Origin of the sequence: Pseudoxanthomonas sp. 3HH-4 (genome assembly GCF_006716465.1) — a bacterium.
Classification (GTDB): Bacteria; Pseudomonadota; Gammaproteobacteria; order Xanthomonadales; family Xanthomonadaceae; genus Pseudoxanthomonas_A.
The window spans coordinates 167,523-224,398 of sequence record NZ_VFPB01000002.1 but is presented as its reverse complement, the minus strand read 5'-3'; the positions used below and the strand labels follow the sequence as shown (position 1 = coordinate 224,398).

Annotated in this window: 52 protein-coding genes, 1 tRNA gene and 1 pseudogene (2 of these 54 cut by a window edge); 22 read left to right on the top strand and 32 right to left on the bottom strand. The window is 66.4% G+C overall.

The annotated features are described in order from the left end of the window. The 8 genes from FB548_RS08425 to FB548_RS08390 form a co-directional block, all read right to left on the bottom strand. A protein-coding gene (locus FB548_RS08425) for a heparinase II/III family protein (RefSeq protein WP_142124333.1) crosses the window boundary here: on the bottom strand, positions 1 to 1,295 show its 5' portion. Its footprint begins 718 nt before the window's first position; 1,295 of the gene's 2,013 nt are visible here — the first part of the coding sequence; the start codon lies at positions 1,293 to 1,295; the stop codon falls past the left edge of the window. A 269-nt stretch (positions 1,296 to 1,564) separates the two neighbouring features. Beyond that, positions 1,565 to 3,427: a hypothetical protein gene (locus tag FB548_RS08420; protein WP_142124332.1), complete on the bottom strand. Its 1,863-nt coding sequence runs from the start codon at positions 3,425 to 3,427 to the stop codon at positions 1,565 to 1,567. A 10-nt stretch (positions 3,428 to 3,437) separates the two neighbouring features. Further along, positions 3,438 to 4,739 (bottom strand): outer membrane beta-barrel protein, encoded by a 1,302-nt coding sequence (locus FB548_RS08415; protein ID WP_142124331.1) that lies wholly within the window; start codon positions 4,737 to 4,739, stop codon positions 3,438 to 3,440. 20 nt (positions 4,740 to 4,759) lie between these two features. After that, positions 4,760 to 5,527 carry a polysaccharide biosynthesis protein gene (locus tag FB548_RS08410; RefSeq protein WP_142124330.1) on the bottom strand — a complete coding sequence of 256 codons (768 nt, stop codon included), beginning with the start codon at positions 5,525 to 5,527 and terminating at the stop codon, positions 4,760 to 4,762. A gap of 10 nt (positions 5,528 to 5,537) precedes the next feature. Beyond that, a complete protein-coding gene (locus FB548_RS08405; protein ID WP_142124329.1) occupies positions 5,538 to 7,127 on the bottom strand; it encodes an XrtA system polysaccharide chain length determinant in 1,590 nt (529 codons plus the stop codon). Next, on the bottom strand, positions 7,127 to 7,747 hold the full coding sequence (locus FB548_RS08400; RefSeq protein ID WP_142124328.1) for an XrtA/PEP-CTERM system exopolysaccharide export protein: 621 nt from the start codon (positions 7,745 to 7,747) through the stop codon (positions 7,127 to 7,129). The genes FB548_RS08405 and FB548_RS08400 overlap by 1 nt, the downstream gene beginning before the upstream one ends. 95 nt (positions 7,748 to 7,842) lie before the next feature. Next, the gene (locus FB548_RS08395; protein WP_142124327.1) at positions 7,843 to 8,850 is read right to left on the bottom strand and encodes an NAD-dependent epimerase; all 1,008 of its coding nucleotides are present in this window, start codon (positions 8,848 to 8,850) and stop codon (positions 7,843 to 7,845) included. Between the two features lie 27 nt (positions 8,851 to 8,877). Beyond that, positions 8,878 to 10,167, bottom strand: a complete 1,290-nt coding sequence (locus tag FB548_RS08390) for a nucleotide sugar dehydrogenase (protein ID WP_142124326.1) — start codon at positions 10,165 to 10,167, stop codon at positions 8,878 to 8,880. Between the two features lie 216 nt (positions 10,168 to 10,383). Here FB548_RS08390 and galE point away from each other — a divergent pair, with 216 nt between their 5' ends. Further along, a complete protein-coding gene (gene galE, locus FB548_RS08385) occupies positions 10,384 to 11,400 on the top strand; it encodes a UDP-glucose 4-epimerase GalE (RefSeq protein WP_142124325.1) in 1,017 nt (338 codons plus the stop codon). Positions 11,401 to 11,516: 116 nt separating this feature from the next. Next, positions 11,517 to 12,572 (top strand): diguanylate cyclase, encoded by a 1,056-nt coding sequence (locus tag FB548_RS08380; protein WP_142124324.1) that lies wholly within the window; start codon positions 11,517 to 11,519, stop codon positions 12,570 to 12,572. Between the two features lie 7 nt (positions 12,573 to 12,579). On the opposite strand, the gene FB548_RS08375 is transcribed toward FB548_RS08380, so the two are convergent. The 7 genes from FB548_RS08375 to FB548_RS08345 all read right to left on the bottom strand — a co-directional run bounded on the left by FB548_RS08375 (position 12,580) and on the right by FB548_RS08345 (position 18,203). Next, positions 12,580 to 13,419, bottom strand: coding sequence for an alpha/beta fold hydrolase (locus FB548_RS08375; RefSeq protein ID WP_142124323.1), 840 nt, complete (start codon positions 13,417 to 13,419; stop codon positions 12,580 to 12,582). Positions 13,420 to 13,433: 14 nt separating this feature from the next. After that, positions 13,434 to 14,240: a bifunctional hydroxymethylpyrimidine kinase/phosphomethylpyrimidine kinase gene (gene thiD / locus FB548_RS08370; RefSeq protein WP_142124322.1), complete on the bottom strand. Its 807-nt coding sequence runs from the start codon at positions 14,238 to 14,240 to the stop codon at positions 13,434 to 13,436. 42 nt (positions 14,241 to 14,282) lie between these two features. Beyond that, entirely contained in the window at positions 14,283 to 14,960 is a 678-nt protein-coding gene (locus tag FB548_RS08365) for a YoaK family protein (protein ID WP_142124321.1), read from the bottom strand. A 49-nt stretch (positions 14,961 to 15,009) separates the two neighbouring features. Then, positions 15,010 to 15,645 (bottom strand): energy transducer TonB, encoded by a 636-nt coding sequence (locus tag FB548_RS08360; protein WP_142124320.1) that lies wholly within the window; start codon positions 15,643 to 15,645, stop codon positions 15,010 to 15,012. Further along, complete coding sequence (locus tag FB548_RS08355) at positions 15,642 to 17,039, bottom strand: PhoH family protein (RefSeq protein ID WP_142124319.1); 1,398 nt, start codon at positions 17,037 to 17,039, stop codon at positions 15,642 to 15,644. The genes FB548_RS08360 and FB548_RS08355 overlap by 4 nt, the downstream gene beginning before the upstream one ends. 115 nt (positions 17,040 to 17,154) lie before the next feature. Continuing rightward, a complete protein-coding gene (locus tag FB548_RS08350) occupies positions 17,155 to 17,640 on the bottom strand; it encodes a peroxiredoxin (protein WP_142124318.1) in 486 nt (161 codons plus the stop codon). Positions 17,641 to 17,642: 2 nt separating this feature from the next. Next, the gene (locus tag FB548_RS08345; protein ID WP_142124317.1) at positions 17,643 to 18,203 is read right to left on the bottom strand and encodes a glycine cleavage system protein R; all 561 of its coding nucleotides are present in this window, start codon (positions 18,201 to 18,203) and stop codon (positions 17,643 to 17,645) included. Positions 18,204 to 18,383: 180 nt separating this feature from the next. On the opposite strand from FB548_RS08345, the gene dapA reads away from it, so the two are divergent. Further along, positions 18,384 to 19,292, top strand: coding sequence for a 4-hydroxy-tetrahydrodipicolinate synthase (gene dapA, locus FB548_RS08340; RefSeq protein ID WP_142124316.1), 909 nt, complete (start codon positions 18,384 to 18,386; stop codon positions 19,290 to 19,292). Between the two features lie 15 nt (positions 19,293 to 19,307). Beyond that, a complete protein-coding gene (locus tag FB548_RS08335; RefSeq protein ID WP_142124315.1) occupies positions 19,308 to 19,802 on the top strand; it encodes a hypothetical protein in 495 nt (164 codons plus the stop codon). A 160-nt stretch (positions 19,803 to 19,962) separates the two neighbouring features. Here the strand turns inward: FB548_RS08335 and fdxA are convergent, their stop codons facing one another. Continuing rightward, positions 19,963 to 20,286 carry a ferredoxin FdxA gene (gene fdxA / locus FB548_RS08330; protein WP_056881145.1) on the bottom strand — a complete coding sequence of 108 codons (324 nt, stop codon included), beginning with the start codon at positions 20,284 to 20,286 and terminating at the stop codon, positions 19,963 to 19,965. A 302-nt stretch (positions 20,287 to 20,588) separates the two neighbouring features. Here fdxA and FB548_RS08325 point away from each other — a divergent pair, with 302 nt between their 5' ends. Next, positions 20,589 to 21,296 carry a pirin family protein gene (locus FB548_RS08325; RefSeq protein WP_142124314.1) on the top strand — a complete coding sequence of 236 codons (708 nt, stop codon included), beginning with the start codon at positions 20,589 to 20,591 and terminating at the stop codon, positions 21,294 to 21,296. Positions 21,297 to 21,376: 80 nt separating this feature from the next. On the opposite strand, the gene FB548_RS08320 is transcribed toward FB548_RS08325, so the two are convergent. The 7 genes from FB548_RS08320 to FB548_RS08290 form a co-directional block, all read right to left on the bottom strand. Then, the gene (locus tag FB548_RS08320; RefSeq protein ID WP_142124313.1) at positions 21,377 to 21,535 is read right to left on the bottom strand and encodes a DUF1427 family protein; all 159 of its coding nucleotides are present in this window, start codon (positions 21,533 to 21,535) and stop codon (positions 21,377 to 21,379) included. A 20-nt stretch (positions 21,536 to 21,555) separates the two neighbouring features. After that, positions 21,556 to 21,762, bottom strand: coding sequence for a DUF1427 family protein (locus tag FB548_RS08315; protein ID WP_142124312.1), 207 nt, complete (start codon positions 21,760 to 21,762; stop codon positions 21,556 to 21,558). After that, the gene (locus tag FB548_RS08310; protein WP_142124311.1) at positions 21,759 to 23,393 is read right to left on the bottom strand and encodes an MFS transporter; all 1,635 of its coding nucleotides are present in this window, start codon (positions 23,391 to 23,393) and stop codon (positions 21,759 to 21,761) included. The genes FB548_RS08315 and FB548_RS08310 overlap by 4 nt, the downstream gene beginning before the upstream one ends. A 3-nt stretch (positions 23,394 to 23,396) precedes the next feature. After that, the gene (locus FB548_RS08305; RefSeq protein ID WP_142124619.1) at positions 23,397 to 25,238 is read right to left on the bottom strand and encodes an amidohydrolase; all 1,842 of its coding nucleotides are present in this window, start codon (positions 25,236 to 25,238) and stop codon (positions 23,397 to 23,399) included. 127 nt (positions 25,239 to 25,365) lie between these two features. After that, positions 25,366 to 26,022: a hydrolase gene (locus FB548_RS08300; RefSeq protein WP_142124310.1), complete on the bottom strand. Its 657-nt coding sequence runs from the start codon at positions 26,020 to 26,022 to the stop codon at positions 25,366 to 25,368. Positions 26,023 to 26,113: 91 nt separating this feature from the next. Continuing rightward, the gene (gene wrbA / locus FB548_RS08295) at positions 26,114 to 26,713 is read right to left on the bottom strand and encodes an NAD(P)H:quinone oxidoreductase (protein WP_142124309.1); all 600 of its coding nucleotides are present in this window, start codon (positions 26,711 to 26,713) and stop codon (positions 26,114 to 26,116) included. Between the two features lie 59 nt (positions 26,714 to 26,772). Continuing rightward, positions 26,773 to 27,132, bottom strand: a complete 360-nt coding sequence (locus FB548_RS08290) for a helix-turn-helix transcriptional regulator (protein WP_185742033.1) — start codon at positions 27,130 to 27,132, stop codon at positions 26,773 to 26,775. Positions 27,133 to 27,433: 301 nt separating this feature from the next. Between FB548_RS08290 and FB548_RS08285 the strand changes: the two genes are divergently transcribed. The 4 genes and pseudogenes from FB548_RS08285 (at position 27,434) to FB548_RS08270 (ending at position 30,671) form a co-directional block, all read left to right on the top strand. Further along, complete coding sequence (locus FB548_RS08285; protein ID WP_142124307.1) at positions 27,434 to 28,051, top strand: response regulator transcription factor; 618 nt, start codon at positions 27,434 to 27,436, stop codon at positions 28,049 to 28,051. 77 nt (positions 28,052 to 28,128) lie between these two features. Then, the gene (locus tag FB548_RS08280) at positions 28,129 to 28,935 is read left to right on the top strand and encodes a MipA/OmpV family protein (RefSeq protein WP_185742032.1); all 807 of its coding nucleotides are present in this window, start codon (positions 28,129 to 28,131) and stop codon (positions 28,933 to 28,935) included. A gap of 35 nt (positions 28,936 to 28,970) precedes the next feature. Further along, on the top strand, positions 28,971 to 29,549 hold the full coding sequence (locus FB548_RS08275) for a GNAT family N-acetyltransferase (protein ID WP_142124306.1): 579 nt from the start codon (positions 28,971 to 28,973) through the stop codon (positions 29,547 to 29,549). A 109-nt stretch (positions 29,550 to 29,658) separates the two neighbouring features. After that, positions 29,659 to 30,671, top strand: a pseudogene (locus FB548_RS08270) (MBL fold metallo-hydrolase). Positions 30,672 to 30,686: 15 nt separating this feature from the next. Here the strand turns inward: FB548_RS08270 and FB548_RS08265 are convergent. The 3 genes from FB548_RS08265 to FB548_RS08255 form a co-directional block, all read right to left on the bottom strand. Further along, positions 30,687 to 32,063 (bottom strand): ATP-binding protein, encoded by a 1,377-nt coding sequence (locus tag FB548_RS08265; RefSeq protein WP_142124304.1) that lies wholly within the window; start codon positions 32,061 to 32,063, stop codon positions 30,687 to 30,689. Then, complete coding sequence (locus tag FB548_RS08260) at positions 32,060 to 32,725, bottom strand: response regulator transcription factor (protein ID WP_142124303.1); 666 nt, start codon at positions 32,723 to 32,725, stop codon at positions 32,060 to 32,062. The genes FB548_RS08265 and FB548_RS08260 overlap by 4 nt, the downstream gene beginning before the upstream one ends. Positions 32,726 to 32,886: 161 nt before the next feature. Continuing rightward, positions 32,887 to 32,961: transfer RNA gene (locus FB548_RS08255), tRNA-Glu, on the bottom strand. Between the two features lie 31 nt (positions 32,962 to 32,992). On the opposite strand from FB548_RS08255, the gene pcnB reads away from it, so the two are divergent. The 6 genes from pcnB (at position 32,993) to pgi (ending at position 38,586) form a co-directional block, all read left to right on the top strand. Then, positions 32,993 to 34,393, top strand: coding sequence for a polynucleotide adenylyltransferase PcnB (gene pcnB / locus FB548_RS08250; protein WP_185742061.1), 1,401 nt, complete (start codon positions 32,993 to 32,995; stop codon positions 34,391 to 34,393). 5 nt (positions 34,394 to 34,398) lie between these two features. Then, entirely contained in the window at positions 34,399 to 34,881 is a 483-nt protein-coding gene (folK, locus tag FB548_RS08245; protein WP_142124616.1) for a 2-amino-4-hydroxy-6-hydroxymethyldihydropteridine diphosphokinase, read from the top strand. A 17-nt stretch (positions 34,882 to 34,898) separates the two neighbouring features. Then, positions 34,899 to 35,711 carry a 3-methyl-2-oxobutanoate hydroxymethyltransferase gene (gene panB, locus FB548_RS08240; RefSeq protein WP_142124302.1) on the top strand — a complete coding sequence of 271 codons (813 nt, stop codon included), beginning with the start codon at positions 34,899 to 34,901 and terminating at the stop codon, positions 35,709 to 35,711. A gap of 36 nt (positions 35,712 to 35,747) precedes the next feature. Beyond that, positions 35,748 to 36,590, top strand: a complete 843-nt coding sequence (gene panC, locus FB548_RS08235; protein WP_142124301.1) for a pantoate--beta-alanine ligase — start codon at positions 35,748 to 35,750, stop codon at positions 36,588 to 36,590. Between the two features lie 102 nt (positions 36,591 to 36,692). After that, positions 36,693 to 37,073 carry an aspartate 1-decarboxylase gene (panD, locus tag FB548_RS08230; RefSeq protein ID WP_142124300.1) on the top strand — a complete coding sequence of 127 codons (381 nt, stop codon included), beginning with the start codon at positions 36,693 to 36,695 and terminating at the stop codon, positions 37,071 to 37,073. A 1-nt stretch (position 37,074) separates the two neighbouring features. Then, positions 37,075 to 38,586 (top strand): glucose-6-phosphate isomerase, encoded by a 1,512-nt coding sequence (gene pgi, locus FB548_RS08225; RefSeq protein WP_142124299.1) that lies wholly within the window; start codon positions 37,075 to 37,077, stop codon positions 38,584 to 38,586. A 189-nt stretch (positions 38,587 to 38,775) separates the two neighbouring features. Here the strand turns inward: pgi and queG are convergent, their stop codons facing one another. Further along, positions 38,776 to 39,855 (bottom strand): tRNA epoxyqueuosine(34) reductase QueG, encoded by a 1,080-nt coding sequence (gene queG, locus FB548_RS08220; protein ID WP_142124298.1) that lies wholly within the window; start codon positions 39,853 to 39,855, stop codon positions 38,776 to 38,778. Positions 39,856 to 39,922: 67 nt separating this feature from the next. Between queG and FB548_RS08215 the strand changes: the two genes are divergently transcribed. The 6 genes from FB548_RS08215 (at position 39,923) to FB548_RS08190 (ending at position 47,356) form a co-directional block, all read left to right on the top strand. After that, entirely contained in the window at positions 39,923 to 41,395 is a 1,473-nt protein-coding gene (locus tag FB548_RS08215; protein WP_142124297.1) for an NAD(P)H-hydrate dehydratase, read from the top strand. 50 nt (positions 41,396 to 41,445) lie between these two features. Next, a complete protein-coding gene (gene tsaE, locus FB548_RS08210) occupies positions 41,446 to 41,928 on the top strand; it encodes a tRNA (adenosine(37)-N6)-threonylcarbamoyltransferase complex ATPase subunit type 1 TsaE (protein WP_142124296.1) in 483 nt (160 codons plus the stop codon). Between the two features lie 87 nt (positions 41,929 to 42,015). Next, entirely contained in the window at positions 42,016 to 43,596 is a 1,581-nt protein-coding gene (locus FB548_RS08205; protein ID WP_142124295.1) for an N-acetylmuramoyl-L-alanine amidase, read from the top strand. 65 nt (positions 43,597 to 43,661) lie between these two features. After that, positions 43,662 to 45,467, top strand: a complete 1,806-nt coding sequence (gene mutL / locus FB548_RS08200) for a DNA mismatch repair endonuclease MutL (RefSeq protein WP_142124294.1) — start codon at positions 43,662 to 43,664, stop codon at positions 45,465 to 45,467. A gap of 34 nt (positions 45,468 to 45,501) precedes the next feature. Beyond that, on the top strand, positions 45,502 to 46,407 hold the full coding sequence (locus FB548_RS08195) for a DUF1684 domain-containing protein (RefSeq protein WP_225591056.1): 906 nt from the start codon (positions 45,502 to 45,504) through the stop codon (positions 46,405 to 46,407). Between the two features lie 13 nt (positions 46,408 to 46,420). After that, complete coding sequence (locus FB548_RS08190) at positions 46,421 to 47,356, top strand: TraB/GumN family protein (protein WP_142124293.1); 936 nt, start codon at positions 46,421 to 46,423, stop codon at positions 47,354 to 47,356. Between the two features lie 12 nt (positions 47,357 to 47,368). Here the strand turns inward: FB548_RS08190 and rnfB are convergent, their stop codons facing one another. The 5 genes from rnfB to FB548_RS08165 form a co-directional block, all read right to left on the bottom strand. Then, the gene (rnfB, locus tag FB548_RS08185) at positions 47,369 to 47,785 is read right to left on the bottom strand and encodes an Rnf electron transport complex subunit RnfB (protein ID WP_142124292.1); all 417 of its coding nucleotides are present in this window, start codon (positions 47,783 to 47,785) and stop codon (positions 47,369 to 47,371) included. Positions 47,786 to 47,807: 22 nt separating this feature from the next. Beyond that, on the bottom strand, positions 47,808 to 49,868 hold the full coding sequence (gene metG, locus FB548_RS08180; RefSeq protein ID WP_142124291.1) for a methionine--tRNA ligase: 2,061 nt from the start codon (positions 49,866 to 49,868) through the stop codon (positions 47,808 to 47,810). A 116-nt stretch (positions 49,869 to 49,984) separates the two neighbouring features. Continuing rightward, positions 49,985 to 50,422 carry a DUF2147 domain-containing protein gene (locus tag FB548_RS08175; protein ID WP_142124290.1) on the bottom strand — a complete coding sequence of 146 codons (438 nt, stop codon included), beginning with the start codon at positions 50,420 to 50,422 and terminating at the stop codon, positions 49,985 to 49,987. Positions 50,423 to 50,569: 147 nt separating this feature from the next. Further along, positions 50,570 to 52,612, bottom strand: coding sequence for a prolyl oligopeptidase family serine peptidase (locus FB548_RS08170; RefSeq protein WP_142124289.1), 2,043 nt, complete (start codon positions 52,610 to 52,612; stop codon positions 50,570 to 50,572). A gap of 198 nt (positions 52,613 to 52,810) precedes the next feature. Continuing rightward, positions 52,811 to 55,852 carry a TonB-dependent receptor gene (locus tag FB548_RS08165; protein ID WP_142124288.1) on the bottom strand — a complete coding sequence of 1,014 codons (3,042 nt, stop codon included), beginning with the start codon at positions 55,850 to 55,852 and terminating at the stop codon, positions 52,811 to 52,813. 267 nt (positions 55,853 to 56,119) lie between these two features. Between FB548_RS08165 and FB548_RS08160 the strand changes: the two genes are divergently transcribed. Next, positions 56,120 to 56,876, top strand: partial view of a sulfotransferase gene (locus FB548_RS08160; RefSeq protein WP_185742031.1) — the 5' portion only. Its footprint extends 800 nt past the window's final position; 757 of the gene's 1,557 nt are visible here — the first part of the coding sequence; it begins with the start codon at positions 56,120 to 56,122; its stop codon lies beyond the right edge, outside the window.

Sequence of the window (56,876 nt, the reverse complement as noted above, 5' to 3'; positions counted from 1 at the left end):
CCCATGCGCGCGATGGAGATGTTGTTGAGCCACCAGGTCGCCTGGTTCTGCACGACCGGATTGGTCGCCACAGATCGGGCCTCCAGCATCAGGCGGCGGTGGTAGTCGTAGATGTCGGGAACCGAACTGCGCGCCTGGTCGCCGATCGGCGCGAAGCGGTCCAGTGTGGGGACCGTGGCGTGCACCCAATACGGGATGCTGTCGGACGCGTGGCTGTTGGCATTGGCCAGGTCGGTGCCGGTGGCATCGCGCCAGATGCGGTACAGCGAGAACAGTCGCATGTGCGAGGTGCCGTAGCCGGTGCCTTCGCTGCTGCCGCCGCCGGGCAGCCGGGCGAAGTAGGTCTGCAGCGCAGGCAACTTGTTGTCGCGAAGGAAGTTGAACCAGGTGCCGTTGCCGCTGGCCAACGCCCAGTACATCGTCGCTTCGACGAAGCTGTAGTAGTAGTTGTTGCCGGGATTGCTCACCGACCAGCCGGACCACGGATGGCTGCGACCACCCCATTGGGCGTTGTTGTAGTTCCAGATGTTCCACACCGCCTGTTCCGCGTATGCGGACCAGCGGGTGCGCTGGCCGGCGGTGATGCTGCCACCGCACGCGGTCATGGTGGACGCCAGATCGGCGATCATCGGGCCGACCTCGAGATAGGAATCCCCTGCCACGGCAGGACGGCCGCCGGAAGCGATCGCGGATTCCGCAGCGCTGACCTGAGCTTCGACCATGCTGACGGCCAGCGTGCAGTACTTGGCTTCGGGCGAGAGCTGGTACATCAGTGCGGCTTCGGCGGCACTGAAGCCGTAGCCGCGGTTGCCGGCGACGGCCGCATCCACCCAGCCCTTGAAGCGGGTGTAGGCCGCCGATGTCTTGTCGACCGCCGGCACCGGCATGGGCAGGTTCACCAGCCGTGGCCGGGAGGAATTCGAACTGATCCGTCCGCCGCTGCTCAGGACCGGGGTTGAATCCACGGTGGGCGCAACCGGCGTGAGGACGACGGGATTGGTCGTGCTGGCGCCGGGCGTGCCGATGGCAGCGCGTTCGCGCGCACGGCGGGCGAGCCGGGTGTTGGCGGAAGCGCGCGTCCAGAAGCGCAGGACGTGGTCACGGGTATCCTGGCGCAACTCGGCGAGATCATCTTCGGCCTGGATCCAGGCGTGGGATGCGAAGGCCTGGGCACGAAGCCCGAACAGGCCGCCGGCGGCGCTGGCAGCGGTCAGGGCGGTAAGCGATGCGGCGCCCAGGAACAGGGCGATGGGCAACCGGCGGGTGCGGCAGGGGGAAGCGGTCGTGCGCGACAAAGGGGTTCTCCTGGCAAGAAAACCGCGCACGAATGAATTGGAAGACGACAGCCCTCGAGGCTGGTGACTACCCGCTGCAGCGCCCCCTCGCTACATGCGATCCGCGCAACGGCGGGCGGATCATAACGTGGGGCTTCGGCCAAAACGGACGGGCTGGGTCACAGAAACGCAGGTTGGTTCAGCCGGCGGCAGGGGAGGTCATGGGGCCGTGAGGGCGGCTTTGCGACGCGCCGCACTGTTTGCGGCGCGTGACTCGCCCAACGACCGGGTCACTTCTCGCTGAGTTCCACCTTGTAGCCGGTCTGTCCACCCGAGACATCCACCCGCCAGCCGCGCCTGAACTCCTGCGCGTCATCGTCGCTCCAGGTGTGGACACGCAGCGTCGCATCCGCGGGTTCCAGCACGCGGATGCGCAGGCGCCCGGCGATGGCTTCGTTCCCCTGGACGGTGGGGCGCTCCGGGACATTGACCTGGAAGATCGCACGGGTCCCCGTGCCCAGCCGGAAATCGTCCTGCACCAGCAGCTTGCGACCACCGAACTCGATGCGCCGCTGCCACGACTGCAGGGCCGGATTGTCGCGATATACCGGGGTCAGGTCGGCCGTCGCGGTAATGCCGCCATCCGGTCGCGGCGTCACGGTCACGCGGGAGCGCGAGCGCGGTGTTTCGCACTGGTGCACCACCACGTCACCGCGCGGCGCCGCGCATTGCTGTGCGTCCGCGTTGGCGCGCTCGAAGCGCACGACGTTGTGGACGGGCGTGCCCTGCTGTATGCCACTGTGGCTCCAGATGTTCTCGGTCACGGCCAGCCAGTCGCGCGCGAACAGGGTGAAGCCGCCCTGCTCCTGGTGCGCGTGGCTCTCGTTGTAGGGGCCGGCGACGAACGACATCCACATCGCGTCCTTGCCCCAGTCGCTGCGCGCGAACAGGTGCCCGGCACCTTCGGCGTGGTAGACCAGGGCCGGGGGCGGATCGCCGCCGTCGCCGGTCGGCAACAGGTCATAGCGACTGTTGAAGCCCTGGCTCATGCGCGGCACCGAGATGCTGCGCAGCCACCACGACGACATCGCGCGCGCATCGGCATCCGTCGTCAGCTGGCGCGCTTCCAGCACCAGGCGGCGGTGGTAGTCGAACAGTTCGGGTATCGAACTGCGCGCCTGGTCGCCGATCGGTGCGAAGCGGTCCAGCGTGGGCACCGTGGCGTGTATCCAGTACGGAATGCTGTCGCGCGCATGCGTGCTGGACGTGGCCAGGTCCTCGCCCGTGCTGTCCTTCCACAGGCGGTAAAGGCCGAACAGGCGCATCTGCGCGGCGCCATAGCCGGTGCCTTCGCGGCTGCCGCCGCCCGGCAGCTCGGCGTAGTACGCCTTCAGCGGCGGCAGGCGACGCATCTTGAGCTCGTCCATCCAGGTCTTGCTGCCGCTGACCAGCGCCCAGTACATGGTCGCTTCGATGAAGCTGTAGTAGTAGTTGTTGCCGGGATTGTCGATGGACCAGCCGGTCCATGCGTGGGTGCGGCCGCCCCACTGCGCCCGGCTCGGGTTCCAGAGGTTCCACACGGCCTGCTCCGCCAGGGCGGACCAGCGCTGCCGCTGCGCGGCATCGATCATGCTGGTGCAGGCGTGCAGCGTCATCGCCAGGTCCGCGATCCTGGGGCCGACTTCCAGATACGAATCGCCGGCGATCGCGGGGCGCGAACCGGCCGCAATCGCCGCCTCGGCTTCAGCGACTTCCTTTTCAACCATGCGGACGGCGAGCTTGCAGTACTTCTCTCCATCGCTGAGCAGGAACATCAGGGCGGCGTCGCTGGCGCTGAACGCATAGCCCGGACTGCCCGACACGGCCGTGTCCACCCAGTTGCGGAAGCGGCCGTACTCCGGCGACCTGCGATCGACGAACGTCAGGTCGATCTTCAGCTGGTCGGTCCCTGCCGGTGCCGGCGGGGGGGCAGGCGCGGCCGTCGCCTGCGGCGCCTCGGCGGAGGCCTGCGTCGCGCGGGGCTCCTGCGCCGCGCTCGCCTCCGGTGCGTCGGCTGCACCGCAATGGCCGATGGCGGCTGCCAGCAGTGCCAGCGTCAGCAACACCGCACTGGGGATGCCATGCGTCTTCAATCTGGAGGGCGTGGCGCGCATGCCGGACACCTCAACGGTTGGAGTAGGCGATGCTCAGGTAGATCAGGTTCTGCGAGACGCTCTGGCCAACGTCGGTGCTGTCGCGCTTGTAGCGTTCGGCGTGCAGGCGCGCAGACCAGCGGGGCGCCCATTGGTATTCCAGGCTCGCGCCCACGCGCGAGGTCTCGTCCTCGCGGTTGAGCTGCGTGTAGTCTAGCCGTTCCCAGGTGGCGTAGCTTCCCAGCGTCAGCGAACGACGGATCAGCCACTGCAGGTCGAAGCGCGCGCCGCGCGTCTTCTGGTCGAACGTATCCGAATCCACGTAATCGCGCTTCTGTGCGTACGGGGTGACGGAAAAGGTCAATCGCGTGCCCGTGTACCGGTAGCCGAGGTCGATGCTGCGTACCTCGTACGGTGAAGCATTCACCACCGCGTCGCCGGTCAGGACGTTCTCCGGCACCGTGGCCTCGGACTGGATGCCGGTCAGTGCATCTGTCGCCGTGTCCGAGAACTGGCTGGACACGGCCGCGATCAACTGGCTGTGCGGAGACAGATTCCACTCGGCATCCGCGCGCAGCAGCGGCTCGGAACGCGACTCGCCCTGCCGGTAGTCGATGCGCGAATAGCCCAGGTCCGCGCCGAGTTCGAAGTTGGCGAGCGTGCGGACATAGCGTCCGTAGATGTCGTAGCGGTTGTAGTCGCGGGCTACGATGTCGTCGTCGAAGTCCACGCGTTGCGCCTGCAGGTTCAACGATACACGGCTGGTGGGCGAGAGTTCCTTGATCGTGCGGACCGCGGCGGCGAGGCGCTGCGAATTGAACTCGTCGGTCACTTCGGCATCGCTGTGCACGTAGCGCAGTTCGGCCTGTCCATGCAGCGAAGACGTCCAGTTGAACAGCACCGTCGGGCCGGCGGAGAACACGTTCACCTGCTGGCGGTTGCCCGGGCCATCGGGCACCAGCGAATCCACCGGCTGCACCGTCAGGTTGTCCTCCACCACGAAGAACAGGCGCTGCGGAATGGCGACCCAGTTCATGCGCCCGGAGAGCGTGCCGTCGACGGTGTCGGCGAAGACGTCGTCCTCGTAGTCGCGGTACTCGGCGCGCCCGTCCAGGCTCAGCTGCAGCGCCGAGATGTTCTCGGTGATGCTGAAGCCGACGCCGGTACGCAGGTAGCGCTGCTCGATGGGGTCGGCCGGCACCATCGTGACGTTGCTGTTGTGCTCCATGCCGAGGTCCACGGTGTAGTCGACGCGTGCGGCGAACGCGTGGCCGGAGAACGTGGCCAGCACGGAGGCCGCGATGGCGGAAACGCGAAGGCGGGTGACGCGCATGCCGATGCTCCTTGGCTGCTTCACGGGATTTCGTTGAACACCACGCCGGCGACCTTGTCGGCCGGGAAGCTGCCGATGGCCTTCTCCAGCTTCTCCGGCGTGACCTTGCCGTAGCCCGCGACCAGGACCACAAGGTCGGCGAGCTCGGAGAGGATGCGCGCATCGGGCGAACCGAGCACCGACGGGCTGTCGAGGACGAGGTAACGGTCGGGATAACGGCTGCGCAGCGAATCCATCATCGCGCGCATGCGGAACGAGCTGAAGGCCTCGCCTGTCGTTTCGCGCTGGCGGCCGCTCGGTATCAGGCGCAGGCGCGGTACGCCGGTGCGGTAGAGGATGCGGGCGAGATCGGTGTCGCTGTCATCCAGGTAATCCATCAGCCCGCCGTGTCCGGCATCCACGCGCAGCGCGGTGTGCTGCGTCGGATGCAGCGCGTCGCAGTCCACCAGCAGCGCGCTCTTGGTGTCGTCGAACGCGAACGCCGTAGCCAGGTTGCGGGCGACGAAGCTGCCCCCGCAGCCGTGGCTTACCGGTGCCACCAGGGTGACGAAGTTCTTGTCGCCGCCCAGGGCGAGCAACCGCGTACGCAACTCGCGGAACGCATCCGCCTGCTCGCGCACGGAATCGTTGCGATGGATGACGCGACGCTCTTCCAGTTCGCGTGGCGTCAATGCCATGGGCTCGTCCATCAGGGCCAGCGAGCGGGAGGTGTCGGCGCGGTGGGGCACGCCGTGCAGTCGGTCGTTGTCCGGGGTCACTGGCTTTTCCATTGTGGCGTGTTGGGTCATGGGGGTGGCCTCAGGCGGCAAGCTGCTTGAGGCCGAACACGAGCCCATACGCGAGCACGACGATCAGGAGGATGCCGACGCTCATCGCGTTCCTTGTCAATTCCTGGCGACGGTCACGCGGCGAGTGGTAGGTCGGCACCACGGTCAGCAGCGGGCGATCCGTGAGGCGTTGTACCTGGTGGGCCGAGCGGATGCGCGGATCGAAGCGTGCGCGCAGGAACACCAGGCCGAGGGGAATGCCTATCGCCATCAGCAGCCCGCCGATGGCGAAGTGCATGAAGCGCAGGCCCGTCGGGCGCAACGGCATCGTGGCGGGATCCTGTACGCGCAGGGTCAGGCCACGTTCTTCGCGGTCCAGCTGCATGGAGACGCGGGCGTTCTCGCGCCGGCGCAGCAGGTCCTGGTAGATGTCGCGGTTGACCTCGTAATCGCGCGTGAGCTCGGCCAGCGCACTTTCGGAGTCGGCGATGCGCCGGCTGCGGTTGAGCTCGTCGTTGAGCATCGACTCCGCGATCGCCATGCGCGACGCGGTCGCCGCCACTTCGCGACGCGTCTGTGCCTGCTGGCTGCGCAGTTCCTGGTACAGCGGATTCATCTGGGCCTCGTCGAACGGGCTCCCGCTCTGCGGCGCTGAGGCGCGACGGTTCTGTTCGTTGACCATGGACTGCTGCAGATCGGCCATCTGGTGGCGCACGCGCACGACGTCCGGGTGCTGCTCGGTGTAGTTCAGCAACAGGCGATCCAACTGGCCCTGCAGCTCCAGCAATTGCCCGCGATACAGGCTCTCGCGCGTCTGCACGGCGGTGACAGCCGATTCGCCGGAGAGCTGCGAGGCGATCGCGCTTTCGCGCGAGCGCTGTTCCAGCAGCGACATGCGGGTCTGTTCGACCGTGGTACGCAACGAGCTGATGCGTGTGTTGGCATCGGTCGCGCTGCCGGGCTGGGCGTCGGTGTTGGCCGAGCGGTACATGCGCAGGCGCTCCTCGGCTTCAAGCAGCTTGGCGTGGTAGTCCTGCACCTGCTTGTTGATGAACTCGTAGGCCTCGCGGCTTTCGCGTTCCTTCGCCGCCAGGCTCTCCTTGATGAACATGTCGCTCAGGCGCTCCGTCACCTCGTAGGTGCGCTTGGCATCGCTGTCGCGGTAGGTGATCTGGATCAGGTTGGGTCGTGGGCTGGTGATCGCGATGCGGCCCTTGATCTGTTCCATCAGGCGGTCCTGCTGGACGGCATTGGGGACATCCTCCAGCCAGCCGCCGGTTTTCAGCGCATCCTGCAGGACCCGCTGGCTGTAGATCACCTGCCGGGCCATGCCGGCGCGGTCCACGACGCCAGTCGCCACCGCGCGGCCTTCCAGCAGGGGCTGGATGATGTCGCTCTCCTGCGCCAGGATCGTTGTCGATGCGGTGTAGTTCTTCGGCAGCACCAGCAATCCGACCACCAGCGTCAGCAGGGCGACGCCGGCGAAGATGCCGACCAGCGCGACGCGGTGGCGGCGCGCTTCGCGCAGCAGGATCGGGGCCAGTTCGTTGGGCGACAACGCGCCCGCAGGCGCGGCCGGCGCGGTGTATCCGCGCCGCGCGGGAAGATTGCTCTGGCTCATCAGAACGTGCGCTCGGGAACGGTGATGACGTCGCCGGGCGATACCGTGTAGTTGGTGCTCAGGTCGCCGCGGTTGAGGATGCGGTCAAGGCGGACCGCATAGGTCTGGGTCTGTTCGGCATTCTTGCGGTGCAGGTCGGACCTGTCGGCGGCCGCGAACTCGGTGATGCCACCGGCGGCCAGCACGGCATCCAGTACCGTCATGCCGGGGCGGTAGGGCAGCGACACGGGCTGGCGGACGGCGCCGGTGACGCGCACCCGGGACAGGTACTCGTGGCTGCGCAGGTCGGTCAGGATCACCGCCACCTGCGGATCACGCACGTAGGTGGCCAGGCGTTCCTGGATGTCCTTGGCGACGTCACCGGGCGTGCGGCCACCTGCGGGCACGTCGCCCACCAGCGGGACCGAAATCATGCCGTCGGGACGCACCGGCACGGTGATGCCGAGTTCCGGGTTGCGCCACACGGAGACCTGCACGATGTCGTCCACGCCGATGTGGTACGCGTCGGTACCCAGCGTGCTCGTCGCAGGCGGTGGCGTCTCGCTGCCGGAGGACGTGGCGCACGACGCCAGCAGCATGGAAAGGGCGGTGGCGGCAAGGCCGGCAAAGAGGCGGTTCATCGGAAGATCCCCTGGAGTTGCTGATGCCGGTAATAACGGCGGCGACAGGGGAATCCGGCCACTACGGAGCGCCTTGCAAGCGCTCCTCGCGGGATTTACGCAGCGTAGAACGTCCGGTACCAGTCCACGAACCGGCGCACGCCGGTTTCGATGGGTGTCGTCGGCGAATAGCCGGTATCGCGGCGCAGGGCCTCCACGTCGGCTTCGGTGTCGGGCACGTCGCCGGGCTGCATCGGGAGCAGGCGCTTCTCCGCCTTGCGGCCCAGGCAGTCCTCCAGCACTTCGATGTAGCGCAGCAACTGCACCGGCTGGTGATTGCCGATGTTGTAGACGCGGTACGGAGCGCTGGACGAGCCCGGGTTCGGCAGCAGCGGGTCGTACGCCGGATCCGGGCCGGGCACGGTGTCCAGCGTGCGGATCACGCCTTCCACGATGTCGTCGACGAAGGTGAAGTCGCGGCTGTGGTGGCCGTGGTTGAACACGTCGATGGGCTTGCCCTCGAGGATGTTCTTCGTGAACAGGAACAAGGCCATGTCCGGGCGGCCCCACGGACCGTACACGGTGAAGAAGCGCAGTCCGGTGGTGGGCATGCCGAACAGATGGCTGTAGGTATGCGCCATCAGCTCGTTGGCCTTCTTGGTGGCCGCGTACAGGCTGACCGGATGGTCGACACTGTCCTCCACCGCGAACGGCAGTTTCCGGTTGGCGCCGTACACCGAACTGGACGACGCATAGACGAGGTGTTCGACGCCGCGGTGCCGGCAGGCTTCCAGGATGTTGGTGAAGCCGACGATGTTGCTGTCGATGTAGGCGTGCGGGTTCTCCAGCGAATAGCGCACGCCGGCCTGCGCGGCCAGGTTGACCACACGCTGCGGCTTGAACGTATCGAAAGCCGCTTCCAGTGCCGTGCGGTCTTCCAGCGAGCCGCGCACGAAATGGAAGCCCGCCTTCGGCAGGAGCCGGGCCAGGCGGGCCTCCTTCAACGTGGGGTCGTAGTAGGCATTGAGGTTGTCATACCCCAGCACCTCGTCGCCGCGATCGAGCAGGCGATGGCTGAGGTGGGAGCCGATGAAGCCGGCAGCGCCGGTGACCAGTACGCGCATCAACAGGGTCTCGTGGAGTCGGGTCGCTTACAGGCAGTCGTCGACGGCGTGGCGGGGCAGGGCCCGCTTCACGTCGAAGAGGACGGCGCCGGGCTTGCCGAGTGCGCGGACACCCTCGGCGCCCCGTTCGGTGAACTCCCGGTGCGCGACCGCCAGGATGATGGCATCGTACTGGCCGGCCTGTGGCTCCGCCACCAGTTCCAGGCCGTATTCGTGCCGCGCTTCGTCCGCATTGACCCAAGGATCGTGCACGTCGACCTGGGTGTTGTAGCTGCGCAGTTCGGACACGATGTCCACCACCCGCGTATTGCGCACGTCGGGGCAGTTTTCCTTGAAGGCCAGGCCCAGCACCAACACCCTGGCGCCGGCCGTGGGCAGGTTCCGCGTGGCCATCAGCTTGGCCACGCGGCGGGCGACATGGCTGCCCATGCCGTCGTTGATGCGTCGTCCGGCCAGGATCACGTCCGGGTGGTAACCGATCTGTTGCGCCTTGTGGGTCAGGTAGTACGGATCCACGCCGATGCAGTGGCCACCGACCAGGCCGGGGCGGAACGGCAGGAAGTTCCACTTGGTGCCGGCGGCTTCCAGCACTTCGTGGGTGTCGATGCCGAGGCGGTGGAAGATCAACGCCAGCTCGTTGATCAGCGCGATGTTGACGTCGCGTTGGGTGTTCTCGATGACCTTGGCGGCTTCCGCCACGCGGATGCTGCTGGCCTTGTGCGTGCCGGCGGTGATGATGCTGCCGTACAGCGCGTCCACGAAGTCGGCGACCTCGGGGCTGGAGCCGGAGGTGACCTTCATGATCGTCTCCAGCCGATGCTGCTTGTCGCCGGGATTGATGCGCTCGGGGCTGTAACCCGCGTAGAAATCCCGGTTGAAGACCAAGCCGGATTCGCGCTCGATGATCGGCACACAGACTTCTTCGGTCGCGCCGGGATAGACGGTGGATTCGTAGATGGCGACCGCGCCCTTGCCGATGGCGCGGCCGACGGCGCGGCTGGCGGATTCCAGCGGATGCAGGTCGGGGCGCTTGTAGTCGTCGATCGGCGTGGGGACGGTGACGATGAACACGTTGCAGCCCGCCAGTGCGGCGGGATCGTCGCTGAAGTCCAGCTGGGGCGTGTCGCGCAGCTCCTCGGCGGTCACTTCCAGCGTGTGGTCATGATGCCCGCGCAGTTCGGTCACGCGCTTGCCGTTGATGTCGAACCCGAGGGTGGGAAACCTGCGGCCGAAGGCGACGGCCAGCGGCAGGCCGACATACCCCAGTCCAATCACGGCGATCCTGGCCTGGTCCAGGGTAGGCAGTGGTGCGTTCATCGATGTGGAGATCCCCTGTGTGTCGCGTGTGTCGCGCAGTCTATACGGTGGCGCGGCGGGTGTTCGCCCGGTTTCCGGCCTGCTGTCGAGTCGATCAACGTCCAAAGTACGCCCGGGAGGACACGCGGAAGATTTGGCCTGAATGCCGCGCTGCCTGCGTATCAGGAGGTGATCGTCCATCCGGAACATGGGCGGCACGCGACCGGGGGAGTCGAGATGCGGATCCTGTTGTGCGGCGGCGCCGGCTACATCGGCGCGCACACCTACGTGGTGCTGATGGAACGCGGCCATGATGTAGTGGTGGCCGACAATTTCAGCAACAGCTCGCCGGGCGTGCTGACCCGGTTGCAGCAGATCACCGGCCACCCGGTGCCTTTCCAGCCGCTGGACCTGCGCGAACGCGAGGCCGTCTCGCGGTTCTTCGAACGCCAGCCGTTCGATGCGGTCGTACATTTCGCGGCACTGAAATCGGTGGGCGAATCCTGCGAGCGTCCATTGGACTATTTCCACAACAACATCGGCGGCACGCTCAACCTGCTGCACGGCATGCAGGCTGCAGGCGTCAGGAGGCTGGTGTTCAGCTCCTCCGCCACGGTCTATGGCGATCCCGCCAGCGTACCGGTGCGCGAGGACGCACGCCTGCAGGTCACCAATCCCTATGGCCGCACCAAGCTGGTGATGGAAGAGCTCATCGGCGACCTGTGCCGCAGCGACGCGGAATTCCATGCCGCCAACCTGCGCTACTTCAACCCGGTGGGCGCGCACGAATCGGGCCTCATCGGCGAAGATCCCACCGGCATTCCCAACAACCTGATGCCATACATCTGCCAGGTGGCGGTGGGGCGCCGCGACCGGCTGAGCGTGTTCGGCGGTGACTGGCCGACCCTGGACGGCACCGGCGTGCGTGACTACATCCATGTGATGGACCTCGCCCGTGCTCACGCGGATGCGCTGGATTTCCTCGTGCGCGAGCGGCGCAACCTGACCGTCAATCTGGGCACGGGCCAGGGGGTCAGCGTGCTGCAACTGGTGAAGGCATTCGCGGATGCGGCCTCACGGGACATTCCGTACGAAGTCGTCGCAAGGCGGCCGGGCGATGTCGCGGAGGTGTACGCGGATCCGTCGCTGGCCCGTCAGACGCTCGGTTGGCATGCCGAACTCGGGGTAGAGGCGATGTGCCGCGATGCGTGGCGCTGGCAATCGCAGAATCCGCAGGGCTATCCGGCCGCATGATTGATGCGCCGAACGTGACCGGGTTGGCATAAGCAGCGGCGCGACGGCCTGTCGCGGACTGGTACAGGGGCCGCGATTGGCTGAGAATCGGGTCAACTCATAACGCCTGGACCCGCTTGTCCCCTGACGCTGCGCGCGACATGGCGGAACAGAACCGCTCACGCTATGGCCTGCGCATGTACCGGATGCGCGCGCTGGGGCTGGGGCTGGGCGCGATATGCGTGGCGGCCGTGCTTTACGAACATTCGGCGTCGCCCGCCCTGTGGGTGCTGCTGATCGCCAATGGCTTCCTCTGGCCGCACCTGGCCTACCTGCGGGTGAAGCTGAGCCGGGACGAACCCATCCAGGCCGAATTCCAGAATCTGACCTTCGATGCGGCGATGGGTGGCTTCTGGATCGCCGCCATGCACTTCGATGCGCTGCCCAGCGTGCTGCTGGCGGTGATGCTGACGATGGACAAGGTGATCATCGGTGGCGGACGCTTCGGCATCCGCACGCTGGGCACGATGATGCTGACCTGCCTGGCGGCCAGTGCGGCGTGGGGTTTCGCCTTCGATCCCTACACCAGCTATCCCGTGGTCCTGGCCTGCCTGCCGTTCTTGGCCATCTATCCGATGGCGATCGGCGTTGCCACCCACTCGCTGTCGCGCAAGGCGCGGCAACAGAAGGACCTGCTGGAGAAGATGGCGCGTTTCGATGCCGCCACCGGGCTGATGAACCGACAGCAATGGCTGCATGCCGCCACCACCGAACTCAAGCGCTTCCAGCGCTCGGGCCGGACGGCGGTGCTGGTGCTGATCGACATCGACCGCTTCAAGGACATCAACGACGGCTACGGGCACACGGTCGGGGATGAAGTGGTGGAAGAGTTCGCGCGATTGTTGAAGGCCTGTCTGCGCGATGTGGACACGGGCGGCCGGTATGGCGGTGATGAATTCGGCGTCGTCATGCCCGATACGCGCTGGGAAGAAGCGATCGTGGCGGCGGAGCGGCTGCGGCGGCAGGTGGCCGCCTGTGCCTTTTCCGCACGCGGCCTGCGCTGCACCGTCAGCATCGGCCTGTCCGAAGCGCATCCGGGCATCGCATCGGTATCGGACTGGATCAACAGCGCGGACAGCGCGCTCTACCGTGCCAAGGCGCAGGGACGCGACAGCATCGTCGTGGGCTGCTGATCCGCGATCAGGACAGCAGGGCGTCGATCACGGCGGCAGGTTGCTTCATCCAGGCGAAGTGATCCGCATGCGTGCCCAGCGCCGCGTGGTGCAGCGTGGTGACGCGGGTCGGGCTTGCGGGCATCTTGGCCGCCAGCGCGCGCAGCGAGCTTTCCGGCGCCAGCCAGTCGTCGTCGAAGAGCACGCCATGGAGTGGTGCCTGGACCTGGCGCATGCCGGCTTCCAGATCCGCCGGCAAGCCGGCGGCGCGATAGCGGCCGCTCAGGCCCACGCGTGCCCAGTCGCGGATCAGGCTGCGTGCTTCGTCGCCGCCAAACCCCAGGCGACGACCGGGCAGCGCACCGCATGCGCGTGCCAGCCAAGGCGCGAACTGGTAGAAGAACGGCAGTGCGTAGCCGCGTGGCGTGGGAAACGCACGCCAGTAAGGCGTGCCGCTGCCGACCAGCCACAGCCCTGCGAACGCGTCAGGATGCTGGCCGAGATGGCAGGCCGCGAGTTGCCCCCCCAGGCTGTGCCCGCCGATCACGTGTGGCACCTCGGGCACTTGCCGGCGAAGTTCCGCATGACTCGATGGCAGGTCCATGCCCAGCAGCTCGCGATAGCCCCAGTCGTGGCGGCGGTCCGCGCGCAGCGAGCTGCTGCCGTTGCCGCGCCATTCGTGCACGAACACCGCCATGCCGCGTGCGGCCAAGCCCTCCGCGAACGGCATGTAATGCCGCGCCGCCACGCCGAGGGCGGGGACCCACAGCACGGCGGAGTTCGCCCGCGCGGGGATGCGCGCCATCAACGCATACGCATGGCCGTCGGGCGTGGTCAGCCGGATGTCCTGCGCTGAAATCGTGGGCATGTGGATGTCGTCCATCAGACGGGCGCGGCGCCGAAGTGGTCCAGCACGAGGATGTCACTGCGTCCCGGGCGGTAGCCGCCCCGAAGCCCGGCGTGCACGTAATCGGATGCGGCGAGGCAGGCCTCCTTCATCGCCATGCCCTGCGCCCGGCGGGCCGCGATGGCGGACGCCAGCGTGCAGCCGGTGCCATGGGCTTCAAGTGCGAGGCGTGGATGTGCCGTTTCCGCCACGCCTTCCGCATCCGCGAACAGGTCGACGACGTCCCCGTCGCCGGGCAGATGGCCGCCCTTGAGGAAGACGGCATGTGCGCCCAGCGCCAGCAGGTCCCGCGCTGCGTCGCGCATCGCCTGTGCATCGGGGATCGTGCGTCCCAGCAGCAGTTCGGCTTCGGGGAGATTGGGCGTCAGCACGTCGGCCAGCGGCAGCAACTGTCGGCGCATTGCCTCCAGCGCGCTGTTCTCCAGCAATCTGGCGCCACTGGTGGCGACCATCACCGGGTCGACGACCACCGTGTCGGGGCGATGCCGGACGAGTGCTTCGACGACGGTGCCGATCACCTCGGCGGTGGCCAGCATGCCCAGCTTGACCGCGCGGATTTCGAAGTCCTCGAAGCACGCATCCAGCTGCGCGCGCAGGAAATCCATCGGCGGCACGTTCACCGCAGTCACGCCGCGCGTGTGCTGCGCAGTCAGCGCGGCAATGGCCGAGAGGCCGTGCACACGATGCGCGGCGAAGGTTTTCAGGTCGGCCTGGATGCCGGCGCCGCCACCGGAATCGGAGCCGGCGATGGTCATGGCGGAAACCACGGAAGGAACGGTCATGCGTGGATTGTGCCATCCATACGCCAGCGTGCGGGGGGCGGGTCAGGCCGACGGTCGCCGTGCCTGCATCCACTGGCGATACAGTACGTACCCCATACCCGTGCCGCCGGTCAGCAGGGCAGGCGCCAGCAGGGCGTCGTAACCGAGGTGGCGATACAGCCACGCGCCCAGCACACCACCGCCCAGGAAGCCGGAGATGATGAGGCCGCTGAGGGTCAGCCGACGCACCGGCAACGGCATGCCACGCAGCAGGTGCCCCAGCCCGATGCCGAGGTCGGTGAACATGCCGCTGAGATGCGTTGTGCGCACGGCGGCGCCGCTGTAGGTGGTGACCATCGCGTTCTGCAAGCCGCAGGCCACCGCGGCCAGCAGGGCGCCCCAGATCTGTTCCTGCTTGAACAGCGGGATCGCGACCACCAGCAAGAGCGCTTCCAGCGTGAGCACCACGCCGTAGCGGCGCCCGAGTTTCAGCGTCTGGTCCTGGATGATCAGGCCGCTCAGCATCGCGCCAAGGCAGAACGCGATCAGCATGCCCCACAGGTGCGTCACTGCGCGCAGGTCCCCTTGCGCGAGCGCCGCGCCGAGCAGGCTGGTGGTGCCGGTCAGGTGGCTGACCGCCTGGTGCTCGAAGCCCAGATAGCCGATGACGTTGACCATCCCCGCCACGCAGGCCAGCAGCACGGCGCCGATCCAGACCCAGCGGGGGAGGTTGAGGCCCATCAGTCGTGTGTGCGCAAGGTCGGCACGCCGGTTGCGGCGCGGCAGGCGTTCATCGCATCGCCTCCATGAAGGTATCCATGAACTTCGCTCGCGGGCGCTTCGCGCAGGTGCTGGCCACCTTGGCCGGCGCGGACGGCAGGCTTTTGATGGTATCGAGTGCCATCGTGCCCTTGGTCGCCATCCAGATGCCGGAGACCAGATCGAACACGCGCATGTCGTCGGCGGTCGCATGGGGCTTCAGGGTGCGGTACTGGGCGAAGTCGTGGTTGAACTCCTCGCATGTCTTTGCCGGCAGCGTCTGCATGCTGTCCAGCGAGAATCCGATGGGTACGCGCACCTGTACGGGCAGCGCATCCGCATCGCGCGGCTTGCTGGCGAGTCCCGCGACGACGGTCAGTGCCGCATCATCCAGCACGGCCGAGCCCGATGACGTTTCCACTTGGGCGTCGACCCACTTCCCGCTCGCCAGGACCCCGGCCCGGATCATCACCTCGCCGGAGAGACGCTGCACCTTGGCCTCCGCCGGAAAGGCGTCGCTGTGGGGAAACAGCGCGATCTCCCTCAAGGTCTGCACCTGCTGCGCACCGGGGTGCGCAGCAGCCGGGGCCTGCGCCAGGACATCCTGTCCCGAACAGGCCATCGCCACCAGCAGGCACGCCGCTCTCCAGCGGGTGCTGGCGCTCACAACACTTCCGACGCGTAATCCGCCAGGCGCGATCGCTCGCCACGCCGCAGCGTGATGTGCGCGCTGTGCGCCCAGTTCTTGAAGCGGTCCACCGCGTAGGTCAGGCCGGATGTCGTCTCCGTCAGGTAGGGCGTGTCGATCTGTTCCACGTTGCCGAGGCAGACGATCTTGGTGCCGGGGCCTGCGCGGGTGATCAGCGTCTTCATCTGCTTGGGCGTGAGGTTCTGAGCTTCGTCCAGGATCAGGTAGCGGCTCAGGAACGTGCGCCCGCGCATGAAGTTCATCGAGCGGATCTTGATGCGCGAGGCGAGCAGGTCGTTCGTCGCCGCCCGCCCCCACGCGCCACCCTCCTGGTTGTGCGTCAGCACCTCCAGGTTGTCGGTCAGCGCGCCCATCCAAGGCGTCATCTTTTCCTCTTCCGTACCGGGCAGGAAGCCGATGTCCTCGCCTACGCTGACCGTGGCGCGGGTCATGATGATCTCGCGGTAGCGCTGCTGGTCCATCGTCTGCGCCAGGCCGGCCGCAAGCGCGAGCAGCGTCTTGCCGGTGCCGGCGGTGCCGAGCAGGGTGACGAAGTCGACTTCCGGATCCATCAGCGCGTTGAGCGCGAAGTTCTGCTCGCGGTTGCGCGCATTGATGCCCCACACGGCGTGCTGGCTGTGGCGGAAGTCATCGACGATCTGCAGCGTCGCCTTGTCGCCTTCCACCCGGCTGACGCGGAACTCCGACTCGTCATCGCCCGGCAGGTAGAGGTACTGGTTCGGGTACCAGCCCGCGCCCTCGGTCATGGTGACTTCGTAGTACGTGCGGCCCTTGTCGGTCCAGGACCGCAGGTCCTTGCCATGGCGTTGCCAGAAATCCTCCGGCAGCGGGTCCGCGCCGGTGTACAGCAGGCTGAAATCGTCCAGCGCGCGGTCGTTCTCGTAATCCTCCGACACGATCCCGGCGATCGCCGCCTTGATGCGCAGGTTGATGTCCTTGGACACGAACACTACCGGGATCTCCGGCTCGCTTTCCTTCAGCGCGAGGATGGCGCCGAGGATGGCGTTGTCCGGGATGACCGCGCCGAAGCTCTTGCCCGCGTCGAAATGGCTGGTCTGGAAGCGCAGCAGGCCCGCACTCTGCGAGCCACGCAGCTGCAGGCTGTTGGGCTGGATCAGCGGAATGCCGGCCGCCAGGTTGTCCAGGCCGGAGGCTTCGACCAGTTCGTTGAGGAAGCGGCTGACCTGCCGCGCATTGCGGCTCGCTTCCGACGTGCCCTTCTTGCCGTTGTCCAGTTCCTCGATCACCTGCATCGGCAGGTAGACATCGTGTTCCTCGAACTTGAACAGCGCGGTGGGGTCGTGCATCAGCACGTTGGTGTCCAACACATAGATACGCTTGCTACGGGTCATTCGGGCAACCTCATCGAGGAAGATGTGTGAACACGGGCGACTTTTCCGCGGACAGCAGCGAACCACCATGACCCGCCGCGGCGCGGGATGGTGGATGGGGTGGAGGGGAATTCGGTCACTGGGCCTGGTGGGCCTTCAGGGCGTCCAGCACGGCGTCGGCATGGCCGGGAACCTTCACGCCGCGCCATTCCTGCACGATGCGGCCATCGGGCGAAATCAAGAAGGTGCTGCGCACCACGCCCAGCACCTTGCGGCCGTACATGTTCTTTTCGTGGATCACGTCGAAGGCCTTGCACAGGGCTTCGTCGGCGTCGCTCACCAGCGGGAACTTGAACCCCTGCTTGGCGCAGAAGTTGTCGTGCGATTTCACCGAATCGCGCGAGACGCCCAGTACGGTGGCATCCAGTTTCCTGAACTTCGGCAGCAGCGCGTTGAAGTCCAGACCTTCGGTGGTGCATCCGGGTGTGCTGTCCTTCGGGTAGAAGTACAGCACGAGCCAGTGGCCGGCATGGTCGGCGAGGGTGGTGGTCTCGCCACCGGACAAGGCCAGCGGCAGTTTCAGTGTCGATTTGGGCAGGGCGTTCGTGCTTTTCGCCGTCATCGTCAGAACTTCATCGGATCCATGATCGCGTCCAGGTTCAGATGGTCGCAGAATTCAAGGAAGTCGTCGCGCAGCGCGGCGATGTGCATGTTGGCCGGCACGCCGATGGTCACCTGCGCCGAGAACATCTCCGCACCGGTCTGCATGGCGCGGTAGCGCGTGCTCTGCAGGTTCTCGATGGTGATGCCCTGGCGGTCGAAGAAGTCGGCCAGCTGGAACAGGATGCCCGGCTTGTCCGCGGCCACCACTTCCACGATGTAGGGCAGCAGGTTGGACTGGACCACCTTGGGACCGGTGCGATAGAACACCAGCTTCAGGCCCTCGTCGCGCTCGAGCCGCGTGAGCATGGTTTCCAGCTTCGCGACCGCGTCCCACGAACCCGTCGCCAGTGCCGTGACGGACACGTCGCGCCCCACCGTGGACAGCCGGGCATCCACAAGATTGCAGCCGCTGTCGGCGATGCGGCGCGTCACCGACAGAAGCGGCGACTCCGGATGCGTCGTATAGGCGGTGATCAGGAGGTGGTTTTCGGTCGGCGAAGGCCGGGGCGTGGAATCGGTCAAGAGAGCTTCCGGCGTTGCGGTCAGGCTGAATGGCGGCCGGGCAGCGTCCCGGCGACGCAGGCAGCATACTTGCCCGCCCTTTGAGCCCGCAAGTAACATGCGGCCGACATTGCAGGCGAACCGGAATAACTGCGCTTGTGGGCGCCGCCGGACGTCGGACACCCCACCGAGAGCCCTCCCTTGCATCTTTCCGGCAGCATCACCGCACTGGCCACGCCGTTCCTGGCGTCGGGCGAACTCGACCTGGAAGCCTGGCGTTCGCTGCTCAAACAGCAGTTGGATGGCGGTACGCAGGGCGTGGTGGTGGCGGGATCGACCGGTGAAGCGGCCGCGCTCACCGACGACGAGTACGACACCCTGCTGCGCGTCGCGGTGGAGGACGTGCGCGGGCGCATCCCTGTCCTGGCCGGCACTGGCCAGATGAATACCGCGAAGACCATTGCCGCCACCCGACGGGCAGCCGTAGCGGGTGCGCAGCTCGCGCTGGTCGTCACGCCGCCCTACGTTCGCCCCACTCAGGCCGGGCTGGTGGCGCATTACCGCGCAGTGGCCGACCAGGGTGGATTGCCCGTCGTGCTCTACAACGTGCCCGGCCGAACCGGGTGCGATCTGTTGCCGGAAACGGTGGCCGAGCTTGTCGATCATCCGAATATCGTGGGCATCAAGGAAGCGCGCGCCGAACCCGAACGCATGGCGGCCCTGCTGGCGCTGCGCAAGGAAGGCTTTGCGGTCCTGAGCGGCGACGACCCGACGGCCTCTAGCGCCATGCTGGCCGGTGCCGATGGCCTCATCTCGGTGGGCTCGAATGCCCTGCCGCGCACCTTCCGCCGCCTGTGCGACCTTGCACGCGCAGGCGAGGCGGCCGCAGTCGCCGCACTGGATGCCCAATTGCAGGAGATCTATGCCTTCCTCGGCGTGGAATCCAACCCCATCCCGGTGAAAGCGCTGCTGCAGCGCGCAGGCTTCGGCCATGGCCTGCGCCTGCCGCTGCTTTCGCTGTCCTCCATCCATACCGATACTGCCGATCGTCTCGCCACCGTGGCGCAGGCGCTGGAAGCACAATCCAACCGCGACATCCTCGCGGCCTGAACCCAGGAGATCCTCATGCGTCTTTCGTCTACCCTCGTGCGTCCGCTTGCCTTGGTGCTGCTGGTCGTTTCCGTCGCCGGCTGCTCATGGTTCAAGAAGGGTGCGAAGGGCGACTACGCGCTGGCGCCCGAAGCGCGTCCGCTGGAAGTGCCGCCGGACCTCAACCTGCCCAACACCAGTGGCGCCATGCAGATACCGGCGGCCAGCCCGGCCACGACGGCTACCGCTGCACCCGCGGCAGCGGGCGGCTTTACCGTCGCCGGCACCCGTGACGAAGCGTTCACCCGCGTGGGCGAAGCGCTCGCCGGCGTGGATGGCGTCACCATCGCCAGCCGGGCCCAGCTGCTGGGCACCTACGACGTCAGCTACGAGGGGGCCAGCTTCCTCGTCCGTGTGTCGGGCGTCGAAGCCGGCGCCTACGTGACGGCGGTCGATCCACGCGGCCTGCCGGCCACGTCGCCGGCCGCAACCAAGCTGCTGGCGGCGCTGAAGGCCAAGCTGGGCGGGTGAGCAGCCCAACGTGGCGGGGAGAGGGATGCGTTGCCGTCGTCCCGGCGCATGCCGGGACCCAGCTTGACCAGCCATCCGGCTATCCATAACCACCGTGACGACGAAAAAGGCGCCTCGCGGCGCCTTTTTCATGTGTGCGTGGTGCGGCAGCGCGCGTCCGTCAACGCTCCAGCAGCGGCAGCTTGTCCGGCTTGCCTTCCCATTCCTTCGCGTCCGGCAGCGGATCCTTGCGCGTGGTGATCACCGGCCATGCCCTGGAAAGTTCGGCGTTGAGCGCGACGTAGCCTTCCTGGCCAGCCGGCACGTCGTCTTCCGGGTAGATGGCATTGATCGGGCACTCGGGTTCGCACAGCGTGCAGTCGATGCATTCGTCCGGGTCGATCACCAGGAAGTTGGGACCTTCATGGAAGCAGTCCACGGGGCAGACTTCCACGCAGTCGGTGTACTTGCACTTGATGCAGTTTTCGGTGACGACGAAGGGCATGAGGTTGGATGTGCAGCGAAGGAAACCGTGCAAGTTTAAATCACCGCGTCATCCAGGATGGAAATGTTTCTCGGCAGCCCCGTGCGTGCGCGGGTCCGGGCGTGGCACGCGCATGGAATGTCCGCGTGCGCGGACGGCGTGGCTTGCGGCGCCTCCCGCCTGATCGTTCCAGCAGGCGTGGCGCAGCTCGGGTCGCCTGGCCTATATTTCCATTTGTGGAACGACCTATTGGTTTTCGTCGGCTTTATCCCACCCGTGTCGAGGATCATGCTGCACGCCTCACCACACACCGGAGCACCGCCATGATCACCTTGCGCCCCGCCACCGCTCGCGGCCACGCCAACCACGGCTGGCTGGACTCGTGGCACAGCTTTTCCTTCGCGAGCTACTTCGACGACAAGCATGTCCACTGGGGTCCGCTGCGCGTGATCAACGAGGACCGCGTGGCCGCCGGCCGCGGCTTCGGCGAACACGGCCACCGCGACATGGAAATCATCAGCTACGTGCTGGAAGGTGCCCTGGGCCACAAGGACTCCATGGGTACCAGCTCCAGCATCGTGCCGGGCGACGTGCAGCGCATGAGCGCCGGTACGGGCGTGCAGCATTCGGAGTTCAACTACAGCGAAACCGGCACCACGCATTTCCTGCAGATCTGGATCATCCCCGACAAGCAGGGCGTCGCGCCGTCGTACGACGAGAAGCGCTTCACCGCCGAAGAGAAGCAGGGCCGCCTGCGGCTGGTGGTCAGCCCGGACGGCGCCGATGGTTCGATCTCCATCCATCAGGATGCGCGCCTGTACGCCGGCTTGTTCGACGGGGATGAGGCGGCGGAACTGCGCCTGGCCGAAGGTCGCCTGGGTTACGTGCACGTGGCGCGCGGCGAAGTGACCGTCAACGGCCGTACCCTGTCGGCGGGCGATGCGTTGCTTTACGAAGGCGAGCCGTTGGTCAGCGTGGGCCAGGGCATCGGGGCGGAAGTGCTGGTGTTCGACCTGCCGCCGTTGAAGTAGGCAGGCGGCGCTCCGGCGCTTGCATCGACCAGAAAGGGTGCGCGGATGCGCACCCTTTTCCGTTCTCGGGAAGCGGTCGATCAGGCGAGCATGCGCTCGGCGACCAGGAAGCCCGCCGTCATGGCGACTACCAGCAGCGCGCCCTGCAGCCGGGGCGGCGCGGGCAGCGGCACGTCCAGCAGGCGGCAGCCCATGCCGATGGCCAGTGCCAGCACCAGGCCGAGCAACGTCAGCATCATGGGCGTCCTCCCTGTCTCGTCTAGCCGGTCGGTCCGCCGCAGTGCGCGACGTGGCGTGCTTCGCGGCGCGCCATGAAACGGTCGGCAAGGACATACCCCAGCGTCATCGCCACCACGAGCAGCGCGCCCACCAGCACCGGCGGCGCCGGCACCGGAATGCCCATCCAGCGACAGCCGAAGCCGATGGCGAAGCCCAGCAGCACGCCTGCGAGGAATTTCAGGTTCATGCCATGCCTCCGGGCGCCTGCGATGGCACCGGCACGGGATTGCCTGGCGCACCGCCGATGAAATGCCGCACGACGGGTGCGTGGGTCGGGTCTTCCAGCAGCGCCTTGATCGCATCCTGCAGGGCGCGCTCGTCTTCGGTGACGCGTTCGTGCTGGCGCAGGTGCTCGTGCCAGGAGCAGTCGACGAAGTACTCCAGGTAGGTGCCGGGTTGCGTGCTGTCTTCGGCCACGCCCCATTGCACGGCGCCATTGCGCCGACGTGCGTGCCCCAACGGTTGCATGCGCGTCAGGAATTCCTCGCGCCGCGCGGGATTCACGCGGTACTCCACTGTCACCAGCACCGGGCCGCGATCACCGCCGACATCGCTCGCGACCACCGGTTGCGGCCAATGACCCGACGGGGTGACGTTGACCCGCGCGGCCTCTCCCAGTCGGAACCGCCAACTGGCCAGTGCGGCGATCACCGTGCCGATCGCCGCCGCAATCAGCGCCATCGGCGTTCCGTAGGCCTGTGCGATCGCGCCCCAGCCCAGGCTGCCCACCGCCATGTCGGCGGAAAACACCACGATGTACAGCGACAGCGCGCGTGCCCGTACCCACGCCGGCACCGAGGTCTGCGCGGCGATCTGCAGCGATGACAGTACCGTGATCCACGCGAAGCCATTGAACAGCGACACGACATACAGCGCGGGGATGTTGCGCAGCAGGGCGAGCGCCACCATGCAGCCTGCGTAGACACCGGTGGCGGCCAGCACCATCGCGTCGGGATGGAACCGCGTACGCAGGGCCGGCAGCAGCATGGCGCCGGCGATCGCGCCGATGCCGATGCAGCCCAGCAGCAGGCCATACGTGCCCGCGCTGGCGCCCAGTTCCTGCTTCACCACGATGGGCAGCAGCGCGGTCAACGCGCTGGCGAAAACGAAGAAGCAGGCGGCCTTCACCAGCACCGACTGCAGAACCGACGCCTGCCTGGCGTAACGCAGCCCCGCGCGCAGCGCCATGCCGAAGGTTTCCGGCGGCAGCGCCGAGGATGCCGGCGTGCGCCGCCAGCGCCACAGCACCACGACCACGCCGAGGAAGCTCAACGCGTTCACCGCGAACGCCCATGCGATGCCGGCCTGCGCCACGATCAGGCCGCCGAGCGCAGGTCCGATGGAGCGCGCGATGTTCATGCTCAGCGAGCCCAGCGCCACCGCCGGCCCCAGCATCGGCCGCGGTACCAGCTCGGGCGTGGTCGCCTGCTGCGCGGGCATCGCCATCGCCGCGCCGATGCCCAGCGCGAACGTCAGCGCCACCAGCGTCCACGGCCGCAGCATGTCCAGGTGCGCCAGCACCGCCAGCGTGCTGGCGACCAGCAGCATCCACAGTTGCGCGATGATCAGGTAGCGCCGTCGGTCGATGATATCGGCCAGCGTGCCGGCCACGATGGCCAGCAGCACGACGGGCAGGGTGGTGGCGGACTGCACCGCGGCCACCATCAGCGGCGAACCGGTGGTTTCCGCCATGACCCAGGCGGCGGCGACATCGTGGATCCACGTGCCGATGTTGCCGACCAGGATGGCCAGCCACAACGCGCGGAATGTCGGTTGCTGCAGCGGTGACCAGGGTCCGACGGGTGGGGGTGTCGCCATCGGTCAGAACGCGAAGCAGGAGCAGCCCATCGCGCCCCAGAAATTCCGCAGGTCATGCGTGGGCGTGGCGTGGTGCGCGGCATGGCCGTGCTCATGCACCTGGCAGTGCTTGCCATGTGCATGCGATACCGCCGCCGTCGCCTGTGCCAGGGTGCCGCCCTGGTAGCCGCCGAAGCGGTTGACCGGCGACCAGTCCGGCATCGGGGGCGGCAAGATGGGTGCGAGCGGTGTGTAGGGCCCGTCGCCGTGCACGATGCGCCCGCCCACCACCGTCAACACGCTGGTGATGTCGGGGATGTCGGCCTCGGGCACGCTGAAGAAATCCGCGGACAACAGCGACACGTCGGCGAACTGCCCCGGCGCCAGCCGTCCCTTGTGGTCCTGTTCGCTGGAGAACCACGCGCTGCCCCGGGTCCACAGCGTCAGCGCTTCCTCGCGTTCCAGCCGGTTGTCCTCGCCGTACATGCGCAGGCCGCCGAGCGTGCGCCCGCTGACCAGCCAGTACAGCGCCACCCAAGGGTTGTAGCTGGCGACGCGGGTGGCGTCGGTGCCGGCGCCGACCGGCACGCCCGCCTGCAGCATGCGTCGTACCGGCGGGGTGTGCTTCAGCGCGTCGCTGCCGTAGCGTTCGGCGAAGAACTCACCCTGGAAGGCCATGCGGTGCTGGATGGCGATGCCGCCGCCCAGTGCGCGCACGCGGTCGATGTTGCGCGGCGAGATGGTCTCGGCATGGTCGATGATCCAGTGCAGGCCATCGAATGGCACCTCGCGGTTCACGTGCTCGTAGACGTCGAGCACGCGGGTGATGCTTTCGTCATAGGTGGCATGGATGCGGAATGGCCAGCGCTTTTCCGCAAGCAGGCGCACCACGTCATCCAGCTCGCCTTCCATGCCGGCCGGCAGTTCGGGGCGCGATTCGCGGAAATCCTCGAAGTCCGCCGCCGAGAACACCAGCATCTCGCCGGCGCCGTTGTGGCGCAGCATGTCGTCGCCCTGGCGCGGCGAGAGCATGCCCGACCAGCGCTGGAAGTCGGCCAGTTCCTGGCCCTTCTTCTGGGTGAACAGGTTGTAGGCGATGCGTACGGTCAGTTCGTCGTCCGCGTGAAGTTTCTGGATGATCTCGTAGTCTTCCGGATAGTTCTGGAAGCCACCGCCCGCATCGATCACCGACGTGATGCCCAGCCGGTTCAATTCGCGCATGAAGTGGCGCGTGGAATTCAGCTGGTACTCGGCCGGCAGCTTCGGCCCCATGGCCAGCGTCGCGTACAGGATCAATGCATTGGGCTTGGCCAGCAGCAGGCCGGTGGGATTGCCTGCCTTGTCGCGCTGGATCTGCCCGCCCGGTGGATCGGGCGTGTCGCGGGTGTAGCCCACCGCGCGCAGCGCGGCACGGTTGAGCAGGGCGCGGTCGTACAGGTGCAGCAGGAAGACCGGCGTGTCCGGCGCCAGCGTGTTGATCTCCTCCAGCGTGGGCAGCCGTTTTTCTGCGAACTGGTGCTCGCTGAAACCACCCACCACCCGCACCCATTGCGGCGCCGGCGTGCGATCCACCTGGGTCTTCAGCATCGCCATGGCATCGGCCAGCGAGCGCACGCCGTCCCAGCGCAGTTCCAGCGTGTAGTTCAGCCCGCCGCGGATCAGGTGCGTGTGGCTGTCGTTGAGGCCGGGGATCAGCCGGCGTCCGCCGGCGTCAACGATGCGCGTGGCAGCACTTGCCCTGGCCATCACCGTGGCGTCATCGCCGACGGCCAGCACGCGACCCTCCGCGATCGCCAGCGCCGACGCCGAGGGAAGTGCGTCATCAAGGGTGGTGATACGCGCGTTGCGGATGATCAGGTCGGCCATCAGGCGGTCTCCGGAATAGGCGCGGCCGGCACTCGCCATGACCGCAGCCGCGGCAACGCCTTTCAACAGGCTTCGGCGCTGGTCATCGATCGAAGGCATCGCGGAGGTCCAGGTCGCGTTGCCGGATTCAATGGCCGCCTTCGGACGCCCCGAACATGCTCTTGGCGTACTGGATGCCCAGGCCGTAGCCGCCGCCATGCAGCTTGGCGATGCCGTTGGTCAGATCGTAGGTCGCGCTGCGCGCCCAGTCGCGCTGCAGCTCCAGCAGGTACTGCACGCTGGTCAGCGGGCGGACGCCGGCCTGGACCATGCGCTGCATCGCGCGCTCGTGCGCCTCGCTGGTGACGTCGCCGCAGGCATCGGCGATCACGTAGACCTCGAAGCCCTGGTCCAGCGCGGACAGCGCCGGCCCGACGATGCACACGCTGGTCCATAGGCCGCCGAGCACGATGCGACCTTTTCCGGAGGCGTTCACCGCCGCGATGACCGACGTATCCTCCCAACAGTTCATGGTGGTGCGGTCGTAGACCTTCGCGTTGGGGAAGGCCTCGGGGATCTCGGGGAACAGCGGACCAGAGAAGGATTTCTCGGCCACGGTGGTCAGCAGCGTCGATACACCGAAGCCGGCCGCGCCCTTGGCGACCAGCGCAACGTTGTTGCGAAGCATCGCCACGTCGATGGAATGCGTGGCGAACGCCATTTGCGACTGGTGGTCGATCAGGATCAGCGTGTGGTCGTGAGGCGTGAGCAGGGTCTTGCCGGCGGCGGGGGTGGCGGTGGGCATGGCGGGCTCCGGGTCGGAAGGTGGAATCGCAACAATGTCGCGTGCCAGCACGCGCGCCGGATTGCATCGGCGTGCGCGCTACCTGCGAGCCTCAACCGTGCAGCTTGATCGCAGTCTCGGCGACGCGCTGGCCCTGGTAGCGCGCGGCGTCCAGTTCGTTCTGGGTGGGTTGGCGCGAACCGTCGCCGCCAGCGATGGTGGTGGTGCCGTAGGGCGAGCCGCCGGTGACTTCATCCAGTTTCATCTGGCCGGCAAAGCCGTAGTCCAGTCCCACGATCACCATGCCGAAGTGCAGCAGGTTGGTGATGATGGAGAACAGAGTGGTTTCCTGACCGCCGTGCTGGGTGGCGGTGGATGTGAACGCGGCACCGACCTTACCGTGCAGCGCACCCTTGGCCCACAGCCCGCCGGCCTGGTCCAGAAAGTTCGCCATCTGCGAGGACATGCGGCCGAAACGCGTGCCGGTGCCGACGATGATCGCGTCATAGTCGGCGAGTTCCGCGATGGTCGCCACCGGGGCGGGCTGGTCGAGCTTGTAGTGGGACGTCCGCGCGACCTCCTCGGGCACCAGTTCCGGCACGCGTTTGATGTCCGCGCTGGCGCCGCCTGCGCGCACGCCTTCGGCCACGGCGTGGGCCATGGTTTCGATATGCCCGTAGGCGGAGTAGTAGAGGATCAGAACCTTGGCCATCGTGTGACTCCCGTGGAGGACGGAGGAATGCGGCGCTCGCGCCGCGATGCCGGGCAGGGTTACCCGTGCCGGGTTACCGGCGCGTGCAGGTGGCGGAACTCGCGCGGCGAGTAGCCCGTCATCCGACGGAAGGTACGGGTGAAGTGGCTCTGGTCGAAGAAGCCCAGCGAGGCGGCCGTGGCAGAGATCTTCTGCGGCCCACGCGCCAGTTGCGCCTTGGCCAGGGCGATGCGCTTGGCCAGCACGTATTCCATCGGGCTCTGGCCGGTACTGACGCGGAACAGTCGGGCGAAGTGGAAGCGACTGACGCAGGCCGCAGCCGCGATGTCGGTCAACGTCAGGCTGTCGCCGATGTGACGTTCGATGTGGTCGAGCGCACGTGCGAGTGCGCGCGCGCCGAGGCCTCTCGGGGCCGGCACATTGTCCGCGTACATCCTGGCCGATGTGGAATGCGCAAGCGTCGACTCGAGAGGGAACAGGGACGGGGAACCATCCACGGCAGTGTCCTCGGGTGTTGGCGGTGGGGCGCCTGCGGACAGGGGTATGGCGCAGGGCTTTTACGTCATGGTCCTCACGCGGCACATGGCGCATAAGCCCCGATCGGGCGACGGGTGGACCCCCCGAATGGGGGGCGGGTTGCCTGTCCGGAGCCCTCGCCCGTATCGTGCCGGGACATCCTGTGTCGCCCCTCACGTGACACCCATCCAGGCCGATATCCGAATGCCCATCCGCATCCTTACCGTCGACGATCACCCCTTGCTGCGCGAAGGCATCGCGGCGGTGATCGAAGGGCAATCCGACATGCAACTGGTGGGGGAGGCGGCCAATGGGCGCGAGGCCCTGCAGGTTTTTCGCGACTTCCGCCCGGACGTGACGTTGATGGACCTGCAGATGCCGGAAATGGACGGCGTTGACGCCATCGGCGCGATCCATCGCGAATTCCCGGAGGCGCGCATCGTGGTGTTGACCACGTACCAGGGCGACGCGCAGGCGCTGCGCGCGTTCAAGGCAGGAGCATCGGGGTACCTGCTGAAGAGCATGTTGCGCCGGGAGCTGGTGGACACGATCCGCAGCGTGCATGCGGGTCGTCGGCGCATCCCGCCGGAGATCGCCACCGGGATCGCCGAACATGCGTCCGATGATGCGCTGACCCTGCGCGAGATCGAGGTGCTTCGGCAGGTCGCGGACGGCAACGGCAACAAGCGGATCGCCCATCACCTCGGCATCGCGGAGGAAACGGTGAAGGCACACATGAAGAACATCCTCGCCAAGCTGGGTGCCAACGACCGCACGCATGCGGTCACCATCGCGGTCCGCCGCGGGATATTCCATCTGTGAAGGATTTAAGGAGTTCTTAAAGAGCGTGCGCGAGCATGGGTGGACCGGATGTCCGGTCCCCCGTCTTTGAGGTCTCCATGAGTGCGTTGCGCGCCTGTATGCCGTTGTTGCTGCTGTTGCCACTCTCCGCTGCTGCACAGGTCGTCGAACGCACGGACAAGCAGGCACACGACCAGCTGCCGTCGCGCTGGAGTGCCGGCCTGGCGGTCGTCCACCGCGACAGCGAATACGCCGGCGAAGGCACCCGCACGCGCCTGCTGCCCAATGTCGCCTATGACGGTGACCGCTTCTACCTGCGTGGTGCGGCGTTCGGCTACCGGGCCTACCAGGACGATCGCTTCGAGTTCCGCACCTTCGTCGCCGGACGGCTGGATGGCATCGATGCCGATGACTTCGGCAGGGCCGAACTGGCGCGGCGCGGCGTGGACCGCGATCTGCTGGAAGATCGCGACGACAGTGTCGATGTCGGTGTGGGCGCGAGCTGGAAGGGTGCCGCCGGCAAACTCGATCTGGATGCGCGCGTCGATGTTACCGGCACCAGCGACGGCTACTCCATCGCGCTGGACTACAGCTATCCGGTGACGCTGGGGCGCACGACCCTGGTCCCTTCCATCGGCGCTATGCGCCTGTCGGCGGGCATGGCCGACTACTACTACGGCACGCTGGACGAAGAGATCGCACGCGGCGTGGTCGCCTATCGTCCGGGTGCCGCGACAGTGCCGCGCGCCAGCCTCACCCTGATCCATCCCTTCGCCAAGCGCTGGGCGTTGCTGGGCAACCTGGAGTACCGCGCGTTGCCCGACGCCCTGCAGGACAGTCCGCTGGTCGAGGCGGACAAGGACCGCAGCACGTCTCTCTTCATCGGCGTGTCGCGCGGGTTCTGAAACGCAATTGTCCTTCCCTCCAACGGAGCGACCCCATGTTCTCCAGATCCCCCCATGCCGGCGTGGAACCGATGCCGGGTCCGATGCCTGCAGCGTACCTGCCGTCGCCGGATGAACTGGCTGGCGCACACGTGCCCGTCGATCACGACGTCGTGATACGACGCGTGTCGCGCCCCCAGGCAACGGCGCTGATGCGGCTGTGCGACCGCCAGATGGCCGAACTGCCGCATGCGCCTGGCAGGCGCGTCGGCGGCGTGCTCGAACTGATGGAGGCGTTGTTCGAGCCGCCGCTGCGCGCATGGGCCTGGATAGCGGAGCGGGGCGGTGAACCCATCGGCCATGCATTCGCCACGGTGGGCTTCTCGATGATCGAGCGCGCGTATTACTTCAACCTGGAATCGCTGTTCGTTCCAGCGAACGAGCGCCCGTCAGGGGTCGCAGTCGCATTGCTCGCCGAGGCCCGTCGCATGGCCGAAACGCTCGGCTGCGTGGACCTGCGCTGGCAGGTGCCGCTGGCGCAGGGCAGCGGGGAGATCGCGCTGCCCGGCCATGCCGGCGCGGCGGCGATGATCCAGTACGTCTTCCCCGCGTTGCAGGACCTGCAGCATGACTGACGTACCCAGAAGACATCCGTGCCGCCTTGAGCCCCGAAGAGGGCGGAGGCACTTGCGGCGGCTGGTCGCGGCCGCCTGCGTTTCCGCCACCGCCTTCGGGTATGCCAGCCTGCCCGGCTGCAACACGGTGCCGTATCCGCAATCGCCCCAGTTCGGCGAGGATGGATTCCAGAACGCGCGCAAGCCACGCCGCTGGGCTGGCGCCAGACCGGCAGGCTCTGGTGGGATTTCCTCATCGGCGGCAAACCGGCAGGCACGGTGCCTGCCGGCACGATCCCCGTGCAGGCACTGACGGTGGCGCAGTTGGACCACGCAGCAGACGGGACGCTGTACCGGCTGGGGCATTCCACGGTGCTGATGAAGCTGGACGGACGGTTCTGGCTGACCGATCCGGTGTTCTCCGAGCGTGCGTCGCCGGTCCAGTGGGCCGGACCGAAGCGTTTCCACGCGCCGCCGCTGACCATTGAACAACTGCCGCATCTTTCCGCCGTGGTGCTGTCGCACGACCACTACGATCATCTCGACCGCGACGCGGTGCGTGCGCTGGCAGCCAAGACGGATGTGTTCCTCACCCCGCTTGGCGTGGGTGATCGTCTGGTCCGTTGGGGCGTGCCGCGCGACAAGGTCCGGCAACTGGACTGGTGGGGCGATGTCGCGTTGCACGGCGTGCGTTTCACCGCGACGCCGTCGCAGCATTTTTCCGGCCGCACGCCATTCGACCGCAATGCGACGCTGTGGGCGTCATGGGTGATCCAGTCGGACGACCTCCGGATCTTCTTCAGCGGGGACACGGGCTACTTCGACGGTTTCCGCGCGATCGGCGAACGCATGGGGCCTTTCGACATCACGTTGCTGGAATGTGGTGCCTACGACCGCCGTTGGCAGGACGTCCACATGCTGCCCGAGCAGACCCTGCAGGCGCACCTCGACCTTGGCGGTAAGTGGTTGCTGCCGATCCACAACAGCACCTTCGACCTGGCTTTTCATGGATGGAGCGAGCCGATGGAAACGCTGTACACCCTTTCGCGGCAAGCGGGCGTGGACATCACCACGCCCGTGATCGGCCAGCCGCTGGTCGTCAGGCAACCCGAAGGCACGCATCCGTGGTGGCGCAGCGAGTGAGGTGCGTCGCGCGGCTCATGCGTCCTGGGCCGCACTGAACCCGACCCTGCAACCGAAGCCACGGCCGGCGATGCCGTCACCCACCGTGATCGTCGCCTCGTGCGCGCGCGCGATACGCTGGACCAGCGAAAGGCCGATGCCGCTGCCGCGTTCGCCATTGCCATGGCTGCCGCGGAAGAAGCGCTCGAAGATGCGCTCGCGTTCGTCCGGGTGGACACCGGGGCCATTGTCGCGAACCGTCAGCCAGGCACTCGTGCCATCGGGGTCCGTGCCGCAGGCGACTTCGATGCGGGTTCCTTCGCCGCTGTAGCGCACCGCGTTGTCCAGCAGGTTGCGGGCGAGGATGCCGAGATCGTCCAGGTCACCCTGGACGCTGGCCGGCTCGGCGTGGATCGCGAGGATCTGCTGGCGTCGCGACGCCATCGATTCGAACTCGCGCGCCACCATCGTCACCACATCGGGCAGCGCGACGATGGGACGGTCTTCGCGCAGGGGCGACGCATCCACGCGTGCAGAGTCGAGCAACTGCTGCGCGAGCCGAGAGGTGCGCTGGATGCCCTGCGCCAACTGCTCCAGTGCCGCATGCGCGTCGGCCTGGGTGCCGGCGCGCAGCGCGACCTGGGTCTGCGTGAGCAGCGCGGCGAGTGGTGTGCGAAGTTCGTGCGCAGCGTCTGCAAGGAACTGCCTCTCACCCCGCATGGCATGGGACAGGCGTTCGAGCAGCAGGTTGAACGAATCCACCAGCGGCCGGATCTCGCGCGGCATGCCCGTGGATGGCAGTGGAGCGAGATCGTGTGCATCGCGTTGCGCCATGTCCCGGCGCAGGCGGTTCATCGGCCTCAGGCTCCAGTGGATCGCCAGGCCCACCGTCATGGCCAATACCAGCAGGATGCCGATTCCGCTCCACAGGCTGATCTTCACCCAGTGGGCCAGTTCCGCGCGCATGGCGGACTGCGCCATGCCGGCCTGCACCTGGATGCGGCCGCTGGCGTCGGTGATGGCATAGACGCGCCATGGTTCGCCGCCCACCTGGCTGATCACGAAGCCGGGTTCGAAATCGGGACGCAGCGGCTCGGTCGGTGCGCCGGCCGACAGCACGACAGGATGGTGCCGGCCGAGGATCCACACCTGGTAACGCAGGGTTTCGAATTTCCTGTAGGTGGAGCGGGCGCGCGTGGGCAACTGGAGGCGGGGCCCTTCGCTCAGTGCGTCGAGGTTGGCCGGCATCGACAGCAGGATCTGCTCGCCGACCTCCTGAAGGAAATGGTCCTCATGCCCCTTCTGCTGCCGCGTCATCTGGAAGTGCTGTCCGCCCAGCCAGCATGCCCATCCCAACGCCAGGGGCGTCATCACGGCCAGCAACAGTTTGGTTTTCAGTGAATGGTGGCTCATTCGCCTTCTCCAAGCCGGTAGCCGAAACCGTGCACGGTGGCGATGACGCCGTCGCCGAGCTTCTTGCGCAACTGGTGGATGTAGACCGCGATGGTGTTGCTCTCGATTGCCCCATCCCCGCCATAGACCAGCGACTCCAGAGTTTCGCGCGCGATCACGCGGCCGGGACGCTCCATCAGTGCCAGCAGGGTGCGGTATTCGTGTACGCCGAGCTTGATGGGGCGGTCGTTCTGGCGGACCGAACGATCCGCCGGGTCCAGCACGATGTCGCCGTGGCGCAGCACGGGTGCAACGCGCCCCTGGGTCCGTCGCACCACGGCACGCAGGCGTGCGCCGAGTTCGCCGGTTTCGAAGGGTTTGACGATGTAGTCGTCGGCGCCGGCGTCCAGGCCACGAACACGATCGCTCAGCTGGTCGCGGGCGGTGATGATGAGGACCGGGGTGGTGTCGTAGCGCTGGCGCAGTGCGGCCAGCACGTCCAGCCCCGACCCCCGAGGCAGGCCGAGATCCAGCAGGACCGCCGTGTAGCCGTGGTCCACCAGGGCGAGGCGGGCCGCAGACGCATCCTCTGCACGATCGATGGACCAGCCATCCTGTGCCAGTGCGGCGGCCAGTGCGTCGCCGAGCATGCGATCGTCTTCAACCAGGAGCAGGCGCGACACGGGCGACCCTTGGGGATGGCGGGGGGGCCATGCTAGGTGGAAGCGATTAAACAGTCTTTAATCTAGGAATGGCACGGGCAGTGGAAACACAAAACCCCGCCGGAGCGGGGTCTTGAGCCGATTCACCGGCCATGGTTCTCAACCCGTGGCCCTGTGCCGGATGGCGCTCCCTAGGGGACTCGAACCCCTGTTTTAGCCTTGAGAGGGCCACGTCCTAACCTCTAGACGAAGGGAGCGTTTTTGGTGAAACCGGCTCAGCGGATTAGTATAGGCGGCGACCCGGCCCAGGGCAATCATCCTGGCAGCCGTGCGACCCACCTGCATGGAACCGCCGCTATTACGCCGCTCACTGCTCTGCGAACCATTCCCCGCGACCAGCACACCATCTCGCGCAAGGACATCAGCCCGAATGCGCTGCGCGTGCTCTACCGCTTGCGGGATGCCGGCTTCCAGGCCTACCTGGTCGGCGGCGCAGTGCGTGACCTGCTCGTGGGTGGCCACCCCAAGGATTTCGACGTGGCCACCGATGCCACGCCGGAACAGGTGCGCCAGCAGTTCCGCAATTGCCGCCTGATCGGGCGCCGCTTCCGCCTGGCGCACGTGGTGTTCGGTCGCGAGATCATCGAAGTCGCCACCTTCCGCGCCAACGTCGACGATGGCAGTGGCGACCGCGAGATGGACAATGGCCGCCTCGTCCGCGACAACGTGTACGGCACCGTGGAAGACGATGCGGTGCGCCGCGACTTCACCGCCAACGCGTTGTACTACGCCATCGACGACTTTTCCGTGCGCGACTACGTGGGCGGCTTCGAAGACGTGATGGCGCGTCGCCTGAAGCTGATCGGCGAACCGGAACTCCGCTACCAGGAAGACCCGGTGCGCATGCTGCGTGCGGTCAGGCTGGCGGCGAAGCTCGATTTCGAGATCGAAGCGGCCACCGCCGAACCCATCGGCCGGCTGGCACCGCTGCTTTCGGAAGCCGCGCCCGCCCGCCTGTTCGAGGAAATCCTGAAGCTGTTCCTGTCCGGCCATGCGGTCGCCAGTTTCGAAGGGCTTGAGCGCTTCGGTTTGCTGAAGGTGCTCCTCCCCGAGACCGCTGCGGCGCTGGCGTCCAACCGCAGCGGCGCATTGCGCCGGATGGTGATGGCCGGGCTGACTGGAACCGACCAGCGCGTCGCCAACGACGAACCCGTATCGCCGGCTTTCCTGTTCGCGTTGCTGCTCTGGCCGGCGTACTGCCGTGCCCTGATGGGGCTGCAGGCCCAAGGCGTGCACGCCGAAGAAGCCCAGCGACGCGCCGCCGACCGCGTCACGCTGCACCAGTTGAATACCGTGGCGTTGCCGCGCCGCTTCTCGTTGCCGATGCAGGAAATCTGGTTGCTGCAGACCCGCTTCGGCAACCGCCAGCGCAAGCGCGTGACGCGGCTGCTGTCGCATCCGCGTTTCCGTGCGGCGTTCGACTTCCTGGCGTTGAGGCTCGCGGCATCGCCCGAACAACACGCCGAGGACGTCGCGTTCTGGCGTGATGCACAGACGCAATCCGGCGAAGAGCTCGCGGCTACGCTCGGCGTCGCGGTGCCGGGCGATTCCTTCGGTGAAGAAGGTGCGCCGGCATCCAAGCGTCGTCGCCGTCGCCGTTCCCGCAGCACGGCTTCGTCGCCCGAATGAAGACAATGGTCCAGGCCTGCATCGGCCTGGGAGCCAATCTCGGCGATGCCGCAGGCACGTTGCGACAGGCCGTGATCGCGCTCGGGCAACGCGAAGAGGTCACGGTGCGGCGGATGTCGCGTTGTTACCGAACGCCCGCGTGGGGCAGGGAAGACCAGCCTGACTTCATCAATGCGGCCGTGCTGCTGGAGACGAGCCTGTCGCCGCGCGCGCTGCTCGATCTGCTGCTGGCGGTGGAAGCGGACTTCGGCCGTCATCGGATCGATGGCGAACGCTGGGGCCCGCGCACGCTGGACCTGGATCTGCTGCTCTACGGTGATGCGGTGATCGACGAACCGGGACTGCGCGTGCCTCACCCGCACCTGCACGAGCGTGCGTTCGCGCTGGTTCCGTTGCTGGAGGTCATGCCGGATGCCCGTATCCCGGGTTACGGCGAGGCGCGGGACGCTGTGTCCGTGCTGGAAATGTCCAACATCCATCCCTTATGAGTGGATAATGCGGGGCTATGAGCACGCACGCAGACAGCAAGCCCTGGACCGTTCCCGCCCTCGCCGACGCCAAGCGCGAGGGCCGCAGGCTGGTCATGCTGACGGCCTACGACAACAGTTTCGCCCGGGTCATGGATGCCAATGGCATCGACCTGGTGCTGATCGGTGATTCGCTGGGCATGGTGGTGCAGGGCCACGACTCCACGCTGCCGGTGACGGTGGACGACATCGCCTACCACACCCGCGTTGTGGCGCGTGGATTGACCCGCGCGCTGCTGGTGTCTGACCTGCCGTTCCAGTCCGATGCCACGCCCGAGCGTGCGCTCGACGCCGCGACTGCATTGCTGCAGGCGGGCGCCGAGATGGTCAAGCTGGAAGGCGCGGGGCACAAGCTCGACGTCATCCGTTTCCTGGTCGAGCGCGACATTCCGGTCTGCGCGCACCTGGGCCTGACGCCACAGTCGGTGTTGAAGTTCGGTGGTTATCGCGTACAGGGTCGCGGTGAAGCGGCCGCCGCGCAGCTGCGCGACGATGCGCGTGCCGTGGCGGAGGCAGGGGCGCAGATGCTGGTGCTTGAATGCGTGCCGTCGTCGCTGGCCGCCGCGATCACGGCCGACATCGCCATTCCCACCATCGGCATCGGCGCCGGCCCCGGCTGCGACGGGCAGGTGCTGGTGCTGCACGATTTCCTCGGCCTCGATACGGGACACCGGCGACCGAAGTTCGTCAAGGACTTCCTTGCCGAAGGCGGTTCAGTCGCGGGCGCGGTGCGCGCCTATGCCGACGCGGTGCGCAGCGGGGCGTTCCCCGACGACGCCCATTCCTACTGACCGCGCTGCGCGCAACGACACGCCACAGGGGCCACGATGATCGAGACCATTACCCAGCTTGACGCATTGCGTGCACGCGTCAGGGAATGGAAGCAGCAGGGCTTGCGTGTCGGTTTCGTGCCCACGATGGGCAACCTGCATGCGGGGCACTACTCGCTGGTGATGCTGGCCCGCCAGTACGCCGACCGCGTGGTGTCCAGTGTGTTCGTCAATCCGACCCAGTTCGGACCCAACGAGGACTTCACCCGGTACCCGCGCACGCCCGAAGCGGACATGAGCGGGCTCGAAGGCGCCGGCTGCGATGTCCTGTGGCTGCCGACGGTCGAGTCGATGTATCCGTTCGGGGTCGAACTGGCGGCCAAGGTGCACGTGCCCGGCGTCAGCAGCGTGCTGGAAGGCGCGCACCGGCCCGGCCACTTCGACGGGGTATGCACGGTGGTCAGTCGCCTGTTCAACCAGGTGCTGCCCGACGTCGCCGCCTTCGGCAAGAAGGATTACCAGCAACTGGCGGTGATCCGGCAGATGGTCACCGACCTCGCATTCCCCGTGCAGGTCCTGGCGGGCAGCATCGTGCGCGAGGCCGATGGCCTGGCGATGAGTTCGCGCAACCAGTACCTGTCCGCGGACGAGCGGCCGCGTGCCGCAGAAATCCGCAGGACCCTGATCGCAATGCGTGAAGGTCTGCTGGCCGGGCATTCACGTGCGCAGGTCGAGGCCGACGCCGCGCGGCACCTTGCCGGCGTGGGCTATGCGGTCGACTACACGGTGGTCCGCCGTCACGACCTGAGCGAGCCGCAGGATGGCGAACAGGGCGCGAAGGTCGCGCTGATCGCAGCGAAGCTGGGGCGTACGCGCCTGATCGACAATCTGGAGTTCTGACGGCGCAGGCGGTCCGGCGCCGTACGCGGTGTTGCACGGGTATGCACGCCATGGCGCGCACGAGCGGCTAAACTTCGCGTTCCCGTCCCCCTTGCCGCCGACATGCACCTCAGCCTGCTCAAGACCAAGATCCACCGCGCCACCGTCACCCATTCCGAGCTGAACTACGAAGGCTCCATCGCCATCGATGGTCTGCTGCTGGACGCGACCGGCATCCGGGAATTCGAGCAGGTGCATATCTGGGACGTGACCAACGGCGCCCGCTTCTCGACGTACGCGATCCGCGCCGACGAGGGCAGCGGCATCATCTCGCTCAATGGCGGCGCCGCGCGCCACGTGCAGGTGGGAGACCTGGTGATCATCGCCGCGTTCGCCTCGATGAGCGAAGAGGAAGCCGACCGGTTCCAGCCCGCGCTCGTCTACGTGGACGGCCAGAACCGCATCACCCACACCAACCGCAGCATCCCCAAGCAGGCTGCCTGACATGACCACCGGTTTCGATGCGCTGCAGTCCCACGCCACGCGCCTGCGTGGGGGCCCACTGGGTGAGTTGCTGGCGCGCGAGCCCGATCGCGTTGCACAGCACGCCGTGCGCAATGGGCCGCTGTACTTCAACTTCGCGCGCCAGTCCTATGATGCGCCGGCATGGCAGGCGCTGCTCGAGCAGGCGCGTGCCGCCGACCTGGTCGGTGCGTTCCGGCGCCTGTTCGACGGTGAGAAGGTCAATGTCACCGAAGGCCGCGCGGCACTGCATACCGCCTTGCGCGGGCAGCACACCGATGCGGTCGTCGCACGCGAGGCGCATGCGTCGGCAGTGGATGTCCGGCAGCGCATGGCGGCGCTGATCTCGCAGCTGGAAGGCAGCGACGTGACCGACATCGTCAGCGTCGGCATAGGCGGTTCCGATCTGGGGCCGCGTCTGGTAGCCGATGCCCTGCGTGACCCATTGCCGGGCCGTTTCCGCGTGCACTTCCTGTCCAATGTGGACGGGGCAGCCGCGCAGCGTACGCTGGCTCCGCTGGACCCGGCACGCACCGCGGCGGTGCTGATTTCCAAGACATTCGGTACGCAGGAAACGCTGCTCAACGGCACCATCCTGCGCGACTGGCTGGGCGGCAGCGAACGGCTCTACGCCGTCAGCGCGAATCCCGAGCGTGCGGCGGCGGCATTCGACATCGCTGCCGAACGCGTGCTGCCGATGTGGGACTGGGTCGGCGGGCGCTATTCGCTGTGGTCGGCGGTCGGTCTGCCGATCGCGCTGGCGATCGGTTTCCCTCGTTTCGAGCAACTGCTTGAAGGCGCGTCATCGTTCGATGCACACGTCATCGGCACCCCGCTGGCCGACAACATCGCGGTGCGCCATGCGTTGACGGCCGTGTGGAACAGGAACGTCCTCGGCCATGCGGCGCAGGGCGTGATGACCTACGACCAACGCCTGGCGCTGCTGCCGGCCTACCTGCAGCAGCTGGTGATGGAAAGCCTGGGCAAGTCGGTCAAGCTGGACGGCAGCCCGGTAGGCGTCGATACGGTGCCCGTGTGGTGGGGTGGCGCAGGCACGGACGTGCAGCACAGCTTCTTCCAGGCCTTGCACCAGGGCACGGGCATCGTGCCGCTGGATTTCGTCGGCACGGTCAACAGCGACGCGCCTTACGCGGAGAACCACCGCGCGCTGCTGTCCAACCTGCTGGCGCAGAGCGAGGCGCTCGCCAATGGCCAGCACAGCGATGATCCGCACCGCAGCTATGCCGGTGGCCGTCCGAGTACGCTGATCCTGCTGGATGCGCTGACGCCCCAGTCGCTGGGCGCATTGATCGCCATGTACGAGCACAGCGTGTACGCGCAGTCGGTGTTGTGGGGCATCAATGCCTTCGACCAGTTCGGCGTGGAACTCGGCAAACAACTGGCCAACGGTTTGCTGCCGGCGCTCAAGGGCGAAACCGAGGTGAAGGATCCGATGACCCGGGCGCTGCTGGCCGAGATCGCTGCGCGCGGCTGAAGGCGCTGCACATCGCCGCGTCCATTCTGTAGGAGCGACGTGAGTCGCGGCCGCACGAATGAAGCGCCATCGACGACGGATCACACGGATCGCAGAGGATGCGGCCCCGCACGAACGAGCTTCCGTGTCCGTTCGCATGATGCATGCCCCGCGTTCGCTTCACCCGTGCGGTCGCGGCTCGTGTCGCTCCTACAGGGAGCGGTGCCTGTGCAGGGCCCATGCCACGTGTTCACGCACGAGCGGGGACGGGTCCTCACGCCGGCTTTCCAACGCGGCGAGTACGTCGGGCGTCGCCGGCGCATTGCCCAGTGCCACCGCGATGTTGCGCAGCCAGCGCTCATGCCCGCTGCGCCGGATCGCCGAGCCCTCCGTGCGGCGCAGGAATTCATCGCCATCCCACGCGAAGAGCTGGGGGAGCGTGGCCACGTCCAGATCGTTGCGTGCGCGGAAGTCGGGTTCGTCGGTACGCTTGGCGAACTTGTTCCACGGACACACCAGCTGGCAGTCGTCGCAGCCGAAGATGCGGTTGCCGATGGCAGGCCGCAGGTCTTCCGGAATCGCGCCGTCGTGCTCGATGGTGAGGTAGGAAATGCAGCGGCGCGCATCGAGCCGGTACGGCGCGGTGATCGCCTGTGTGGGGCACACGTCGATGCAGCGCGTGCAGGTGCCACAGTGCGCGGACGCGGGCGCGTCGACCGGCAACGCCAGGTCGACGTAGATTTCGCCCAGAAAGAACCACGAGCCGCCGTCCCTGTCGATCAGGCAGGTGTGCTTGCCGATCCAGCCCAGGCCCGCATTGCGCGCCAATGCGCGCTCCAGCACCGGTGCCGAATCCACGAACACCCGATGGCCGAACGCGCCGACTTCCTGCTGCAGGCGTTCGGCCAGCTTCTGCAGGCGGTTGCGCATCAGCTTGTGGTAATCGCGGCCCAGCGCATAACGCGCGACATAGGCGCGCGTGCCATCCTGCAGCGTGTCCCAGGCGTCGTCGCTGTCGTTCCGGCCATAGTCGAGTCCCACGGAAATGACGCGCAACGTCCCGGGAATCAGTTCCTGTGGCCGTGCGCGCTTGTCGCCGTGGTGCGCCATCCACGCCATCGAGCCATACAGGCCCTGCGCCAGCCAGTCGCGCAGGTGTTGTTCGTCGTCGCCGAGTTCGATGCCGGCGATGCCGCAGCGCTGGAAGCCGAATTCGCGCGCAAGTGCACGTACACGGAGCGCCAGCGTGTGCGGGTCTGGTGCGGATGTCGTCGGGCCGGGCGGGAACATGCGGGAATTATAGGTGGCTGGGCCGTATTCACTTCCCCGCAACCCCGGCCAGTCCTAGAATCCGGCCATGTCCGGCACCTTGCCCCTCTATTCCACGTTCGCCGCGCGGGCATTGGACGAGCGCGCCACGCGTGCGCTGGGGGAGGATCCCTACGTGCTGATGCAGCGCGCCGGGCAGGCGGCCTGGCAGCACCTGTTGCTGCACTGGCCGGAGGCCCAGCGCATCGTCGTGGTGTGCGGCCCGGGCAGCAACGGCGGCGATGGCTACGTGTTTGCACGGCACGCACATCGCGCGGGCCGGCGCGTCGAAGTGGTGCACCTTCCCGCACATGTGCCGGGCAATGCCGTCGCCCAGCGTGCCTGCACCGACTACGTGGCGGCCGGCGGGCACGTAACGCTGTTCGATGGCGATTTGCCGAAGGGCGACATCGTGATCGATGCGCTGTTCGGCATCGGACTTTCGCGCGCACCGGATGCAGACTTGCAGTCCGTGATCGAAGCGATCAACATGCAGGCGGCGCCGGTGTTCGCGCTGGACGTGCCCAGTGGTGTGGACGCCGACCGAGGCAGCGCTCCCGGCGTCGCGGTGGTGGCGACGCGTACCTTGCAGTTCATCGCGCGACATGCGGGCCTGCATACAGGGGATGCGCTGGAGTACACGGGCGCGCTAGCGCTGGACGATCTTGGCCTGCCTCCTGACACGCACGGTGGCGTGCAGGCGCAATCGTCGCTGTTGCAGCAGGAAGCGCTGGCACGCTGGTTGCTGCCACGCCGTCGCAATACGCACAAGGGAGAGTCCGGCCACGTGCTATGCATCGGCGGAGATGAAGGCAGCGGCGGCGCGGTCGCCTTGTGCGCGGAAGCCGCGCTGCGTGCAGGCGCTGGTCTGGTGAGCGTGGCGACACGCGCGTTGCATGTCGCGGCATTGCTGTCGCGCAGACCGGAGGCGATGGTGCGGGCGGCAGAGTCGACGAGCGACCTGGTGCCGCTGCTGGTGCGCTCGGATGTTGTCGCCATCGGGCCTGGACTTGGGCAGCACGATTGGGGGCGCGCGCTGTTCCAGAAGGCCGTGCGCAGTGCGAAACCCCTGGTACTCGATGCGGACGCACTCAATCTGCTGGCCGACATGCCGCAATCACTGGAAGACGCAATCCTGACGCCGCATCCGGGCGAAGCCGCGAGATTGCTCGGTTGCACGACGGCGGACGTGCAGCGGGATCGATTCGGTGCTGCGGCGGCCATCGCGCAACGCCATGCATCCGTCGTGGTGCTGAAGGGCGCAGGCACCATCGTTGCCGCGCCCGACCAGGTACCGCGTGTGATCGATGCAGGCAATCCCGGCATGGCGGTGGGCGGGATGGGCGATGTGCTCACGGGCATCATCGCGGCATTGCGTGCGCAGGGCCTGTCCGCGTTCGATGCGGCGAGTGCCGGTGCGTTGCTGCATGCACTGGCGGGTGATGCAGCGGCGTGGGATGGCGAACGCGGCCTGCTGCCCGCGGATCTGTTTCCCCACGTACGGCGCTTGGCGAATCCCTGACGCGCACGCAAGCGAGTCGCCCGACGTTGGCAACCCCGTAGAATCCGGACATGCACATCCTTCTCGCCGACAGCGACGCCACCGAAGCGTTGGGCCAAGCGCTGGCCCGCACCCGTCCGCAAACTGCCGTAGTGCACCTGCAGGGAGACCTGGGCGCGGGCAAATCGACTTTGGCGCGTGCCCTGCTGCGCGCGCTGGGGGTGACCGGCGCGATCCGCAGCCCGACCTATACGCTGGTGGAGCGCTACCCTCTGGAAAGTGGCGAAGCCTGGCATCTGGATCTCTACCGCATCGGCGATGCCGGTGAACTCGAATTCCTGGGCCTGGATGAAGGCGCTGCGGTGCTCTGGCTGGTGGAATGGCCCGAGCGTGGCATTGCGGCGCTGCCGCAGGCAGACCTGAAGGTGCTGCTGGACGTGGAGGGGGAGGGGCGCTCGGCGCGCCTTGTCGCGTCGTCCGAGGCCGGGGAGCAGTGGCTGTTCCGGCTGGCTGAAGCAAGGCAGTTGCATGCGCCATCTCTCCAGGCTGGTTAGGAACATCCGGCAGGTCACGGATTATTAAGGGAAAATTCCTTGCATTTGTGACTCGATGGTGCTTGAATCCGCGGCATGATCCCGGGGATGCCCACCACAACCGCCGCTGCGTTACGTCTTGCCCTTTCGGGCTTGCTGGCGTTGGCGCCTTGCGGGCTGCGCGCGGGTGAAGTCACCGCCGTCAGCCTGAGCCAGGGCAGCACCGGCACACGGGCGGAGATCCAGCTTGCGGGCGCCGGGCAGTACAAGACCCTGACGCTGAAAGCACCGGACCGGCTGGTTGTCGACCTGCCGGCCTCGAAAGCGAAGGCAGGCCTGCGTCTGCCCGTGCCTGCGGGCATCGTGCGTGCAGTCCGTACCGGCCAGCCCGATCCCACCACCCTGCGCATCGTGTTCGACCTGGCATCGCCGGTTGCCGCGATGAAGCCCCGCATGGAGCAGGCCGGTGGGACCTCGCGCCTGGTGATCGAATGGCCCGGCGATGGCGTGCCCGCACCCACGGCCCTGGCGCCCACGGCCCCGTCCACGCAGGCAACGACGGTACCGACCACGGTCGCGTCGACTGCCGCATCGACTGCCTCGCCGCAGGCTGATGCCGCCCGCGCCACCGCGTTGCTGACCGCGCAGGTGGTGCAGGCAGGGAGTGCACCCGCCGCAACCGTGCCGGCACCATCGGCACCCACGACGGTCGGGAGCGCCGCCACGACGCCCTCGCCGCAGGCCATCCTCAACGGCCAGTCGACGCCGCCCACCGCGCCGGCATCCACGGTGGGCGGCGAGCGTCCTGCCTATACCATCGCCACCGGTCAGCCGACCCCTGTACCTGGCTCGGCCGTCACGCCGGCGAGCGGAACCGTACCCGCATCGGAGGCTCCGAAGCCTTCCAGCAGCCTCATTGCCGGTACGCGACCGCTCGTTGTGGCCATCGATCCCGGTCACGGCGGCCAGGATCCGGGCGCGATCGGCCCCAGTGGCCGCTACGAGAAGCATGCAGTGCTGGCCATCTCCAAGGAACTGGCCCGGCAGATCAATGCCACGCCGGGCATGAGGGCCTATCTGGTCCGAGATACCGACGTCTATGTGGAACGCCCGCAACGTGCCCGCAAGGCGCGCGGTGCGAAAGCCGACATGTTCGTATCGATCCATGCGGATGCTGCGGAGAACCGTAGCGCCTGGGGCTCGTCCGTCTACGTGCTGTCGTTGCGCGGCGCGTCGTCGCAGCACGCGCGTTGGCTGGCCGACAAGGAAAACGCATCCGACCTGGTCGGCGGTGTGCGCCTGACCAAGGACACGCTGTCGAACGTGTTGCTGGATCTCGCCCAGAGCGGCCACATGAAAGCATCGCAGGACGCGGCAGGGCACGTGCTGACCTCGCTGAAGGGGTTGGGCAAGACCCACAAGCCGCAGATCGAGTTCGCCAATTTCGAAGTCCTGCGCAACTCCGACATGCCGGCGATGCTGGTGGAGACGGGTTTCATCTCCAATCCGGACGAGGAGAAGCGCCTGTTCGACCCGGCCCACCAGCGCAAGGTGGCAAGCGCCGTGCTGGAAGGCATCCAGTCCTACTTCACCCGCCAGCCGCCGCCGGGCACGTTGTTCGCCGCGCGCGCGCAGGCGGAAGCCGAGGCGCGTACCGTCGCCGCCGGTGGCGCTGCGGGCGCGCCCTGATCCCGCACGCGCTCGGCTATCATCACGTCTGATTCCCCGGGACGGCGCGTCAGCGCCGCCAGCACGTGCCGATCCGTCAGCTCCCCGATACCCTCATCAACCAGATCGCTGCCGGCGAAGTCGTCGAACGCCCCGCGTCCGTGGTCAAGGAACTGGTGGAGAACGCGCTCGATGCCGGCGCTCGCCGCGTCGACATCGACCTGGAAGAGGGCGGCGTCCGCCTGATCCGCATCCGCGACGACGGCGGCGGCATCGCGCCGGACGAACTGCCGTTGGCGGTGTCGCGCCACGCCACCAGCAAGATCGCTTCGCTCGACGACCTGGAAGCGGTGGCCACGCTCGGCTTCCGCGGTGAAGCCCTGCCGTCGATCGCCTCGGTCAGCCGCTTTGCCCTGACCTCGCGGCGCGCGCAGGACGAGCATGGCGCATCGCTGCAGGTGGAAGGCGGCAAGGTCGGTGAAGTGGCGCCCAAGCCGCACGGGGTCGGTACCACGGTGGAAGTGCGCGAACTGTTCTACAACGTGCCGGCGCGGCGCAAGTTCCTGCGTGCCGAACGCACCGAGATGGGCCACATCGAGGAGTGGTTGCGGTCGTTGGCGCTGGCGCGCCCCGACATCGAATTGCGGGTGTCGCACAACGGGCGTCCGTCGCGGCGATACAAGGCCGATGAACTGGAATCGCTTGCGCGATTGGGCGAGACGCTGGGCGAGGAGTTCGCGCGCAGCGCGCTGCGCGTGGACCATGCCGCCGCGGGCCTGCGCCTGCACGGCTGGATCGCGCAGCCCGGTTACTCACGGGCCAGCGCCGACCAGCAGTACGTGTACGTCAACGGACGTTCCGTGCGCGACCGCAACATCGCGCATGCGGTGAAGATGGCCTATCAGGATGTGCTGTTCCATGGCCGCCAGCCTGCGTACGTGCTGTTCCTGGAGCTCGATCCCACGCGCGTGGACGTGAACGTCCACCCCGCCAAGCATGAAGTCCGCTTCCGCGACACGCGATTGATCCACGACTTCGTCTACCGCACGCTGCATGAAGCCCTGGCGGAGACGCGGGCGGGCATGGTGCCGCAGGGCAGCGCTGCACCGCCGTTTGCGCCGCAATCCGCCACGTCCGTGCCTTCGGCGTGGATGCCCACGCAGCAGTCTCCGCTGGGACTCAACGTGGCCGAGGCGCCGGCGGCATACGCAGCGCTCTATGCGTCCGCGCCCGCGACGTCCCCGGACTCGCAGGCGATGTATTCCCCGTCATCCACGCCGATGATGCCGGCGAACGACGCGGAAGGCATTCCTCCACTGGGCTTTGCCATCGCGCAGTTGCATGGCATCTATATCCTGGCGGAGAACGCCGACGGGCTGATCGTCGTGGACATGCACGCTGCCCACGAACGCATCGGCTACGAAAAACTGAAGGGCGCGCACGACAGCATCGGCCTGCGGACCCAGCCGCTGCTCGTGCCGCTGGTGCTGGCGGTGGCCGAGCGTGAGGCGGACGTGGCCGAGCGCGAGGCCTCCACGCTCGCTGCGCTGGGGTTCGATGTCACCCGCAGCGGTCCGCAGTCGCTGAGCGTGCGCAGCATCCCGGCCCTGCTGTCCAATGCCGAGCCGGAGGCATTGCTGCGCGACGTGCTGGCGGACCTGCGCGAGCATGGCGAAAGCCGGCGCGTCGCCGCCGCCCGCGACGAACTGCTGGCGACGATGGCCTGCCACGGCGCCGTGCGTGCCAACCGGCGCCTCACGCTGCCTGAAATGAATGCACTGCTGCGCGAGATGGAAATCACCGAGCGCTCCGGGCAATGCAACCATGGCCGTCCGACCTGGACGCGCTTTTCGTTGAGCGAGATCGACCGCTGGTTCCTGCGAGGACGCTGAAATGGGGAAGAACACGGGATGGCTGGGGATGGCCATGCTGCTGGGCCTGCTGGCCGCGTGTGGGGGTGATGGCGGGAAGGGCGCGACGACCGGCAAGGTCGTGGATGCCGGCTTCCTGGCCGACAACACCGCCTGGCGCGAGCAGCGGAAGAATGAGCTCGTGGCACCGGACGGCTGGACCAGCCTCGTCGGCCTGCACTGGATCGAACTGAAATCGCACTTCCTCGGCAGCGGACCGGCCAGTGGCATCAAGCTCGCCGTGGGCCCGGCGAAGATGGGCATGTTGACCCAGCAGGAAGGCCGCATCTTCTTCACGCCCGAGCGCGGCGGCGACCTGACGTTCGACGGCGAACCGCTGAAGGGACGCGTGGAATTGCAGAGTGATCGCGATCCTTCGCCAAGCACCGTCGGATTCGATGAAGGCAAGGGCACGCTGTCGGTCATCGAACGCGGAGGACGGCACGCCTTGCGCGTGAAGCATGCCGATGCCGAGTCGCGTACGCAGTTCGTGGGACTGGACTACTGGCCTATCCAGGAAGCCTGGCGCGTGGAGGGGCGCTACATCGCGCACCCGCCGGGCAAGACGTTGACCATCGTGGACGTGATCGGCGTGACCAACGAGTCACCGAATCCCGGCGCGGTCGAATTCGAACGCGACGGCAAGACGTTCCGGCTCGAAGCCCTGGGTCCGCCGCAGGGGCCGTTGTTCTTCGTGCTGGCCGACCGCACCAGTGGGCACGGCAGCTATCCTGCGGGTCGTTTCCTCGATGCGGACGGACCCAGCAACGGCAAGGTGGTGCTGGACTTCAACCGCGCCTACAACCCGCCGTGCGCGTTCACGCCGTACGCCACCTGTCCGCTGCCACCGGCGGAGAACCGGCTCGACCTGCTGGTCGATGCGGGTGAAAAGGCATATGCAAAGCCCATCAAAGTGCTCTGAAAGGAAGGATCCGATGCTGTTGCGCCAATCGCTGAAAACCCTCGTGCTGATCGGGCTGCTGGGCAGCGCGTCCGTGCTGGCGGCAGACGCCCCCAAGGCGACGGGAGCGCCCGTACCGCTGCTGTGGAAGGTGTCCGACAAGGACAACGCGGTTTACCTGCTCGGCTCGTTCCACCTGCTGCGGACCAGCGACTATCCCCTCTCCGCCGACGTCGACGCCGCATTCGCCGATGCCGAGCGACTGTTGTTCGAACTGTCGCCCGAGGAAATGCAATCCCCGGCGCTGCCGCAGTTGATGATGCAGGCGGCCATGCGCACCGATGGCAAGACGCTCCAGCAGGACCTGGACGCGGTGACATGGTCCCGGCTTGACGCGTGGGCCGGCAAGAACGGTGTGCCGCTGGCGACCTTCAATGGTTTCGAGCCTTGGTTCGTCGGCCTCACCATCAGCATCGTCGAGATGACCAAGCAGGGATTGGATCCGAAGCTGGGCCTGGACAACCACTTCATGGACAAGGCCAAGGTCGCCGGCAAGCCGACGGGCGGGTTGGAGCGGGCGCGGGAACAGATCGGCGTGCTGGACGGCATGGACGCCAGCGAGCAGCGCCAGTTCATCACCGAGGCGCTGGAACAGGCCGACAAGGGGTCGGCGGAAACCGAGCGACTGCACCAGGCCTGGCGTCGCGGCGATGCAGAAGGCCTCTGGGCCGGCATGGCAGCCGACATGAAGCGCCAGTACCCGCGCCTGTACCAGCGCATCAATGTGGATCGCAACGACGCATGGGTGCCGAAGATCCGGCAGATCCTCACCCAGCCCGGAGATGACGATGCACTGGTCGTCGTCGGCGCCTTGCATCTGTTGGGCAAGGACGGCGTGGTGGAGAAACTGAAGGCGCAGGGGTATGCGGTCGAGCGCGTGTGCTCGGCATGCGCGAACGGCGGTCGTTGACCGGCCTGGAACTCAGGGCGCCTGGACCGGCTCCATCACGATGCAGTCCACCGGGCACGCAGGCACGCAGAGTTCGCAGCCGGTGCACAGCGGATCGATCACCACGTGCATGTGTTTGGCGCCGCCGATGATGGCATCCACGGGACAGGCCTGGATGCACTTCGTGCAGCCGATGCAGTCGGCCTCGACCACCACCGCGACGATGGCCGGCTTGTGGGTGCCGCGCGTGCGGTCGTAGGGCAGCGGCGGTACTTCCAGTACCCTGGCGAGAGCCCGCGCGCCCTCATCGCCGCCGGGCGGGCAATGGTCAACGCCGGTGTCGCCACGCGCCATTGCCTGCGCATAAGGCAGGCAACCGTCGTAACCGCATTGGCCGCATTGGGTCTGCGGCAACAGGCGGTCCAGTCGTTCGACCAGATCGGCGTTCATCGCCGAGGTGCGACCGCGCGGATCAGCGCACCGGCATGCCGGGCAGGGCGCCGGCATCCGCATCCAGCAGCGCCAGTGCGCCACCATCGAAGCCGGCCGACAGGATCATGCCCTCGCTGACACCGAAGCGCATCTTGCGCGGGGCGAGATTGGCGATGAACACCACGTTGCGACCCACCAGCTTCTCCGGCTCGCCGTAGCTGGTGCGGATGCCTGAGAAGATCTGTCGCTGGCCCAGGTCGCCCGCGTCCAGCAGGAAGCGCAGCAGCTTGTCGGAACCGTCGACGAAGCCGCATTCCAGCACCTTGCCGATGCGCAGGTCGAGCTTGGTGAAATCTTCGATCCCGATGACGCTCGCGCCGTCCTTGGGTTCCGCCGTTGTCACGGGTTTCGTTTCCGTCTTCTTCTCCGCTACGGCAGGTGCGGGTGCGGCGAGGGTGTCCTTGGAGGCGTCGGTCATGGCGTCGATCAGTTTCGGGTCGATACGGGTGAACAGCGGCGAGTAGGGCTGGATGGTGTGGCCCAGCAGCGGCGCAGCCACATCGCCCCACAGCATCACCGGCGCGCTCAGGAAGGCTTCCGCCTCCGCCGCCGTGCGCGGCAGGACGGGTTTCAGCGCGGCGGCCAGGATGCGGAACAGGTTCAGGCCTTGCGTGCAGACGGCCTGCAGGTCCGCGTTGGCCCCCTCCTGCTTGGCGATCACCCAGGGCTTCTTTTCGTCGATGTACTTGTTGGCTTCGTCGGCCAGCGCCATGGTCAGGCGCAGCGCGGTGGCGGGTTCGTTGCGTTCATAGGCCTCGGTGATGGGGCCGAGCGCGTCGACGAAGCGCTGGTACATCGCCGGATCGGGCAGCACATCCGCCAGCACCCCTTCAGAGCGCTTGTCGATGAAGCCGGCGCAGCGACTGGCCAGGTTGACGAACTTGCCCACCAGGTCCGCGTTCACGCGTGCGATGAAGTCGCCCAGGTTCAGATCGAGATCATCCACGCCCCCCGAGGACTTGGCGGCGTAGTAGTAGCGCAGCGCCTCAGGCTCCAGGCCGACATCCAGGTAGGTGCGCGCCATGATGAAAGTACCGCGCGACTTGGACATCTTCGCGCCATCCACGGTCAGGTAGCCGTTGACGTGCAGGCGCGTGGGCGCGCGCAGGCCGACGCCATGCAGCACGGCAGGCCAGAACAGGCCATGGAAATTGACGATGTCCTTGCCGATGAAGTGGTGCAGTTCGGCGTCCGTGCCGGCCTTCAGGTATGGGTCGAAGTCCATGCCCAGGCGCGCGCACAGCGTGCGGAAGCTGCTCAGGTAGCCGATCGGGGCATCCAGCCACACGTAGAAATACTTGCCGGGTGCGCCGGGGATCTCGAAGCCGAAGTAGGGCGCGTCGCGCGAGATGTCCCAGGCGCGCAGGCCGCCCTCCGCATCCAGCCATTCGCGTAGCTTGGCCTTGACGCCGGGCAGTGCCACGTCGCCTGCCAACCATTCCCGCAGGAACGCCTCGAAGCGGCCGACCTCGAAGAAGTAATGTTCGGAGTCGCGGATCTCGGGCGTGGCGCCCGACAGCACCGACTTCGGTTCCTTCAATTCGGTCGGTGCGTAGGTGGCCCCGCACACTTCGCAGTTGTCGCCATACTGGTCGGCGGATCCGCAGTTCGGGCAGATGCCCTTGATGTAACGGTCCGGCAGGAACATGCCCTTGGCCGGGTCGTAGAACTGCGCGACGCTGCGGCGCGCGATGTGGCCACCGGCCTCCAGGCGCCTGTAGAAGGCTTCCGTGAGCTCGCGGTTGGCGACCGAATTGGTGGAGTCGTAGTGGTCGAACGCCACGCCGAAGGCGGCGAAGTCGCGTTCGTGCCCGGCCTGGATGCCGGCGATGAAGGCTTCGGGTGTGACGCCCGCCTTCTCGGCAGCCAGCATGATCGGCGTTCCGTGGGTGTCATCGGCACACACGAAGAACACCGTGTCGCCGCGCATGCGCCGTGCCCGCACCCAGATGTCGCCCTGGATGTAGCCCACCAGGTGACCGAGGTGCAGCGGTCCGTTGGCATAGGGCAGGGCGTTGGTGACGAGGGCGGTGCGGCTCATGACGGACTTCGCGACGGGGGGCCGCGATTATCGCATGGACCGAACGGCACCCTTTCCGCCCCTGCAATGCAGCGGGCCCGGCAATGACCGGGCCCGCGGGAACTCAATACAAGCGTTTACTGGCGGATCCAGGTCTGCGACTTGCAGATGAAGGCGATGCAGCCCGACACCTCCAGCTTCTTGCCGCCGTCGATCAGTTCCATCTTCGACTTGTACACCTTGCCTTCGTCGGGCTTCAGGATCGTGCCGCCGCTCCATTCATTAGCACCATCGGCCTTCATGCCGCGGATGATCTCCATGCCGGTGATCGGCTTGTTCTTGCGATCGTCCTTGCACTTGTCGCAGACCGGGTTCGGCTTGCTCGGATTGAGCAGCTCGATGATCCGGCCGCTCAGCGTACCGTTGGCGGCACGGGTGATTTCCACGATGGACTTGGGCTTGCCGGTATCGCTGTCGATGGTCTTCCAGCGCCCGGTCGCATCGGCAGCGGCGGCCGACAGCGACAGGCCAAGCAACGGAACGGCCAGGCAGGCGGCCAACAGGGTCTTGCGCATGTTCCCCTCCCAGGGATGTCGGTCAGGCCCGCTGACGAGGGCCGGCGGGATGGCCTCTTTATACCGCATCCGGTGGGGTATGGAAGGCAACAAAAAAGAAACCCGGCACATGACCGGGTTTCGTTCAGAGAAGGAAGCGAGGACGGATCAGAGCCCGCCGCCGCCACAATCCTTGGTCAGGTAGTCGTCGATCACGCGCAATTGGTCGCCCATGATGTTACGTGTCCAGGCAGGACCATGCGCATAGTCCTTGATCTCGTGATACACGACGGGCCTACCTGCCGCTTTCGCCTTGTTCACGAACCACTCGGACTGCTCGATCGGCACGATCTGGTCGCGGTCGCCGTGGTAGACCATCAACGGAATCTGGATCTGATCCGCTTTGGTCAGCGGGCTGAGACCTTCGACGGTGGGCGCCTGTGCTTGCCGGAAGAATGGATTGGTGTAGTAGCGCGACCAGATCCGCTTGATGTCCGACACGCCCGCGCCAGCGATCGCGCACTTGTAGAGGCCGTTAGGGCGCACGGCTGCAGCAAAGCTGGAATAACCGCCGTAGGAGAATCCGAACATGGCGATATGGCCCGGCCTAGCGATCTTCTGCTCGATCAGCCATTTCGCACCATCGTCCTTGTCATCCTGCATCTTTTGGCCCCATTCGGCATCACCCGCCATCCACAGCTTGCGTCCCCAGTCGGCGGAACCACGAAACTGCGGTTGCAGCACCGCCATGCAGCGCGACACCATCAGCGGCACCCACATGGAACCATCGAAATCCAAATTGTCGCGACCCCATGGGCCTCCATGGGGGTGGATGACGGCCTTCCAAGGGCCGACGCCGCACAGTTCGGTGTTGGGCGTGGTGAGGATGGCGGGGATGTCCAGACCATCGCGCGCCTTGTAGTAAACCATATTGCCCATACCGAGCGAGCGCGCGTCAATCTGCGGGAATGCCTTGGCGAGCAGGGAAAGCTGGCCGTTACGTGCCAAGTAATACTCCGGCGGACGCGCGGGTCCCGTCACCGCGATCAGCAGAGTCTTCATGTCGCGACTGCGGCTGATCAATCGGTAGTTCGCGTCGCTGTCGTACGCGATGTTGGCAGATTCGCCGGTGGCGGGATCGACCACGCGAAGAGGCTCCGGTTCGATCTTCAGTGCCTGGCGTAGTCCCTTGTCCAGCGCCTGCATGTAGCCTGAGGTCCAGACGATGTCGTCGCCACGCGGACCTGCATAACTGACGCCCATGATCTCGCCCTGAGCCAAGCCTTCGATACCGCGCTGCCGATTGACCAGCACGTTGCTGGCATCGAACATCTTGTTCTCGAACAGGATCTCCTTTCGCTTCCGTGCCGTGATGTCGTATTCGTATATCACTGCCTTGTCGCGACCGGTGTTGCTGAGCAGGAACGCGATGTTGGCGTCATCGGCGAAGCCGATGACCTGGTTGATGTCGCGATCCTTCACGTGCGAGCGGAAATGTTCTTCCCAGGCATCGGTCGCGACATTGCGGAACTCGGTCGAGATGTACGCGCCGGTCCCGTCGATATCGTTGCGCAGGCGCGCGCGCAATTCGCCGTTGGGGTCGGTGATGTACCCCGCCACCCGCTCCTCGGTCTTCTGGATACGGCGCGATGTGAAGTTACGCACGTTGACCTTGTACACATCGCCCGAATTGTTGCCTGAGCCGCTGATCACCAGGATGTGATCGGGATCGTTGGGGAGCGTGTCAAGGACGCTGGCGTTGGACAGTGCCTGTTCGAGTTCCTGCAAGCGGCTGGTTGCGCGCTCCTGCGGCAGCGGTTCTTTCCACTGCTTCCCCTCTATATCGGTGATGAAGAACTTGTTGACGAAAGTCTTGGTGACACGATCCACACGCAGGTCATACGGCTGCCATAGTGAGACGGCCAGCAGGCCGTCCTTGATGAACGACACCGATGAAAACTTCATCCTGTCGCTACCGATCCGGGTCGGGGGCTTGTCGAGCGCATCGGTCCGATAGACCACGATCACGCGATTCTCGCCGTTAGCCTCCAGACCCGCGATGCGCGAGCCGTCGGGAGACACGGTCAAGCTGGAAAGGGCAGGGAAGGCGGCAAGTTGATCGATGGTGGGCACTGCGGGCGATGCCGCGTGCGCGGGGTGCGCAAGCAGGGCCGCTGCACCGGCTGCAAGGGCAAGAACGACTGCTCTCATAGCGATTGGATTCCAGTGGATGGTGACGCCTAGATTAAACGGAAACTGACCAACATGCGCTATACGCGCGAACGGTTTTCGCCTAACCGACGAGCTTCAACTGTCGATGCGGCGGGTGCGGTCGACAGGGCTTTCCAGTGGGCAAAAAAAAACCGCCGCTCCGGAGAGCGGCGGTGGTGGTTCACACGTCGGGATGGATCAGAAGTCCTTGGTGAAATTCACGAAGAACGTGCGGCCAAAGTAATCGACACCGCTGTACAGGGGCGCATTGCCGATCATGTTGGTCGCACCGCTGGTGGAGATGCGCGGCGGTTCTTTGTCGGCGATGTTTCGGATGCCGCCGGTGATGGCCCAATCATCGCCGCTGTACTGCACGGAAGCGCTGTGCAGGAAATAGTGGTCGGTTTCCATCTGGTAGGTGTCGCGGTAGTCGGTGTCAAAGTACTTTTCGTAGTACTCGTAACCGTTGATTGCATCTACCCAATCCAACCCATAGCGCACGCGCCAGTTGCGCAGCTTGTACGACAGATTCAGTTGGCCGGTGAACTCCGGTGAATTCAGGCTGCCGGCGTAGTCACGCACCGGATCGGTCGGGAACGTCTGGCCCAACTGTTCCAGGTAATGCGAAACCATGGCTGTGGCGCGGAACTCGCCTTGGCCGATGTCACGCACGTAGCGTGCGGTGAAGTCCCAGCCGCGCACCTTGTCCGTGGCGACGTTGATGTAACCCGTCGTGACGTTCAGAGTGTTGTTGGCGTTGCGGACCACCAAGTTGCAGAAGCCAGTGCCGGCGTTGAAATCGGCCGGGGAGCTGCCATAGCACAGGTTCAGCACTTGCGCGCCGGAGGGTCGTGCGACGCCGTTGTTGACCTGGACGTCGTAGTAGTCGGCAGCGAACGAGAGGTCGCCGAACCACTCTGGGAACTCCGGCTGGATGATGACACCAGCCGTCAGCGCGGTGGAGGTTTCTGCGGACAAGCCGGTTTCAGCGCCGCCACGCGTCAGTACGGTGATGCTGTTGTTTTGCTGGAAGTTGTTCGGCAGGCCCAGCGAGGCGCAGTTGTCGCGAACATTGCCGGTCTTGCTCGCCCAGTTGTTGCAGGGATCACCCGAACTGGCAGTGAAGCCGCTTGTGGCGCCCAGGTACTGCTCGAACAGGGCAGGTGCACGGAACGACGTGCCGCGGGAGGCACGGAACGACAACCAGCTCACCGGCGTATACAGCATGCCGATCTTCCAAGTGGTGTCATCGCCGTAGGAGTCATAGTCGGTGTAACGACCTGACAGATTGACAGTCAGCTCTTCGGCGCCGGGCAGGCCCGACAGCAGCGGGAACTCGACTTCGGCGAAAGCTTCCTGCACGGAGTCCTTGCCGCGGGTCGGCTGCGACGCTGTGAAGCCGTAGAGGTTGTTGGCGACCGAGTTCGGGTCCGGAGTATCGTCAATTTCCGCGCGACGGTACTCCACGCCGAACGCACCGTTCACCGACCCGTAGGGCAGGTCGAACAGCGGGCCGTTCACGCCGAGATTGAAGGTCGATTCGGTGTAGACCGTATTGCCGTGGGTGACCTGCATGATGTAGTCGCGATAGGCCTGCGGCAGTTCGCCACGCAGCGTCGCGGCGGTGAGCATCGGGGCCGCGACGCAGCCGTCCGACGTGTCGCGGCAGACGAAGCCGCCGTTGCCATCCGACACCACGTCCAGCGACTTGGCGTAGCGGTCGGTCAAGCGGTTCTCGGTGTAGTAATCGGCTTCAGAACGCGCGTGGCTGAGGTAGGCGTCGTAGTTCCATTCCGCACCCAGGTTGCCACGCAGGCCGGTGGTGGCGCGGAAGAAGTCCACTTCCTGCCAGTTGTCGTACAGACCCCAGCCAACGAAGGCGCGTGCGGCGATCGGGCGGCCATTGGTGGAACCGTCGGCCGGCGCCGCGGCAAAAGCCGGCAGGAAGGAATAGGCGCCAAGTAACGGGTTGCCGGCTGCGTAGTCGATGGTGTGCTGCAGGTAGCCGGTCTGGCGCGATTCGCGACGCGTGGCCAGCAGTTCGAAATACAGCTCGGCGTCGCCCATCGCATTCAGATCAACGCCACCCTGCAGGAAGCCGGTGTAGTTGGTCGTCGGCGAAATCAGCGACTCCTGCTTCATGCGCGGGTCGTAGGTGTCGCGACCAAAATAGTCCACGCCCTCGAAACCCGGCAGATCGCCATCGGTGATGGAGGCATTGGGGCGCCAGCGGTTGAAGTAGTCGAAGCCGCCCAGCGATGGCAACACTTCAGGCGCGTAGGTGCCGTAGTAACCCAGATTGCCCAGGCCCGGGCGACCCAGCAGGTAAGCCGTGCCCAAGGTATTGATGGTCACGCCGCCCGCATCCAGACCCCAGCACTTGGGCTCACCGGTCACCGGATCGATATAGTCGTCGGCGCCGTAGCTGCCATCGGCCCGACGACCGTAGAGCGGAAGGGGGCACTTGCTAGCCCAGTCCTTGTCGCCGAGGGTCATCTCGGAGCGATCATAGATCTCGAACGAACCCGACACCCACCAGTTGTTGCCGGTCTTGCCCATCAGCGCCGACCAGCGGGTTTCGTCTCCGCCGCCATTTTGGGTGGCGTTGTGCTGGAACTCCACGGTGGCACCGTCGACCTTGGTCTTGGTGATGATGTTCACCACGCCGGCGACGGCGTCGGAGCCGTAGATCGACGACGCACCATCCTTCAGGATTTCGGTGCGGTCGACCATGATGTTCGGAAGCACGTTCAAGTCGGCCGAGCCGACAGAGCCACGCGAGCCCGCCGGCGCGATGCGGCGGCCATTCAGCAGCAGCAGGGTGCGGGTCGGACCGAGGCCGCGCAACGACAGCGTATTCGCGCCGGGCCCACCATCGGTGACATAGCCACCGAACGCGTTGTTGATCTGCTCGGAACCGCCGGTGACCGTATTGCTCTGCAAGACCGCGGCAGTGGAGTTGAAGCCAGCAAGGGTGGTTTCTTCACGCGTGATGAACTGCACCGGCGACACGGAGTTGAACGTGTCCTTGGCAATACGCGAACCGGTTACCGTCACGCTCTGGAGCGTGGTGGTGGCCTTGGGTGCAGTGGTTTCTTCCTTGGTTTCCGTGGTCTGCTCAGCGTTATTCGCCGTGTCTTGCGCATATGCCGCGCCTACGGGCAGCAGCAGCGCAGTGGCAAGTGCCAAAGATAGAGGGTTCTTGTGGGGCCTGTTCTTGAGGCGGCTGCTGGTTGGCATCGGGATCTCCATTGAAATCAGCGAGTTAACGGACTTTCAGGCTCGTGTTCTGAGCGCTGGTAGCCGACTCTAACACTAAATTCACGCTGAACACCACGATTCATTAACAATAATTTCCCAACTGGTGAACGTCCTCGATTGTGATGTGTGTCTCGTATGGCGCGCGCCTCGCGCACTGGAGGGCGCGCACCAGCGCGTTATAGACTCGTTCACATGAGCAATCGATCCAGTAGTTCCCCGGCCGCCCGACGGGCGGCTGCAGACGTCATGCAACACATCGCCCAAGGAAACCTGCTGCTGAGGCAGGGGAAGGTCCAGGAGGCTGTAGAGATTGGGACCTCACTGATCCAGGCCTACCCGGGCGATGCGCGTGTCTTCTACTTCCTCGCTGAAGCCTGTCGCGTCAAGGGAGATCTTGAGGCCGCCATCGTCTGGATCGATCAGGCCATCCAGGCGAGTCCGGACCCCCAGTTCAAGATCAAGAAGGCGTGGCTGCTGTCACGGCTTTTGCGCCGTGACGAGATCTTGCCGCTCGCGGACCAGATCGCCGCCCAGGCCGGCGGTGACCGGATGCTGCGCTGGCAGTTGGGCAAACTCTACTATCACCACAATTTCCTGCGAGAGGCTATCAGGCAGTACGAACAGGCGCTTGCCAGCGGACCCGACAACCCGAGCTGGCGGTACGACCTGGCTATTGCGCGCTTCTATGCGGGCGATGCGGACAATGCGGAAGCGGACCTCAACAGCGTGTTGCGGGCGTCCCCCCAGGCGGGAGCCGTCATTTATCTGCGCTCCACGCTGCGCCGTCAGCGGAAGGACCAGAACAACGTAGCCGATATCGAGTCGCGTCTGAAGTCGCCCTTCCGTTCCGCAGAAGACGAGGCCGGAGCCCTTTATGCGCTGGCGAAGGAGCAGGAGGACCTCGGCGAGCACGAGAAGGCGTTCGCCTCGTTGCTGGCGGGCGCGAAGAAGAAACGCAGCGCAATCCAGTACGATGCCACGGCTTTCAGCAGGATGACCGACG

Coding starts and splice junctions, on each gene's coding strand:
- FB548_RS08420 (WP_142124332.1), bottom strand. CDS start 3,427: ATGCGCGCCACGCCCTCCAGATTGAAGACGCATGGCATCCCCAGTGCG.
- FB548_RS08415 (WP_142124331.1), bottom strand. CDS start 4,739: ATGCGCGTCACCCGCCTTCGCGTTTCCGCCATCGCGGCCTCCGTGCTG.
- FB548_RS08410 (WP_142124330.1), bottom strand. CDS start 5,527: ATGACCCAACACGCCACAATGGAAAAGCCAGTGACCCCGGACAACGAC.
- FB548_RS08405 (WP_142124329.1), bottom strand. CDS start 7,127: ATGAGCCAGAGCAATCTTCCCGCGCGGCGCGGATACACCGCGCCGGCC.
- FB548_RS08400 (WP_142124328.1), bottom strand. CDS start 7,747: ATGAACCGCCTCTTTGCCGGCCTTGCCGCCACCGCCCTTTCCATGCTG.
- FB548_RS08395 (WP_142124327.1), bottom strand. CDS start 8,850: ATGCGCGTACTGGTCACCGGCGCTGCCGGCTTCATCGGCTCCCACCTC.
- FB548_RS08390 (WP_142124326.1), bottom strand. CDS start 10,167: ATGAACGCACCACTGCCTACCCTGGACCAGGCCAGGATCGCCGTGATT.
- galE (WP_142124325.1), top strand. CDS start 10,384: ATGCGGATCCTGTTGTGCGGCGGCGCCGGCTACATCGGCGCGCACACC.
- FB548_RS08375 (WP_142124323.1), bottom strand. CDS start 13,419: ATGCCCACGATTTCAGCGCAGGACATCCGGCTGACCACGCCCGACGGC.
- thiD (WP_142124322.1), bottom strand. CDS start 14,240: ATGACCGTTCCTTCCGTGGTTTCCGCCATGACCATCGCCGGCTCCGAT.
- FB548_RS08365 (WP_142124321.1), bottom strand. CDS start 14,960: ATGGGCCTCAACCTCCCCCGCTGGGTCTGGATCGGCGCCGTGCTGCTG.
- FB548_RS08355 (WP_142124319.1), bottom strand. CDS start 17,039: ATGACCCGTAGCAAGCGTATCTATGTGTTGGACACCAACGTGCTGATG.
- FB548_RS08350 (WP_142124318.1), bottom strand. CDS start 17,640: ATGACGGCGAAAAGCACGAACGCCCTGCCCAAATCGACACTGAAACTG.
- FB548_RS08335 (WP_142124315.1), top strand. CDS start 19,308: ATGCGTCTTTCGTCTACCCTCGTGCGTCCGCTTGCCTTGGTGCTGCTG.
- fdxA (WP_056881145.1), bottom strand. CDS start 20,286: ATGCCCTTCGTCGTCACCGAAAACTGCATCAAGTGCAAGTACACCGAC.
- FB548_RS08325 (WP_142124314.1), top strand. CDS start 20,589: ATGATCACCTTGCGCCCCGCCACCGCTCGCGGCCACGCCAACCACGGC.
- FB548_RS08320 (WP_142124313.1), bottom strand. CDS start 21,535: ATGATGCTGACGTTGCTCGGCCTGGTGCTGGCACTGGCCATCGGCATG.
- FB548_RS08315 (WP_142124312.1), bottom strand. CDS start 21,762: ATGAACCTGAAATTCCTCGCAGGCGTGCTGCTGGGCTTCGCCATCGGC.
- FB548_RS08310 (WP_142124311.1), bottom strand. CDS start 23,393: ATGGCGACACCCCCACCCGTCGGACCCTGGTCACCGCTGCAGCAACCG.
- FB548_RS08305 (WP_142124619.1), bottom strand. CDS start 25,238: ATGGCCGACCTGATCATCCGCAACGCGCGTATCACCACCCTTGATGAC.
- FB548_RS08300 (WP_142124310.1), bottom strand. CDS start 26,022: ATGCCCACCGCCACCCCCGCCGCCGGCAAGACCCTGCTCACGCCTCAC.
- wrbA (WP_142124309.1), bottom strand. CDS start 26,713: ATGGCCAAGGTTCTGATCCTCTACTACTCCGCCTACGGGCATATCGAA.
- FB548_RS08285 (WP_142124307.1), top strand. CDS start 27,434: ATGCCCATCCGCATCCTTACCGTCGACGATCACCCCTTGCTGCGCGAA.
- FB548_RS08280 (WP_185742032.1), top strand. CDS start 28,129: ATGAGTGCGTTGCGCGCCTGTATGCCGTTGTTGCTGCTGTTGCCACTC.
- FB548_RS08275 (WP_142124306.1), top strand. CDS start 28,971: ATGTTCTCCAGATCCCCCCATGCCGGCGTGGAACCGATGCCGGGTCCG.
- FB548_RS08265 (WP_142124304.1), bottom strand. CDS start 32,063: ATGAGCCACCATTCACTGAAAACCAAACTGTTGCTGGCCGTGATGACG.
- folK (WP_142124616.1), top strand. CDS start 34,399: ATGGTCCAGGCCTGCATCGGCCTGGGAGCCAATCTCGGCGATGCCGCA.
- panB (WP_142124302.1), top strand. CDS start 34,899: ATGAGCACGCACGCAGACAGCAAGCCCTGGACCGTTCCCGCCCTCGCC.
- panC (WP_142124301.1), top strand. CDS start 35,748: ATGATCGAGACCATTACCCAGCTTGACGCATTGCGTGCACGCGTCAGG.
- panD (WP_142124300.1), top strand. CDS start 36,693: ATGCACCTCAGCCTGCTCAAGACCAAGATCCACCGCGCCACCGTCACC.
- pgi (WP_142124299.1), top strand. CDS start 37,075: ATGACCACCGGTTTCGATGCGCTGCAGTCCCACGCCACGCGCCTGCGT.
- queG (WP_142124298.1), bottom strand. CDS start 39,855: ATGTTCCCGCCCGGCCCGACGACATCCGCACCAGACCCGCACACGCTG.
- FB548_RS08215 (WP_142124297.1), top strand. CDS start 39,923: ATGTCCGGCACCTTGCCCCTCTATTCCACGTTCGCCGCGCGGGCATTG.
- tsaE (WP_142124296.1), top strand. CDS start 41,446: ATGCACATCCTTCTCGCCGACAGCGACGCCACCGAAGCGTTGGGCCAA.
- FB548_RS08205 (WP_142124295.1), top strand. CDS start 42,016: ATGCCCACCACAACCGCCGCTGCGTTACGTCTTGCCCTTTCGGGCTTG.
- FB548_RS08195 (WP_225591056.1), top strand. CDS start 45,502: ATGCTGCTGGGCCTGCTGGCCGCGTGTGGGGGTGATGGCGGGAAGGGC.
- FB548_RS08190 (WP_142124293.1), top strand. CDS start 46,421: ATGCTGTTGCGCCAATCGCTGAAAACCCTCGTGCTGATCGGGCTGCTG.
- rnfB (WP_142124292.1), bottom strand. CDS start 47,785: ATGAACGCCGATCTGGTCGAACGACTGGACCGCCTGTTGCCGCAGACC.
- metG (WP_142124291.1), bottom strand. CDS start 49,868: ATGAGCCGCACCGCCCTCGTCACCAACGCCCTGCCCTATGCCAACGGA.
- FB548_RS08175 (WP_142124290.1), bottom strand. CDS start 50,422: ATGCGCAAGACCCTGTTGGCCGCCTGCCTGGCCGTTCCGTTGCTTGGC.
- FB548_RS08170 (WP_142124289.1), bottom strand. CDS start 52,612: ATGAGAGCAGTCGTTCTTGCCCTTGCAGCCGGTGCAGCGGCCCTGCTT.
- FB548_RS08165 (WP_142124288.1), bottom strand. CDS start 55,852: ATGCCAACCAGCAGCCGCCTCAAGAACAGGCCCCACAAGAACCCTCTA.